The organism is Nitrobacter sp. 62-23, from assembly GCF_001897285.1.
GTDB lineage: Bacteria > Pseudomonadota > Alphaproteobacteria > Rhizobiales > Xanthobacteraceae > Nitrobacter.
The window spans coordinates 1-55,366 of the sequence record NZ_MKSM01000141.1 but is presented as its reverse complement, the minus strand read 5'-3'; the positions used below and the strand labels follow the sequence as shown (position 1 = coordinate 55,366).

Sequence of the window (55,366 nt, the reverse complement as noted above, 5' to 3'; positions counted from 1 at the left end):
TCGGGATGATCATGGCACCCTACGACTTTGGAAATTCCAGTCCCATTTCGCGATAACGGTTCGGATCGTCACCCCAGTTCTCGCGCACCTTCACAAACAGGAACAGATGCACAGGCTGACCTAAAATCTCGGCGATCTCCTTGCGGGAGTCCGCGCCGATCGCCTTGATGGTCGCACCGCCCTTGCCGAGCACGATCTTACGCTGGCTGTCGCGTTCGACAAAGATGGTCTGCTCGATGCGAACCGATTTGTCGCTGCGCTCGGTCCAGGTGTCGGTTTCGACCGTCGATTGATACGGCAATTCCTGATGCAGATGACGATAGATTTTCTCGCGTGTGATTTCGGCAGCGAGATGGCGCAACGGCGCGTCCGACATCTGGTCTTCGGGATAATGAAACGGTCCTTCCGGCACGCGCGCTGCGAGCGCGCGGCGGAGATCGCCGACGCCGTCGCCGGACATCGCGGAGATCATGAACGTATCCTCGAAGGCAAGGCGCGCGTTGGCCGCGCTTGCCAGCGCCAGCAGCTTGTCGCGGGGCACGAGATCGATCTTGTTCAGCACGAGAATTTTCGGATGCGCCACACTTGCGAGCCTCGTCAGGATGGCATCGGCCTCGTCATCGATCCCGGCGCGCGCATCGAGCAGCACGCAGACGAGATCGGCGTCGTGGGCGCCGCTCCAGGCGGTCGAGACCATGGCGCGGTCGAGCCGTCGCTTCGGCGTGAAGATGCCGGGCGTATCGACCAGAACGATCTGGGCGTTGTTCTCGACGACGATGCCGCGGATGAGCGCGCGGGTGGTCTGCACCTTGCGCGAGACGATCGTGACTTTCGAGCCGACCAGCGCATTGACCAGGGTGGACTTGCCGACGTTGGGCGCCCCGATCAACGCGACGAAACCGCACCGGGTCGTAGCGCCGGCCTCGCTCACTTGACACCTTCACGGGCGATCATCGCCGATGCCGCTGCCTTTTCCGCCGCGCGCTTGCTGCCGCCGACGCCCTCGGAAGCTTCCAGCCCCGGCAACTCCACCGCGACGCGGAAGCGCGGATCGTGATGCGGCCCGGTACGCTCCACCTCGCGGTAAACCGGAGTCGGGAGTCCCTGGCCCTGCGCCCACTCCTGCAGCACGGTCTTCGGATCCCGCAGCGGCCGCACCGGCTTGCGCATCCGCTCGATCCAGTTGCGCTCGACGAAGGCCGCCGCGGCCGCATAGCCGCCGTCGAGATAGACCGCGCCGATCACCGCCTCGCAGATATCGCCGAGCACGGACCGGCGCAACCGCGCGCCCGCGCCGGCGCCGACCGCGCCGAGCTTGATGCCCTCGAGCAGATCGAGCGACTTGGCGACGTCGATGCAGGTCTCCTTGCGCACGAGATCGGCAAGCCGCTTCGACAACTCGCCCTCGTCCGCCTTGGGAAAGGCGCGATAGAGCATGTCGGAGACCACCAGGCCGAGCACGTGATCGCCGAGGAATTCGAGACGCTGATAACTGTCGGCGCGCCCGCGCGAGGATTTCAGCGCCGAGACATGGGTGAAGGCCGTGGCCAGCAGCGAAATATCAGCGAACTTGTGACCCAGCCGCTGCTCGATCGCGGCCATGACCGCCTTGGTGCTGGTTCGCGCCCGCTTCTTCTTCGGCGCAGGCGCCGCCGCCTCCGTGCCGGACGGCACGGTTACGTCGTCGGAACTCGGCACTGGCTTGATGTCAGCCGATTCGTCGATCATCGCACGATGGAGAAGATGCGATTCCACCGTACTGCGGTGGGCCAGCGCCAGATTTGCCAGGCGTGCTCGCCCTCCTCGATCGAGAAGAAGATCATCTGCGCCCGTCCGACCAGGTTCTCAAACGGCACATAGCCGACAGCGGAGAGCACGCGGCTGTCGGTGGAATTGTCGCGGTTGTCGCCCATCATGAAGAAATGGCCGGGCGGCACGGTGTAGACATTGGTATTGTCGTAGAAGCCGTTGTCGACGCAATCGAGCGTCTTGTAGGTGATCCCGTTCGGCAGCGTTTCCTGCCATTGCTTGACCCGCGCGGTCGCGTCGGAGCCGCATGGATCCTCGCCGACGAAATCGGGCAGCCGCTCGCGCTGCACGGGCGCGTCATTGATATAGAGCAGCCCCTCCTTCATCTGGATGCGGTCGCCCGGCAACCCGATGACACGCTTGATATAGTCGGTCGAATTGTCCTTCGGCAGACGAAACACCACGACATCGCCCCGGTTCGGTTCGGAGCCGAAGATGCGCCCGGAAAACAGCGGCGGCGAGAACGGAATGGAAAAGCGACTGTAGCCATATGAGTACTTCGAAACGAACAGGTAATCGCCGACCAGCAGCGTCGCCTTCATCGATCCCGAGGGAATATTGAACGGCTGGAACAGAAAAGTCCGGATTACCAGCGCGATGATGAGAGCATGGATAACGACACGGACGGTCTCGCCGACGCCGCTTTCAGTCTTGGTTCCGGATGTCACGCTCATCGCTTCCCTATGTCCGTCACTGCCGCCTGAAGCGGCGGCAAAAGCGTCCAAGGCGAAGCGTGTCCGTTCCGCACAAAACGCTGTCAATCTGTTGTCTGGGCGAATCCGCGCGCACCCCCGCCACGATTCGTACTGAATTCACCTAGCGTTCTGATCCTGCAGCTCGCATGTTCCTTGCAGCACCCTCGATGCGATCTTTGGAATCATAAGGAACATTAGCAACTTTTATGATTTCCGGTGTGGTTTGAGGTTCGGAAGTCGACCCGCCGAAGTGCCACACCAGGTCGAAGCACCTGCGGCGTTTTAGACCGTTGTTTAAAGCTGCGCAATCGACCGCGCCGCGAGAATCGGTTAACATATTGATAATAACGTGATTTTTAGCTCGAACGCGCCGCAGGATCGAAAACCGAGAATCAAGATTTGCCCGGCGCGACGGCCGAAATTATGACGAAGGCCTGCGCCACAGGCCAATCGTCGGTGAGACTGACGTCGATCCGCGCTTCAAAGCCTTCGGGCGTCAGGATCTGCAACTGTCTCAGCGCCCCGCCCGTGAGCGTCATGGTGGGCCGACCTGCCGGCAGATTGACGACCCCCATGTCCCGCCACCATACACCGCGCCGGATTCCGGTCCCGAGCGCCTTGGAACAGGCCTCCTTCGCTGCGAACCGTTTTGCGTAGGTCGCCACCACCAATTTTTCATTGTTGGCGCGGCGCTCGGCCTTCGCCCGCTCGGCATCCGTGAAAACCCGGTTGAGAAACCGGTCGCCATGCCGCTCGATAACCTTCGCCACCCGGCGGATATCGACCAGGTCGGAGCCGATGCCGATGATCATGCGGGAGACGCCTTCAGCCTGGCGCGGCCGCGATCCATGGCCGCGCGCATCATGCGTACTGTCTCCGCAACCCCGACGAGCAGCGCCTCTCCCATCATGAAGTAGCCGATGTTCAGTTCGACGATCTCCGACAGCGCCGCGATCGTCTCCGCCGTGGCATAATCGAGACCGTGCCCGGCGTGAACCTCAAGACCAGCCGCCTTGGCCATGGCGGCCCCTTCGACGATGCGGCGCCATTCGGCACCCGCCTTCTCCTTGTGACCGTCGACAACAGCGTCGCACCAGCCGCCAGTATGAATCTCGATGGCCGGCGCACGCAATTGCGCCGCCATCTCGATCTGTTGCGGATCGGCGGAAATGAACAGCGACACCTGGATGCCGGCATCGTTGAATTTCGCGATGAACGGCGCCAGCGCGTTGCGTTGGCTGACCAGATCGAGCCCGCCTTCCGTGGTCAGTTCCTCGCGGCGCTCCGGCACGAGACAGACCGCATGCGGCTTGGTGGCCAGCGCAATTCGTTGCATCTCGGCCGTCGCGGCCATTTCGAAATTCAGCGGTTTCGAAATTTCGGCCTTCAGCCGCGCCATGTCGACGTCGCGAATGTGACGGCGATCCTCCCGCAGATGCGCGGTAATGCCGTCGACGCCCGCCTCGATCGCCGCGAGCGCGATGCGGACCGGATCCGGCCGCGTGCTGCCCCGCGCGTTGCGCAGGGTGGCGACGTGATCGACATTGAGTCCGAGACGAATCGCGGGAAAAGAATGGGGCATCAGTCCCTCTTATCTAGCTCAGCAGATTGAATAGCGAAAACGCACTCCCTCTCCTTTTCGGAAAGAGAGTTGGGTGAAGGGCCACTAAGGATGATCGGCAGACGGTGCCTCCTCACCCGGCTGCTGCGCAGCCGACCTCTTCCCGGCAGGGAGAGGAAAGGTTTGCACGCACAGATCCGTCGCGATTGAGGCGCATTTGCTTAACCATTGACCCGCTCGACGCGCGCCACGACATCCTTGGCGCGCAACTGGGCGAGAATGGCGCTGAGATGCTTGAGGTCGTAAACCTCGAGATCGATGGTCATTTCGGTGAAGTCATCCGAGCGCCTGCTCATGCTAATATTGTCGATGTTGCCGTCGTGCTCCGCGATCACGGTGGCGACCTGCGCGAGGCTGCCGGGCTCGTTGAGGCTATCCACCACGATGCGCGCCGGAAACCGTTGCAGCGTGGTGTCGTCGACGTCCCAGCGAACGTCGAGCCAGCGCTCGGGCTCTTCCTCGAAATCCGTCAGCGCCGGCGACTGGATCGGATAGATCGTGATGCCCTCGCCCGGCGTGACGATGCCGACGATACGATCGCCGGGCACCGCGCCGCCGTTGGGCGCGAACTTGACCGGCAGGTTCGAATGGATGCCGCCGATCGGAATCGCCAGCGGGCTGCGGGCAGGATCCGGCGGCGACTTCAATTTCAGCTTCTCCGCCAGGCTCTTCTTCACGCCGAAACGGCCCGACCGCTCTTCCTTGTAGTCCGGATACATCGCGCGCGCGACATCGGAGGCGCGCATTTCACCGCGACCGACCGAAGCCATCACATCGTCGATCGTCGTGCGCGCCAGTCGCGGCAACGCGCCGGTGAGCTTGTCGTCGGCGTATTCGATCTTGGCGCGCATGAACAGGCGCTCCACGATCCGCCTGCCAAGGCTGACATACTGGCCGCGCACAGCCGCACGGGTGGCGCGCCGGATCGCGGCCCGCGCCTTGCCTGTGATGGCAAGCGATTCCCAGGCGGAGGGCGGCGCGGACTGGGCGGCGGAGGTCAGGACTTCGACCTCGTCGCCGTTCTGCAGGCGCGACGTCAACGGCGCGAACTTGCCGTTGATCTTGCAACCGACCGTGCTGTTGCCGACATCGGTGTGCACGGCGTAGGCAAAGTCGATGACATTGGCGTGCCGCGGCAGCGCGATCAGCTTCCCCTTTGGCGTGAAGCAGAACACCTGGTCGTGAAACAGCTCCAGCTTGGTGTGCTCGAGAAACTCTTCCGGATTGATGCTCTCCGACAGCATCTCGATGGTGTGACGCAGCCACGCAAATGCATTGGACTCGCGGTTGAGCAACTCGGTCGGCGAACCCGCCCTGTCCTTGTAAAAGGCATGTGCGGCGATGCCGAATTCGGCGATTCGGTCCATCTGCGCGGTGCGCAGTTGCAATTCGACGCGCTGGTTGCCCGGTCCGATCACGGTGGTGTGAATCGAGCGATAGTCGTTCTGCTTCGGCGTCGAAATATAGTCCTTGAAGCGCCCGGGCACGACCGGCCACGTCGTATGCACCACGCCGAGCGCGCGATAGCAGGCTTCGACGTCGGGCATCACGACGCGAAATCCGAAAATGTCCGAGAGCTGCTCGAAGCCGACCGACTTTCTTTCCATCTTGGTCCAGATCGAAAATGGCTGCTTGCGACGTCCGCTCACCCGCGCGGTGATGCCCTTGTTCGCAAGGCTGGTCGTAAGCTGGCTCTCGATCTCGCCGATCAGGTTGCGGTTCCGCTCGGCCAGCGCATCGAGTCGCTGGGCGACCACCGCGTGGGCCTCCGGATCGAGCGTGCGGAACGCCAGATCCTCCAGTTCCTCGCGCATCTCCTGCATGCCCATGCGGCCGGCCAGCGGCGCGTAGATGTCGAGGGTCTCCTCGGCGATGCGCTGACGTGACGCGGGCGGCACGAATTCCAGCGTGCGCATGTTATGCAGCCGGTCTGCGAGCTTGATCAGCAGCACGCGGACGTCTTCGGCGATCGCCAGCAGCAGCTTGCGCAGGTTTTCGGCCTGCTTGGCCTCGCGCGAGACCAGTTCCAGCCGTTTCAGCTTGGTCAGGCCCTCGACCAGCGCGCCGATCTCGTGACCGAACATGTTGTCGATCTCGGCCCGGGTTGCCTCGGTATCCTCGATGGTGTCGTGCAGCAGCGCCGCGACGATGGTGGCGTCATCGAGCTTGAGACCGGTCAGGATGGCCGCGACCTCGAGCGGATGGGAAAAATAGGGATCGCCCGAGGCCCGCGTCTGCTCGCCGTGAGCCTTCATGGCATAGACATAGGCCCGATTCAGCAAATCCTCGTCGGTGTCCGGGTTGTAGGAGCGAACGCGCTCGACCAGATCATACTGGCGCATCATCCGCGGGCGCGGCGGCCTGGCCGGGGCGACCGGCGTCGGCGTCACCTCGACCGAATCAGTCGCGGTCTGCATCTGCCCCTTTCTGCGAGGCCAACTCGTCATCGAACTCAATGTCTTCATCGTACTGGAACGGTCCGCTCGCCCTCCGGCATCTATCCTAGATTGTCCCGGCCGAAAGTCGAACTCGAACTTTTGCCGCACGAGATTTTGGTTATCAGAGTAGAAGGTCCCGGCCGGACCACCCGCCGCCGCTCACGCGAGCACTCTTTCTGCCCTTGAAGCCGCCCCTGAACGCAAAAGCCCGGACCAGGGTCCGGGCTTGCAACATCTGTCGAAGGCGACGCGCTCATTCGTCCTCTTCGGGCTGCTCCTCGGGAGGCGCGAGCCCCTCCAGACCTTTCAGCAACTCTTCCTCGGTCATGCGCTCGACCGCGACCTCGGTGTCATCGGCATCAACGCTCGCCCCGGCCGAGCCGATCAAGGGCACGGTGTCAGGCTCCGGTTCGTCCACCTCGACGAACTTCTGCAAGGAATGAACCAGTTCCTCGCGCATATCTTCGGGCGAAATGGTCTGTTCGGCGATTTCGCGGAGCGAAACCACCGGATTCTTGTCATTGTCGCGGTCAATCGTAAGTTGCGACCCCGACGAAATCATCCGCGCGCGGTGCGCGGCCAAAAGAACCAGGTCGAACCGGTTGTCGACCTTATCAATGCAGTCTTCCACGGTGACGCGCGCCATCGCCTGTCGCTCCGTTTAGGGGGCCGAAACTATGAGATATAACTGCTAGGTATAGCGGCTTTGCGGATTTCGCAACAGAGAATTTAACATTTGGCGTGTAGGCTGGTCTCTGGTAGCCAGTACGAAAGCCAGAAGGCAGGCGTCCGGGGAAGCGGGAATAAGTCCAAGTCGGACAAGAAATCGCTTCATTGCTTCCTCATCGTATCCTACGCTCCCCTTGCCTCACATCATTGCGTTATTATTTGCTTCAGTCTGATCCGCAAGGTGCGATTTGCACCATTGGAATGCGTGGCTGGCTTCGACCGCACCAATAACGCCAACAACGATCACGAGAACGTTTGATGTCACCCGCCTCCAACAAGATCGCGCTCTTTATCGATGGCGCCAATCTTTACGCAACCGCCAAGACGCTCGGTTTCGACATCGACTACAAGCGCCTTCTGAAAGAGTTCCAGTCGAGGGGCACGCTGGTCCGCGCCTTCTATTACACCGCGATCATCGAAGACCAGGAATATTCATCGATACGGCCGCTGATCGACTGGCTCGACTACAACGGCTACACGGTGGTCACGAAGGCCACCAAGGAATTCGTCGACACCAGCGGCCGCCGCAAGGTCAAGGGCAACATGGACATCGAACTTGCGGTCGATGCGATGGAGCTTGCCGAACACGTCGACCAGATGGTGCTGTTCTCGGGCGACGGCGATTTCCGCTCGCTGGTCGAAGCGGTACAGCGCCGCGGCGTGCGCGTGACGGTGGTTTCCACGATCGCAAGCCAGCCGCCGATGATCGCCGATGAACTGCGTCGCCAGGCCGACGTTTTCACCGATCTCGTCGACCTGCAGCCGAAACTCGGGCGCGATCCGTCGGAGCGACAGGCGGCGCGCGAGCCGCGCCACCATGCGCCGCAGTTCCTGCAGCGCTCCACCGCCATGGCGCATCGGGGCGATGACGACGATTTCGAGGACTGACGCGCGGCGCGCCGAACCTGCTCTCCCCGGCGCGAACCCTGCAAAGGCAGAACCCGGCCGCGATTGCCCGCTGTGTCCACGGCTGGTCGACTATCGCCTGTCGGTGCGCGCGCGCGAACCGGACTGGTTCAACGCCCCCGTGCCCTCTTTCGGCAGCCCTGATGCGGCCTTGCTGATCGTCGGCTTGGCGCCGGGCGTGCAAGGCGCCAACCGTACCGGCCGGCCCTTCACCGGCGATTACGCCGGCGACCTGCTCTACGCTACGTTGTTGAAATACGGCTTTGCCGCCGGCCACTACCAGGCCCGCCCCGACGACGACCTCACCTTGCTCGATTGCCGCATCAGCAATGCGGTGCGCTGCGTCCCGCCGCAAAACAAGCCGCTGCCGGCCGAGATCAATACCTGCCGGACGTTCCTTTCCGCCACGCTGGCGGCGATGCCCCGGCTGCGAGCGGTTGTCGCGCTTGGCCGCATTGCTCACGATTCCGTGGTGAAGGGGCTCGGGCTGCGCGCCACTGCCGCACCCTTTGCGCATGGCGCCGTGCATGACGCCGGCGCGGTCAGACTTTACGACAGCTATCACTGCTCCCGCTACAACACCAACACCCGCGTCCTGACGCCTGAAATGTTCGAGAACGTGTTCGCGCGGGTGCGCGCCGACCTCTAATCATTTACCGTTTCAGGGAAACCGTGAAAGACCCGAGGTTCCTGATTTGACGCGTTTTCTTCACGCGAACCGGACTCCATCCCCGGGTCAAGCCGGAAGACATGCTTCGCTCGAAAACGCCATAGCCAGCCGCTGAAGCTATCGTGGCTCGGTGAAACGAACGCCCATCATCTCGCCGCTCCGCCAGACCCGCTCGCACTCCCGCGGCGGCGAATTCGGGACCAGCGCGACACCGAAACGCTTCGGCAAGGTCAGGCCGGAGGCGATCACGAGGCGCGCGCCATTGCTGGAAATATCCATGACCTCGCACTCCGATCTGCCTTCGACAGAATCGAGCACAAGCCAGGCCCGTTGATGCCGGCGCCGCATGCGTCGAAGGGCGCGTTTCTGTTTGATCCGCATGACGAGAGCAAATCACGGTAAACCTGAAATAACCTTGAACCGATCGATCAAAATTTAACGGCCGGAGCCAAAATCACCCAGGCAGGCGATTCTCGCTCGCATCTCTTAGGAAGCGGGATTCGCTCGCAGCCACGCCAATACCTCATCCGCATTTCGGTCGGGCGGGAATACCGGATAGTCCGAACCGCGTCGCTGCGTCTTTGGCGGTGAAGGGTGTGCTCACCCCCTCGCTCGCAGCAACCGGCCCTTCTCGCGGCCCCAGTCGCGCTTCTTCTCGGTCTCGCGCTTGTCGTGCAGCTTCTTGCCCTTGGCGACCGCCAGCAACAGCTTGGCCCGTCCGCGTTCGTTGAAATAGAGCTTGAGCGGGATCAGCGTCATGCCCTCGCGATCAACCGCGCCCATCAGCTTGTTGATCTGCTTCCTGTGCAGCAGCAGTTTGCGCGGCCGCTTCGGCTCGTGATTGAAACGGTTGGCTTGCAGGTATTCGGGGATGTTGGCGTTGATCAGCCAGATCTCGCCGTTTTTCGAATCGGCGTAGGATTCGGCGATCGTGCTCTTGCCGCGTCGGATCGACTTGACCTCGGTGCCGGTCAGCGCGATGCCGGCCTCGACGGTGTCCTCGATCGCATAGTTGAACCGCGCCTTGCGATTTTCAGCGACGACCTTGATCGCGCGTTCGTTCTTCTCGGCCATATCTGAAAACCTCCGGACGTCGCCTTTTCAACGAATAGCGGCAACGCCCGATCCTTCTAGTGTCTCGCTTCCGAAGTTCGCATGTCCCGCGCCTTATCTTTTCGCTTTCAGCAGATCGCGGATCTCGGTCAGCAATTCTTCCTCGCGGGTCGGCTTTGGCGGCGCCGCGGAGGCTGCCTCGTCCTTTCGCTTCAGCCTGTTCATGCCTTTGATAACGATGAACAGCACGAAGGCGACGATCACGAAGTTCAGCGTCAGGGTCAGGAAGTTGCCCCACGCCAGCACGGCGCCCTGTTTTCTGGCATCGGCCAGGTTCGAGGCGTTCACCGCCTTCGACAGCGGCGTGAAATGGTTCGAGAAGTCGAGACCGCCCGTGACGGCGCCGATGATCGGCATAATGATGTCGGAGACCATGGAGGAGACGATGGCTCCGAACGCAGCGCCGATGATGACGCCGACAGCGAGATCGACGACATTTCCCTTCATCGCGAATTCGCGAAATTCCTTCAGCATCGCAATCCTCCCCGATAATTCGCCGCCGCGCGCGGCAGCGGCAACTCGGCAGCAGCGGCAATCCCAAGCGAGAGACCCGGCCTCAATTCAGCAGACCCGCGTGCACCATGGCGTCGCGAATAACGTTCCCCGTCGCCGGCGTCACCGGCATCAGTGGCAGGCGCACGACTTCATCGAGACGACCGAGCAGCTTGAGGCCATGCTTGGCTCCGGCGACCCCCGGTTCCTTGAAAATAGCGTCGTGCAACGGGACCAGCCGGTCCTGAATCTCGAGCCCGGCGGCATAGTCGCCGCTCAGCACTGCCGACATCAGGCTCGCGCATGGTTTTGGCGCCACATTGGCGGTGACCGAGATGCAGCCGTGTCCGCCCGCCGCCATGAATGCGAGCGCCGTCATGTCCTCGCCCGACAACTGGATGAAGTCCGGCCCCATCGCACGGCGCTGCAGGGAAACCCGCGCCACGTTGGCTGTGGCATCCTTGACGCCGGCGATATTCTTCAGCTCGAACAGCCGCGCCATCGTCTCCACGGAGAGATCGACCACCGAGCGCGATGGAATATTATAGATGATGATCGGGATGCCGATCGCGTCGTTCACCGCCTTGTAGTGATGGTACATACCCTCCTGCGTCGGCTTGTTGTAATACGGCGTCACCACCAGCACCGCGTCGGCGCCGGCCTTCTCGGCGTGGATAGCCAGATCGACCGCCTCCCGGGTCGAGTTCGAGCCCGCGCCCGCGATCACCGGAACCCGGCCTTTCGCCTCGTCGACGCACCATTCCACAACCTTGCGGTGTTCGTCGTGGCTCAGCGTGGGGCTTTCGCCGGTTGTGCCGACCGGCACGAGCCCATGGACGCCCTCGCCGATCTGCCAACTTACCAGGCTGCGGAACGCGGCTTCATCGACGGAGCCGTTTTTGAACGGCGTCACCAGGGCGGTGTACGATCCCCTGAATATCGCCTTGCTTGCCATGATCCGCTCCAATGCGTTGCGCGGGCTTCGCCCGCGCCGAATTCGATGTTTCGCCAGTCATATCGGGTCTGGCGGCGCGACGAAAGGTCCGCGCCCCCGCCCAGACAGCCGCGATTTTGCCGCGGTTGGGGCGCATATAAGTCCGCCGCCCGAATTTTAGTATTTTGTCCACATATTCAATGAAAGTAGTCAGGAGATTAAAGCAGGCATGGGATTTTTGAAGCCTGCGTGATTTGCGAAAGGGGTTGCCGTGACATTGCCTGCCCGTGCATCAAGGTTGCGAACGGCTGTTTTCGGCGCGGGCGTGGTGGTGGCGGCCGGGCTCTGCACCGTGGCCGCAAACGCCGAAAAGGCCGCGAAGACCGAGAAGGCCGATAAGGCCGCCAAGACTCCGGCACCGAAGCCGCGACCTGTTTCGCACCACTCCGTCCCGAAGTCGGTCGCAGGCCCGAAGTCGGTCGCAAGCCCGAAGACAGTTGCGGGCCCGAAGACAGTCGCAGGCCACGCGCACGGCAAAACTTCAACTCCGGATAAAGACAAAGCCACCGCAGCCCCGGCAATTCAACCGGCCACGCGCAAGCACGCCGTGCTCCCGCCGCCGCCGAAACGCACGCCCGTTCCCAGGGCCGCGACGGCCGCGACAACATCGACGCCGCGCGCCGATCTCGAGGCGCTTCAGAATGTCATCGATCTGACCCGCAAACGCAGAACGTCCGACGCCACGCAGGTCGAGGCCGGCATGACGGACCCGGTGGCGCGCAAGCTCGCCGAGTGGATCATCCTACGCAGCGAAGACAACGGCGCGCCGACCGAGCGCTATCGCGCCTTCATCGAAGCCAACCCAAGCTGGCCGTCGCAGACGTTCCTGCGCCGGCGCGCGGAAGCAGCGCTGTGGGACGACCGTCGCGACGAGGCCACCGTGCTGGCCTGGTTCGACAAGGAACAACCGCTGTCGGCCAAGGGACGGTTCGCGCTGGCGCGCGCCCTGCTCGCGCGCGGCGATCGCGCCAACGCCGTGCTGCTGGTTCGCGAAGCATGGCGAACCGATTCGATGTCGGAAGCGCTCGAGGAGAAGGCGCTCGAGGCATTCGGCGCAATACTGACGCCGGGCGACCAGAAAGCGCGGATGGATTATCTGCTTTACGGCCGCGAAAGCGATGCGGCGCTGCGGGCGGCAAAGCGGCTTGGGAGCGCCGAGGTTGCGCTCGCAAGAGCGCGGATCGCCGCCGACCGCAAATCGTCCAGCTTGCGCACGTTGCTCGAAAACGTTCCAAACGAACTGCATGGCGACCCCGGCTATATCTTCGCCCGCATTCAGCTTTTGCGGCGTGAGGAGAAGTTCGGGGAAGCGGCGCGGCTGATGCTGCATGCACCGCGAGATCCCAACCGGCTTTACAACGTCGATGAATGGTGGATCGAGCGTCGGCTGCTCGCGCGCAAGATGATCGACGTCGGCGAGTATCGCACCGCATATCTCATCGCGCGCGATGCGGCGCTTCCTGCGCGGGATATCTACAAGACCGAGCAGGAGTTCACCGCCGGCTGGATCGCGCTGCGCTTCCTGAAGGATCCCAACACCGCCGCCCGGCATTTCGCCCGCATCGGCGTCGGCAGCGTCAACCCGACCGCGTTGGCGCGCGCCGGCTATTGGCAGGGCCGCGCCGCCGAAGCGGCAGGCCGCATCCAGGAAGCCCGTCACGCCTACGCCGCGGCGGCCGAGCAGTCCACCAGCTACTACGGCCAGCTTGCGCGCGCGAAACTTGGACTGCCGCAGATCGAACTCCGTGGCGTTCCCGGCAGCCGGTCGCGCGCCATCGAGCGGCTGGAGATCGTGCGCGCCGCACAGCTTCTTTATGCGATCGGTAAAGGCGAATTCGCGCTCCCGATCTTTGCCGACATGGGCGAGAACGGCGATCCGGACGCCGTACTCGGACTCGGCGAACTCGCCGCGCGCCAGGGCGACGCCCGGGCAATGCTGCTGGCCGGCAAGGCTGCGCTCAATCGCGGGCTGCCGTTCGATTTCTATGCCTATCCCGTCAGCGGAATTCCGTCGTTCAAATCGATCGGACCGGATATCGAACGCAGCATCGTCTATGCGATAGCCCGGCAGGAAAGCGCGTTCAATCCGTCGGTGGTGTCGCCGGCTCACGCCTACGGCCTGATGCAGGTGACGCCGGATGCCGGACGATATGTCTGCAAGAAGTACGGCGTCGGCTTCGACCTTCAGCGCATGAAAAACGAGCCTGCCTATAACGCCGCGCTCGGCGCGGCCGAACTCGGCGGCCTGCTCGAAGACTATCGCGGCTCATATATCCTGACCTTCGCGGCCTACAATGCCGGCCGCGGCAGCGTCAGAAAATGGATCGCGCGCTACGGCGATCCGCGCGATCCGGGGGTCGATGCGGTGGACTGGGTCGAACTGATCCCGTTCTCGGAGACGCGCAACTACGTCCAGCGCATTATGGAAAATCTGCAGGTCTACCGCGCCCGCTTCGGCGGAGGCTCGAAACTGCAGATCGAGGCGGACTTGCACCGCGGCTCCATCGAATAGCGCACGGGCCACCCATGCCTGCGCTTTTAGCTGAGCGGGCGCATCGTCGCGCAGACGTCACAGAACGCCTATGGCGTTTTCGAGCGAAGCATGTCCTCGGGCTTGACCCGAGGATGGATGCCGGTTCGCATCAAGAAGAAGCGCCAATCAAAATTATGGAGCCCCGCTTCTGATTCCATCAGAAGCGGAAAGGCTCCAGGTGAACAAAAAGGCGCTCCAAGGAATGCCTTTGCCGTTTGCCTTCCCGAAGAATGCTAGAGTCTGTTTCAATCGCGTTGAATCAGACTCGTTGCCTATCTTTTATTGAGCGTGATCTTTCCGAAAGCGATTTCCACTTTTCGGGATCATGCTCTGGTTATCGTCGAAAATTTCGTCGCACGTCGGGGTACGCGGCAGGGCCGTCTTCGTGGAAACGATAGAACGGGTTCACGTCGCAGTAGGCGATGCGGCCGGAGGCCGTCGCGAGGCATTGCTGGTAGGTGTCGAAGCTGCAATCGCCAACACCGCTCGCGTAAAAATCGCCTTTGATGCAATACGGATAATCCCGGGCCTGCGCGGCTGACGAAGCCAGAACAAGGAACGAGCCCGCAAAACCGGTGCACGCGGCCGCCAATAAAAATCCGTGAGTCGTCACCATATGTCTGACCATATGCATTGCGCTGTTACCCATTGCTGTTCCGCTTTGTCTCCCGGACTTATATTGTGAAAGAACGGGATCGACCACCGTCGCATACGACATCAACGGCGATTTGCTGAAAGATATTTCGTGTTTTGCTGCGGACAGAACCGGCCGCCACTCCCTGAACCGGGATGCGCTTGATCGAAGAGGCGCGCCGGCTCTGTGGTGGCATTCACATCTTCACACACTTATCGGATCAAGAGATATCCGAACAGCGGCCGAGCGACGCGACGCCCCGCTCATGGCGCCCCGCGATGACATATCGACATGCTGCATCGTGAATTTATCCTGATCCAGCCGGACCAGCGATACTGCGATTGCGCGAACAGTCTCCTGCCTCACCAGAAAAAATAACCCTCGGCAGTTTCCTGCCGAGGGTTAAGATGTCGTCAGGCGACCGGTATTACCAGTTGCGCTGCGCGCGGAGCATGACGGTCCAGGTGTCCTGATCCTTCAGGGTATAAGGACCAGCCGGCTTGGCAAGGCTGGTGCTGGCCGCATTCACCGTGCCGGCGTACTTCTGATCCAGCATGGTATAAACAGCTTCGGTCGTGAACGTCAGGTTCCTGACCGGGGTCCAGCGCAGGTTCGCGCCAACCTGCCCGATGTTGTAGTCCGGGTTGCAGGTTACGATGCCTGCACCATAATTAGAAGCAGTCATCCCGGCGCACATCAGAGCCTTGGCTGTGCCGGTGTAGCTAACCGCTGCGTAGGCACCAAAAACCGAACTGCTCCAGTACGGGTTCCAGTTGTGGGTGAAAGCGCCGCGCATGCCCCAGGTCGAAACCAACTGGAGCTGGTCACCGACGACGGGGCCATACACCGAGTCCGGCGCGAAGCCATATCCAACGCCGGTCACGCCGGAATAGATCGTTGCACCGGCTGCCGGACCGGACAGTTCCTGGAAGTTGTAGCCGCTCGCGCCGTTGGTATAGACGCCCGAGATGTTGATCGTGTCACCCGGTCCGGTCGGGATGTTCTTGATCTGGAGTCCGAGCTGACCGGCCCAACCCCACTTGTCTCCGGGACCGCCTGTCGTTTGATCGGCACCGTAGTAAGCAGGATTGTTGTTGTGGGCCGCAACCGACACCTGGAACAGGCCCCAGGCCTGATCGACGCGGATCTGGCCAACGACGTCCGGAGCGCGGGTTCCACCGTAGGCGCTGGCGCCGTAGCCGAAGTTACCCTGCGCCGCAGTTGCGAGGTTGCGAATGCCAGGCTGGTAGTATGCGCTCGGATCCTGCACGCCGACCGAGGCCGACACGCCGTTGCCGAACTCGGCGGTATAGGCGAACTGGTTCACGCCCTGCGAGGTGGTGCCGCCGCCGCCGACGAGACCATCATAGATGTTACCCGGATAGGCTCCCCAGGGCGTGCTGAACAGCGAGACGGCCTTACCCATCGTGAAGCCGGCGAACTGGATGAAGGCGAAGTTCAGGCCGAGCTGGCCGTTGGAGACGCCGCCATTCACAGCGGAGTCATACGCAGTCGCGCCGTTCCCCAAACCGTTGTAGCCGCCCGAGGTCCACGTGTAGTTCGCATCGAAATAGGTGCGGACCACGCCGTATTCGGTAGCGGTGCGGGTGTCGAGATTCAGGTTCGCGCGCGCCCGCCAGGTGAAATCGTTGCTGAGACGATTCTGAGCGCCGCCCAGACCCGAGGTATTGCCGCTGAAGACCGAATTCGTATTGACGCCCATATCGGCACGCAGGTAGCCGCCGAGCTTAAGGCAGGTGTCGGTGCCGGGGATATAATAGAAGCCTGCGCCGTACAGGGAGCAGACCTTCACGTATTCGACCGCCTTGGCCTTCAACGGAAGATCAGCAGCCTGTGCCCCGCTCATGGCGACGAGACCTGCCGCCGAGCTGAGGAAAAGGCTTTTCATCAATTTCATTTCAACCTCCAAGTTGCTCTGTAGGGCAGGTTCCGGATCCGCTGTGCGCCAGCACTCGAAGAAACGTTCCCTCAGTCCCTGACTAACCGCCCAGCCGTTCGCGCTTGTTCGGGCACTCCCGCCAACGCGAGGGACTCAAGCGAACCACCCAAAAACAGCGAACCACCTAAAACGGGACGACCTCGGGATGCCCCCCTCCGTCGTGTGACCACAATTACCGAACCGACTTGCACACGCAATGAAGGAACGTCTCAGAATAGAACGCGTCTAACCGTTTTTGGCCTTGTGTTGCACAAACAGCACGCCTTCCCGTTGCAAAGGGCCGAACAAGTCCTTGTTTGCCATATATTTTTCAAAACACGTCACCCCGCATGCGAATACTTGCTTGCCGTCGCGCCGGCCGCCCGCCCGCTTCGGAGGAGCGGCCCGTGCGAATCATCGCGCCTGTCGTCCAGCCTGATTCCATGGCTTTCGAGACGTGTTTTTGCGCTGCACGAACCATCCACCAGTCCGGGCGCCCCTGGGAATCGCCAAGCAAATTGACGAGAGCGCATAGCTGGCGCGGGATGATTCTAGCTCATGGGGGACGCATCTCTTGATCCGGCGCTTGCGGCTTGCGAGCGTGTCGGGCATATCGGGCGTCAACGGAGCTGTGGCCGAGTGGCTGAAGGCGGCGGTTTGCTAAACCGTTATAGGGTTGTAAAGCCCTATCGAGGGTTCGAATCCCTCCGGCTCCGCCATCCCGTGTTTATGCGGGTTTCTACATTTTACCCTGCCAAGAGGCGAGCCGCAGTTGGCGCGGTTGCCGCTGATAGAAGCGGTTTCCTCCGGCACAAAACCCGGCACAGTGCGTTTTCGGTTCGTTCGCGATAGGGTCCCCATCGATGTCCCCGCGCGTGATCCAGATGCCGCTGTCCGGCGGCGACCGGAAGCACTTTGCCCGCGAGCTGCGCCGGGTCGAAAGTCTGCACGCCGAATTTGTGAAAAGGGTCGATGCGGCCTACGCCGCAGCCAAAGACCAACTCCGCCTGGCGCATCGACTGGAATGCGAGGAATGGAACGCCCGGTTGTTTCTTGGCGGCGACGAAGCGCCGTCTCCCGCGCTCGCCGATGCGATCGATGCCGGCGCAACGCTCCTCAAGGTGAAGTGCAACGCCTGCCGAGCCACGCGTCGGGTCGACCTCACCCACGTCATCTGGCCGAGGAAGAATCAGGTGCACACGCTCCGGCCGAAGCTGTTCTGCGAACCCTGCAAGGTCACAACAGACCACAAGGTGCGACCGATGCCGGTCGGCCTGTTCGACCCGAATCCGGGGCCGGAGGCGACGGCGAAGGCGGTGCGCCGTCGAAATGGTCCCGGCGCTTCGAGGATCCTGTACCGATGCCTGACGGCAGCACGATTCGAACAATCGGAGAGGCCGCGGAGTATGCAACCTCACTTCCTCGAAAGACCGGCAACACGGAGCCGTGGCAACATGCCGCGCAGGAGCTGCAGCTAGCCGCCGAACACGGCGGCCCGTTCGTGTTCATGGCGAGGATCGGCTTCTATAAAGCCGTCTATGGAAGTACGCCGCCACCGATCGGCAATCCGGAAGGCAAAAAGGGCCATAGGTGGGGAAAGCGAAAACTGGCACGGGACCGTTAGCGTTTAATTCAGCAGCGCTTCCCGAAGATCGTTTAGAAGAGCGAGTTGAATCTCATTATCCTTCTGATGCTTCGCCACGTAGGTCAGTAGAGCTTCCGACATCTGGCCTCGTTCAAGAGCGCCATTTTCTTGAAGGCAATGGACTAGGACCGATCGACATTCATTGCAGCCACGTCATGGCTGCGGCGAGGTGGACGAATCCAGTGAAGTGAACAGTGCGTCTGTCGTAACGGGTAGCGAAACGGCGGAAGTGCTTGAGGCGGTTGAAGCAGCGCTCGATGCGATTGCGGCATTTATAGAGGCCGGCGTCGTGCGGGATGATGATTTTGCGCGTCCTGTTTGACGGGATCACCGCTTCGGCTCCGATGCCAGCGATGAGAGCACGCAAGGCATTGCTGTCATAAGCCTTGTCGGCGAGCACGGCGTCGCCGGTCTGGCCTTCGAGCAGCGCCGCGGCTTGAGTGACGTCTCCGACCTGCCCGGCGGTCACGATGAGGCGCAAGGGTCGGCCCAGCGCATCCGCAAGCATGTGGACCTTGGTGGTCAATCCGCCTCGGGAACGCCCCAGCGCCTGATCCTTGGCCCCCCTTTTCCGGTGGCGGCCTGCTGATGGGCGCGAACGATGGTGCTGTCGAGCATCAGATATTGGTTGTCGCGGTCGGCTGTCAGGGCGGCAAATACGCGCTCCCACACGCCGGCATGGCACCAGCGGCTGAAACGCCGATGCACAGATTTCCAGCGGCCATAGCGCTCCGGCAGGTCACACCAGTGCGCGCCGGATCGTAATACCCACAAATAGCCGTTCACGAACAGTCGATTATCCGCTCCCGTCCGACCCGGATCGCCAGCCTTGCCTGGCAGCAGCGGCGCAATCTTCGCCCATTGCCTGTCGCTCAGCTCGTACCGCTTGATCCCCATCGTCGAAGCTCCGTGCAGAATCACGGAGCCCTATGAATCAGCGATCAGCCCGATGGGGAATCATGAATGTCGATCGATCCTAGCATCTGAAATGCCGCAGTCGTCGCGGCCATATGCGCCGCGATGACTTCTTGATCGCCGGTGAGATTCTTTGTCATGATGGCCATCCCCTGCCCGCGAAAGGTTAGCGCGCCGCGCCAGAAATAGAAAACCCCGCCGGAGCGGGGTTGAAGGCTAGGCTGCCTGGGCATGGGGGATGTGATGGTCCAGAGCGAGGAAATTGGTCGCATCCTTTGCAACCGGCGGCAGCCTAGCGGGTTCCCAAATGGGTGAACGATCAAAGTCTCCAGAGACAGACGAAGACGCCGCAAAGCTCACCTTGAATGAGCTTAATGAATGGATCAGCCGCGCTGAGCTTCGTGCAAGCCATTTAAGTCTGTCAGCTTCGCTCAAGAAGTCTGCAATGAAACGGCTCGTCTGGCTCGAATCTCAGCGTGAGACGCTGCATGGCGTCCCGGCTCCTAAACGTGGACGCTTTTGAACTTAGGACACTCTCCAATTCAACTTAGGACACTGAGGGTCAAATACGGACAGTACCGGACGGCGGTGAGTGGCCTACTTCGGAGTACCCGATGTTGTTCCTAAATGGAACACGGCATGGTAGTCCGGATGACATTCCATCTGGAGGACGAGTACCATGAGTGTCAAAACAGGCTGGATTATCGGAGGCGCGATCGTCGCGCTGCTGGTCATTCTTTCCTACGTCGACACCGGGAACGGCCAGCATCCGGCGAATATCCCAACGCAGACACAGCCGCAGTGATGAACTGTGTGCGGCTATTCCATCACTAAGCCGACCCCCAACAGCGCCAAGGCCAGCAGAAACAGCCATGGCGCGAATTCGTCGGTGCGATCGCAGAGGAACAGCCACATCGCCAGCAGGCACGTCAGGATGCCAAATAGCTGGAGGACGGGGGCCAGCGCGGTCATGCCGGCCACCTGAACGCGATGGCGCCGGCGACGGATCGTGGTCGTTCCCTCACCCGATGGCCATCGTTGCCCGACGTGTCCATGCCAACGCCCGCGCGCCCATATGACGAGCGCCCCGACATGCGGGCCATGAGCCCAAAACCGTGCTGCTACACGCTGCAAGTGGTCGCCAGCACAATCAAGGGGTTACGAGCTATTACCAATAACTCCGAGCAGCACGGGAGCGGCACGGACCTTCGTGTTTCGTTCTGATTCGCGGACATGAAAAAGGGCGATGCCGAACCGATTGCACCGCCCCCACTTGCAGAGGATTGCCCGTCGAACCGTAGCCGGCGGCAGTAGGATCGGCCTATCCTGTCACTCAGTAAGTTGTGCGCCGGGAACACCCCTGCCCCTCGGACCGTTGATCTCGGCCCGTGTGCTTGCACCGATCCTCCGGAGGAGAGACCATGAAGTTTAAATTCGCACTTATTGGATTGGCTGCGCTCGGCAGCCTTGCCGTGGCGGGAAGCGCATCAGCAATGCCGCTCGCACCAGTTTCAACAACTTCAAACGTAGAGAATATTGCGGTGGTCTGCGGCCCGCATGGTTGTATTCGCACGGCGCCCGTTTATCGACCGTACGGCTACGGATATCGGTATGGATATCGTGGCTATGGCTATCGCGGCTATTACGGTGCCCGCCGCTATGGTCACGTGCACAGAGGTTATGGATATCGTGGCGGTTATCGCCGTTGGTAGATGTTCAGCGACAAGCGAAGCCCGCCGGCGTGACCCGGCGGGCCTTTCACAGGGCTCAAGCCATATCCGCACCTCATCCCGGTCGACGCGGGGTGCCAAGGCCGCGTGCTGCCGGTCCGACAAGATTGATCAGGCGGCGGTTCGCACCGGAGCGGCGAGAATCGACGTGCCTTCCGTCGCTGTTGCGGATGGTGGTGTAGCGGTCGAATGTCTCATAGCGCTGCCGATGGGCTTCGGTGACCGAGCTGCCGCCGGCCTCATGATCCATGCCGTCGCTGTTGCCCGGGACGCCATCGACGGTCCAGCCCAAGCTGGGTTCACCGTCCACGTCGGGCTCGCGGCCGTCGTGCTCGGCGCCTTCGTCTTCACAAACATCCTCACCCATCAGCGCAAGCCATCGCCAAGCTGTTGGGACAGTCGGACAGCGGCCCCAAAGCTGTAGCGGCTGGAGTTGCGCGCAGCCTGCCTTCCGACGTAAAAAGCCCCGACAATGCCGAAAAGGACCACTATGTCATCCCATCCAACCGACTTCCAAGGTTCCGTCATCGACGCGCTGCGCGAGACCATCGAGCAACAGATTCAAAATTCACAGGCCATAGTCAGCGGCGGCGGGGGACATTTCAATATCGACGTGACGTCACCCGTGTTTGCCGGCATGAGCACGCTCGAGCGCCAGCGGTTGGTATACAGCGCAATCGCTCACTTAATGCGGGGTGACATGCCCCCGGTGCACGCCGTCGACAGTTTGAAAACTCGAACGCCTGCTGGGTCTTGAGCCGGATTTAGCGGCCTTGAGAACCCCGCTGGCTGCTCGGATCTCGGGGGCGCCGATCATCTCGCCTGCCAGGATGCAGCGCTCCAGCGTCTCCCGCGATCGCCGATCGCGCGCATCGCGCCGCTCTGCCGCAGAGCTAAATCCGCATAAAACGAAGCCGCCGAGCCGGAATATGATCGGCCGACGGCTTCGCCAGGGTGAACCCGGACCTAGGGCAATGTCCGGCGTCGTGAAGCTAACGCATCCGCTCGCAAGGGCAACGCAACTCGCTTATTAAGCTTGATGTCGCCGCCGAACGTTAAAGCTGGAACCGGAGGCGATAGTTCTCGCCGTTCATCTCTTTCGCGTTTTCGAGCGAAGTGGAATCCGGTTCGCGTGCGAAAACGCGTTAAATCAAGGACCTGGAATCTTTCACCGTTTCCATGACAAGGTGAAAGACTCCAGGTTATGGACGTGATGGATCAGGCGGTCGAGCAGCGTACCTGTCAGCCGCTCCGATCCGAAGACGCTTGTGCGTTCCATGATTGGCCGGTCTTATGGCGAGAACCAACCACGTCGCTCGAAGCTGTGACCGCCGCGATCAGGCATTGAGATCGAAGCGGTCGGCATTCATCACCTTGGCCCACGCAGCCACGAAGTCCTTGGCGAACTTCTCCCTGGAATCGCTGCAGGCATAGACTTCGGCCAGGGCGCGAAGCTGCGAGTGCGACCCGAAAATCAGATCGACGCGGGTGGCGGTCCACTTCGGCTGTCCGGTCTTGCGATCGCGACCCTCGTAGAGGTTGTCGCCGGTCGGCTGCCATTCGGTGTCCATCGTCAGCAGGTTGACGAAGAAATCATTCGTCAGCTTGCCGACCTGCTGGGTGAAGACGCCATGCCTGGAATCGCCGGCATTGGCGCCGAGCACGCGCAGGCCGCCGATCAGCACCGTCAGTTCGGGCGCCGTCAGGTTGAGGAGTTCCGCGCGGTCAACCATGGACTCTTCCGGACCCATGAATTGATGCTTCTTGCTGTTGGTGAAGTTGCGGAACGCATCAGCACGCGGCTCGAGCGGCGCGAACGATTCCACGTCGGTCTGCTCCTGCGTCGCGTCCATGCGGCCCGGCGTGAACGGCACCTTGACGTCGACGCCGCCGTCCTTGGCGGCCTTCTCCACCGCTGCCGCGCCGGCCAGCACGATCAGGTCGGCGAGCGAGATCTTCTTGCCGCCGCCGGCCGCATTGTTGAACTCCTTCTGGATCGCTTCCAGCTTGGCCAGCACGGTGGCGAGCTGCTGCGGCTGGTTGACCTCCCAATCCTTTTGCGGAGCGAGCCGGATGCGGGCGCCGTTGGCGCCGCCGCGCTTGTCGGAGCCGCGGAACGTGGAGGCCGAGGCCCACGCCGTCGAGACCAGTTGCGGCACCGTCAGGCCGGACGCGAGAACCTTCGCCTTCAGGTCCGCGGCGTCCCTGTCGTCGACCAGCTTGTGATCGACCTCCGGAATCGGGTCCTGCCAGATCAGCACTTCGCTCGGCACCATCGCGCCGAGGTAGCGCTGGCGCGGTCCCATATCGCGATGGGTGAGCTTGAACCAGGCGCGCGCGAAGGCATCGGCGAACTGGTCCGGGTTGTCGTGAAAATGCTTCGATATCTTTCCGTAGATCGGATCGAACCGCAGCGACAGGTCGGTGGTCAGCATGGTCGGCACGTGCATCTTCGACTTGTCGTGGGCGTCCGGCGTGATCGCGGGCGCGTTCTTCGCCCGCCACTGGTGGGCACCTGCCGGGCTCTTTTCCAGTTCCCATTCGAACTTGAACAGCGTGTCGAAGAAGTTGTTGTCCCACTTCGTCGGCGTCTGGGTCCAGGTCACTTCGAGGCCGCTGCCGATGGCGTCACCGCCCTTGCCGGTGCCGTACTTGCTCTTCCAGCCGAGGCCCTGATCCTCGATCGCGGCAGCATCCGGCGCAGGACCGACCAGCGCGGCGTCGCCGGCGCCGTGGGTTTTGCCGAAAGTGTGACCGCCGGCGATCAGCGCCACGGTTTCCTCGTCGTTCATCGCCATGCGGAAGAACGTCTCGCGGATGTCCTTGGCCGCCGCGATCGGGTCCGGGTTGCCGTTCGGACCTTCCGGATTGACGTAGATCAGGCCCATCTGCACGGCCGCGAGCGGCTCCGCGAGTTCACGCTCGCCGCTGTAACGCTCGTCGCCAAGCCATGAGCCTTCCGGGCCCCAGAACAATTCCCGCGGCTCCCATTCGTCGGCGCGGCCGCCAGCATAACCGAAGGTCTTGAAGCCCATCGATTCCAGCGCGGCGTTGCCGGCGAGCACATAGAGATCGGCCCAGGAAATCTTGCGGCCGTATTTCTGCTTGATCGGCCACAACAGGCGACGCGCCCGGTCGAGCAGCACGTTGTCCGGCCAGGAGTTCAGCGGCGCAAAGCGCTGTTGACCACCGCCGGCGCCGCCGCGACCGTCGGTGATGCGATAGGTGCCGGCGCTGTGCCACGCCATGCGGACCATCAGGCCGCCATAGTGGCCGAAGTCAGCGGGCCACCAGTCCTGCGAATCGGTCATCAGCGCCTTCAGGTCGGCCATGACGGCGTTGAGGTCGAGCGTCTTGAACTCCGCGGCATAATCGAACGCCTCGCCCATCGGATCGGACAGGTCCGAGTGGCCATGAAGAACCTGGAGGTCGAGCAGGTTCGGCCACCAGTCGCGATTGTTCAGTCTGCGTACGCCTCCGGTGAACGGGCAGTTGCCGGCACCCTTGTCGTTCGTCTTTGCGTCCATGATCAGTCTCCGATGCTGTGCTGTCGCGTCGTTGCCGAATGGCCGCTACGGCGAATTCCAGTGGCGGATCGTCCGAGACCCAGTGGCGGATCGTCCGAGACAAAGGCAGCCCGGAGTCACTTGTCTTCAGGACGGACCGGTAACCGGCGGTCTACGGATTTGGACCAGACAAGGCCGCAGTCCTTCTGCAACGCGAGGATGGAGCAAGTCTGGAAGATATCGACGATCAGGTCCAGTCGAATTGCCTTTGTATCACGATAAGACTATCTTATCGGTGATGGTCACGCTCAAACAGCTTCGCTACCTCGCTGCGCTCGCGCGTCACGGCCATTTTGGACGCGCCGCGGACGCCTGCGCCGTCACTCAACCGGCGCTGTCGATGCAGATTCGCGAGCTCGAGCAATTTCTCGGAGTCACTCTGGTGGAGCGGCGGCCGGGTGAAGTGATGCTCACGGAAATCGGCCGGGAGATTTCACGCCGCGCCGAAGACGTGCTGGCCTCGGCACGCGATCTCGTCGATTTCGCCCGCCACCGCGCCAAGCCGCTGACGGGGCGGCTGACCCTCGGCATCATCCCGTCGCTCGCGCCTTACCTGCTGCCGCGGATGCTGCCGGCGCTGCAATCGCAGTTTCCAGACTTGCAGCTTGAATTGCGCGAGACGCAGACCCGCCAGCTGGTCGAGGAGGTCAAGAGCGGCGCGCTCGACGCCGCGATGCTGGCGCTGCCGCTGGGCGAGCCCGATATCGACACCATGACGCTGTTCGACGATCTCTTCCTGCTGGCGGTGCCGGCGAGCGATCCGCGGTCCGCCAAACGTCGCGTGGCAGCGCGTGATATCGATCAGTCGCGTCTGATTCTGCTCGAGGACGGCCACTGTCTGCGCGATCAGGCTCTGGCGTTTTGCGCCACGATCCCGCGCGGACCGACGCCGGGTGCGACCGGCATGACGTTCGGCGCATCCAGCCTCGCCACCGTGATGCAGATGGTCGCCGCCGGCTACGGCGTGACGCTGATCCCGCAGATCGCAGCCGATGTCGAGGCGCGCGGCCAGCGCGTCAAAATCCTGCGGCTCGAAGACCCGCAGCCCGGCCGCAGCATCGGACTGGCGTTCCGCAGGACGTCGCCGCGCAAGGCCGATTTCGCGGCGCTGGGCGAGGTGGTGAAGGGTTGCACGACGTCATAGAAAAAACGAGGGCGCCGGCTACGCTGGTGCCAGTGGTCTCGATCCCTGTCTCCTGAAGACTCTTGCCGACCCCCAACCAGCGCGCTCCATGCCGAAGGGATGTCCCGTTTCAAGGTTTATGATACATAGTAGCCCACTCTGACACGAACTTCGAAAGCCAAGGGGCGCTGGCAACCAAATCCAGTGCCGCTACTCAATCTGAAGTTCATTTGCGGGCTCGCGACCACCGGTGCAGGACTCTCAAATCGGCGGAACCAGACGCCTGATCATCGATCACGTCGGCCATCGCGGCGACGGCGTCGCGCTGACCGAAGCGGGCAGCGTGTTTGTGCCCTATACGCTCGGCGGAGAAACCGTGGAAGTCGAGCCGCTAGCTGGGCGTTGCGACCGCCTGCGTCTTCTCCACGTAGAGATCGCGAGTCCGGACCGGATCGCGCCGTTCTGCCTACATTTCGGCGCTTGCGGCGGCTGCGCCGTCCAGCACTGGCAGACGGAGAACTACCGCGCCTGGAAGCGGCAGATCATCATCGACACGCTGGCGCAAGCTCGCATCGACTGTACGGTGAACGAACTGATCGATGCACACGGCGCGGGACGACGGCGGATCACGCTGCACGCCCGGCGCGACGAGGATGGCAGGCTGCGCGTGGGCTTCGCCGCTCCGAACAGTCACGCCATCGTGCCGATTGCCGCCTGCCCGATCCTCGATCCCGCCCTGCTCGGCGCGCTCGACGCGGCGCGTGAACTCGCGGACGTGCTCAAACCCGCGAACAAGCCGCTCGACATTCAGGTGACCGCCGCCGGCAATGGTCTCGACATCGATATCCGTGGCTCCGGCCCGCTGCCCGCCGCGTTGATCGCGACATTGTCGCGTGTCGCCGAAGCACACCGGTTGGCGCGACTCACGCGTCATGGAGAACTAATCCTGATGCGCGTTCCGCCGGTTATCGCAATCGGGACGGCTCGCGTCCCGCTTCCGCCGGGCTCGTTTCTTCAGGCGACGGTCGCGGGCGAGGAGACGCTGGCGGCGCTGGTCGCCTCGCATTGCGGTAAGGCCAAACATATCGGCGACCTGTTCTGCGGCGTCGGACCTTTCGCGTTGCGCCTTGCGGCCAAAGCGCGAATCTCGGCCTTCGATAGCGACGATACGGCGGTGACAGCCTTGCGAAAGGCCGCGGCCGCCACGCCCGGACTGAAGCCGGTCAGCGCCGAGCCGCGCGACCTGTTTCGGCGACCGCTGGTGGCGCAGGAATTGCGTGACATCGACGTCGTGGTGTTCGATCCGCCGCGACAGGGCGCAGAAGCGCAAAGCAAACAACTCGCCGCCAGCAAGCTTGCCGTCATCGTCGCGGTTTCCTGCAACGTTGCAACCTTCGCACGCGATGCAAAGATCCTGATCGATGGCGGCTACCATCTCGAATCCGTGACCCCTGTCGACCAATTTCGGTACTCGCCGCATGTAGAACTGGTCGCCAAGTTTTCACGCCGGCGGTGATCACGGCCTACATCCCATCGAAGTCCAACCGCGCAAAAGCCGATTGAACATGACCGCATCCTCTCTCGCCAACGGCATAAGATCGAAAACACGTTCGGCAGGCTGAAGGACTGGCGGCGCATCCACGCCCGTTACGATCGATGCGCTCCCACTTTCTTCTCGGCTCGTGGCGCGAACCTCGTAGTGGTTCATCGCCTCGTCGATATTCGCGATGAAGGTGTCGGCGATCACAGACTGTCGATGATGATCACTTCTTCGCATGATCGATCTTCGTCCCGTCGATCCAGTTAAGCCAGATCGGCGGTGGTGTTGTTCGCCACACGAAGCTGAGGCTGCAGAATGCAGGCCTCCTAAGCATTGAAGTATGCGGGATCGGTCTTTCTCAATAGAAGACCGCCCTCGATTACTCAGTTAACCCCCGCTGTTCGGCTGCTATCGCGCCCCGGTTCTGTTCCGGGCTAGCCGTTGATGCAGGCCGGATTTCTGCTGGGATCGCCACCCTGTCTTTTTGTTTTCATTCGTTGCGACATCGCTTGCGGGGTTTCACACAACGGATGGAAATCGCAGGCTATTCAGGGCTATAGGCTATAAACCGAATAATCCGCCATCGCCCGTCGCCCTCTTTTCGAAAGACATCGAGGCCCGTCTCCCTGCTGATCAGATCGCCGGGATTTATCTTCAGGGTCCAGTTCAGACGGACAACCGCGATGGTTCTGTCCACGATGATCTCTTTGACGTCGAGGTCATAGCGGAATGTCCTGTGGGGATCATCGAGCGCCTTGCTGATCGTTGCGCAACGCGTTTCGTAACCAGCGCTACCCTGGCCCTGGACGTCAGAAACCAGTGACTTCGAGAACAGGTCGCAGGCTCCGAACTTGTCTCCACTATTGAAGCTCGCCGTCCATTGTTGCAGGCGCGTTCTGATATCAGTCGCGTCATCCGCGATCGCAACCGCACAGTAAAACTGTAGTGCGAAAATTGAGCAGAGAAGATTGAGCCAGATCTTGGCGCTTGTCGTCATGGCGACCCTGCGCATGAAATCGTCACGATAGGGCCGAACGTCTGAACCGCCCCACTATAGCGTTTTCGAACGAAGCATGTCCTCGGGCTTGACCCGAGGCTGGAATCCGGTGCGCGTGAAGAAAACGCGTCAACGCTAGAAGGGAATATCGTCATCCATATCGCTGCGGCGGACACCAGCTGCAACGGCGCGGCGCGGGCCGCCGGATGAGCCTCCCGATCCGAAATCGCCTCCGGAATCGTCCGATCCAAAATTCCCCCCGCCTCCGCCGCTATTGCGGCCATCGAGCATCGTCAGCGCCGAGTTGAAATTTTGCAGCACGACTTCGGTGGAGTATTTTTCGACCCCGCTCTGATCCGTCCATTTGCGGGTCTGCAACTGGCCCTCGATATAAACCTTCGAGCCTTTTTTCAGGTACTGCTCAGCGATCTTGCACAGGCCCTCGTTGAATATCACAACCCGATGCCACTCGGTTTTTTCCTTGCGCTCGCCACTGGTCCTGTCGCGCCAGCTTTCAGACGTGGCGATTCGCAAGTTGGCGATCGGCCGCCCGTCTTGGGTCCGCTTGATTTCGGGATCAGCGCCGAGATTGCCGATCAGAATGACCTTGTTCACGCTACCCGCCATCGCCGTTCTCCAATCTCCACCCCGATTTGCCGATACGAATGGATGCCGCCGGTTAAACACCGGCACCGTCCCTCGCGGCAGCGGTCGCGACCCTACACTCCCGTCGTCTTGTGGAGACGGTCAATTCACCGGTTATCCACCGGCCGAATATAGAATGTTCCATCTTTGTTCTCAAGAGGGATGTCGCGAGGTCGCAAAAGCCGTAGGCGGGTTTCTGCGCCTGGGGAATTAGGATCAATTTGAGCCGAGTGTTGCTTTTGAGAGACGGCTTTTTTCAACGCCGGGGGATATACAGCATCCATGAAATTCAGCGCTCGCGTCCAAACAAAGTTTGAAATTCGGGGATTTGCAATGAACAAGCTACTGATCGGCGCCGTGGGTGCTCTCGCCATCGGCTTCGCCGCGGCGCCCGCCGCCGCAGCCGACCTCGCCCCGCACCACTATACGAAGGCCCCTCCTCCGATGGTGGCCGCGATCTTTGACTGGAGCGGTGTCTACGTCGGCGCGAACGGCGGCTGGGGATCGAGCCGGAACTGCTGGGACTATACCTTGCCCCCGGCTGGCTCCGAAGGTTGCCATGACGCAACCGGCGGCACGGTCGGTGGCCAGATCGGCTATCGCTGGCAGTCCAGCAACTGGGTGTTCGGCCTTGAAGCCCAGGGCAACTGGGCCGATCTGAACGGTCGCAATGCCAGCCTCATCAACCCTCTCGTCACCAACGACAGCCGCCTTGAGGCGTTTGGCCTGTTCACCGGCCAGATCGGCTACGCTTGGGATGCCACTTTGCTCTATGTGAAGGGTGGCGCCGCGGTGACGTCCAACCGCTATCGAAGCCTCGATACGGCTACCGGCGTTGCACTGACCGACAATGTCAACAACACCCGTTGGGGCGCCACGGTTGGTGTCGGCCTTGAATATGGCTTCGCACCGAACTGGTCGCTTGGCTTCGAGTACGATCACATCTTCATGGGCAGCAGCACCCACAACTTCATCAGCAACGGTGTGGATGTAAATGCTCCCGCCGGTACGGTGTACGGAACCGATAAAATCAGTCAGGACGTGGACCTTGTCACCGCTCGCATCAACTATCGCTGGGGTGGCCCGGCCGTTGCGCGGTACTGATCGCATCTGATCCGAACATCTCTCGGAACTACAAAAGGCCGGCTTTCTGCCGGCCTTTTTGTTGCTTGTGCTTGTTTGCTTGTGCCGGCCGCAACACCCGGGATAAATCTGCTGGAGCGTTTTCGATTTTGATGAAATTCGACCCGGATGATACTTCGCCTCTCCCCGTGGGGAGAGGTCGGAGCCGAAGGCTCCGGGTAAGGGGTCGAGCATTTCTGAAGGAGTAACCCTTCACCCCGACCCTCTCTCCGAATCAAAGTCGGATTTATCCTTTGACATCAAGGTTGGCCAACTCGGGTAAACCTCGAGTTGGATGGGAGGAAGCGCGCTTCGTTCGTGGCAGGTGTTTCCATCAAAATCGAAAAAAGTCTTTGTGCCCTCCTTCCTGGCTAAACAGGACCCATCGGATAGTTGAGGACGCCTTCGGCTAAGCGATTCGGGGCTGCCTCCGGTTGCAGAAACTCGTATTCTCTGGCGCGCCACCGCGCACACGGGTAAATCGCGCTTACCACCTCCTCCGCGACGAAATCGGTGATGATCGGCGTCATCCCTCTGGAAATCGTCCGCCGTTCTATCTACGTTCCTGCGATAACCGCAACATGGCGCTGGCCGGGAACTTCTATCCGGTGCGGCGCGCCCGAACGCGGCGCGGCTTTCGCGTCCGGAAAAGCCCGTTATGGACGAAGTCATCAAGGCCAAGCGGCAACAAGCAGTTTCCGCCACGCGCGCCATCACGATCCGCGGAGCCCGCGAACACAACCTGAAGAACGTCGATCTGGAAATCCCGCGCGACAAGCTGGTGGTGTTCACCGGCCTGTCCGGCTCCGGCAAGTCGTCGCTGGCATTCGATACCATCTATGCCGAGGGCCAGCGCCGCTATGTCGAATCGCTGTCGGCCTATGCGCGCCAGTTCCTGGAGATGATGCAGAAGCCGGATGTCGACCAAATCGACGGGCTGTCGCCGGCGATCTCCATCGAGCAAAAGACCACGTCGAAAAACCCGCGCTCGACCGTCGGCACCGTCACCGAGATTTACGACTACATGCGGCTGTTGTGGGCGCGCGTCGGCGTGCCCTATTCGCCCGCCACCGGCCTGCCGATCGAAAGCCAGACGGTGTCGCAGATGGTCGACCGCGTGCTGGCGCTGCCCGAAGGCACCCGGCTCTATCTGCTGGCGCCGGTGGTGCGCGGCCGCAAGGGCGAATACCGCAAGGAACTGGCGGAGTATCTCAAGAAGGGTTTTCAGCGCGTCAAGATCGACGGCGCGTTTCACGAACTCGCTGACGCCCCGGGGCTCGACAAGAAGTTTCCGCATGACATCGACGTGGTGGTCGATCGCATCGTGGTGCGGCCGGACATCGGCCAGCGGCTGGCGGAGAGTTTCGAGACCGCGCTGAAACTGACTGAGGGGCTCGCGGTGGTGGAGTTCGCGGATGCGCCTGCGCAAAGCGGCCCCCTCCCCAACCCTTCCGCGCATAGCCCGTCGAAGACGGGCGTAAACGCCCTTTCGCTGGGCGAGGGAGTCGCGCGTAGCGCGGCGGGAGGGAGCAAATCTGAAAGGAAAGTCGCCAAAATTCACGACAAAAGCGGGCCTGAACGCATCCTGTTCTCGGAAAAATTCGCCTGCCCGGTCTCCGGCTTCACCCTTCCCGAAATCGAACCGCGGTTGTTTTCATTCAACAACCCCTATGGCGCCTGCCCGAAATGCGGCGGCCTCGGCGTCGAGCAGCATGTCGATGAAGACCTCGTCATTCCGGACAAGGAGCTGACCCTGCGCAAGGGCGCGATCGCTCCGTGGGCGAAATCGTCGTCGCCGTATTACCTGCAGACGCTGACCGCGCTCGGAAAATTCTACAAGTTCACGCTGGATACCAAATGGAAGGACCTGCCGAAAAAGACCCAGGCCGCGCTTCTGCACGGTTCCGGCGATAACGAGATCAAGTTCTCGTATGAAGACGGGGTGCGCTCCTACGATACCAAAAAACCGTTCGAGGGCGTCATCACCAACATCGAGCGCCGCTTCCGCGAAACAGAAAGCGAGTGGGCGCGCGAGGAACTCGGCAAGTATTTTTCAGATGTTCCGTGCGACGCCTGCAAGGGTTATCGGCTGAAGACGGAGGCGTTATGCGTCAGGATCGGCGGCAAGCACATCGGAGAGATCAGCGAGTTGTCGGTGCGTCACGCCGGCGAATGGTTCGAGACCGTGCCGGACATGCTGTCGCCGCAGCAGAACGAGATCGCCGGCCGCGTGCTCAAAGAGATCCGCGAGCGGCTGTCGTTCCTGCTCGACGTCGGCCTCAATTATCTGACGCTGTCGCGTGCTTCCGGCACGCTGTCCGGCGGCGAGAGCCAGCGCATCCGCCTCGCCTCGCAGATCGGCTCCGGCCTCACCGGCGTGCTCTACGTGCTGGATGAGCCCTCCATCGGCCTGCACCAGCGCGACAACGCGCGCTTGCTCGACACCCTGAAGCGGCTGCGCGACCTCGGCAACACCGTGATCGTGGTCGAGCATGACGAGGACGCCATCCGTCTTGCCGATCATGTGCTCGACATCGGCCCCGGAGCCGGAATGCACGGCGGGCACATCGTGGCGCAGGGTACGCCGGCAGACATCATGAAGAATCCGAAGTCGCTGACCGGAAAATATCTGACCGGCGAACTGGCGGTCGACATACCGGAGCGGCGGCCGCCGAACCATCGCCGCACCATCAAGGTGGTGAACGCGCGCGGCAACAATCTGAAGAACGTCACCGCGGAAATTCCCCTCGGCCTGTTCACCTGCATCACCGGCGTCTCCGGCGGCGGCAAGTCGACATTGCTGATCGACACGCTCTACAGGGCGATCGCGCGCAAGCTCAACAACGCCAGCGAGGGCGCGGCGCCTCATGATCGCATCGAAGGGCTGGAGCACATCGACAAGATCATCGACATCGACCAGTCGCCGATCGGCCGCACGCCGCGCTCCAACCCCGCGACCTATACCGGCGCCTTCACGCCGATCCGCGAATGGTTCGCGGGGCTTCCCGAGGCGAAGGCGCGCGGTTATGCGCCGGGCCGCTTCTCGTTCAACGTCAAGGGCGGCCGCTGCGAGGCGTGTCAGGGCGACGGCGTCATCAAGATCGAGATGCACTTCCTGCCCGACGTTTACGTCACCTGCGACACCTGCAAGGGCAAGCGGTATAACCGCGAGACGCTGGAGGTGCTGTTCAAGGGCAAGTCGATCTCGGACGTGCTCGATATGACGGTCGAGGAAGCCGCCGAATTCTTCAAGGCGGTGCCGCGCGTGCGCGAAACCTTCAAGACGCTGCATCGCGTCGGTCTCGACTACATCCGTGTGGGACAGCAGGCCACCACGCTCTCAGGCGGCGAAGCGCAACGCGTCAAGCTTGCCAAGGAGCTGTCGAAACGCGCCACGGGACGCACACTCTATATTCTCGACGAACCCACCACGGGCCTGCACTTCCACGACGTCAAGAAGCTTTTGGAAGTGCTGCACGAACTGGTGGCGCAAGGAAACACCGTTGTCGTCATCGAGCACAATCTCGAAGTCATCAAGACCGCTGATTGGGTGATCGACCTCGGCCCCGAAGGTGGCGACGGCGGCGGCGAGATCGTCGCCTGGGGACCGCCGGAAGACATCGTGAAAGCACCGCGCAGCTATACCGGGCAGTTTCTGAAGCCGGTGCTGGAGAAAGCGGGAAAACCGAAGCGGCGGAATGCGAGCGAAGCGGCGGAATAACGCCAGTCGTGCCTGTCGGTTTAATCGGGTTGATCAGATCTTTTGACCGTCTGTTTTCCTCTGCCGGTGTCGTCTTTCGGATTCGCTGCGAGGAAGAGTAGAAAGACAGGAGGGCTGGATGAAAATTCCGTAACCTGCATTGCGGAACTTGCTTTGCATTGCCACGTTGGAATCCAAGGCTCGATACACCGGAATCACGATACGGAGTTGAAAATATGTTGAGTTTCAAACCAGTATTAGCCGCGGCTGTCATTGCGCTTGCAGTGCCGCTGGCCACGACTTCCCCCAGCTCCGCGCAAACAAAAGCTCAGTATTCTGGCGGTGGCGGCCACGTTGGTGGCGGCGGCGGGCATATGGGTCATGGTGGCGGAGGTGGTCACATGGGCATGCGACCGGGTGGTGGCGGTGGCGGCGGAAATTGGGCCGGTGGCGGCGGCCGACATTGGGCCGGTGGCGGCGGCTGGCATGGTGGGCACTGGCATGGCGGAGGTCATCGCTGGGGCGGCGGCTACTATGGCGGTGGTGGCTTCTTCCCGGGCTTCGTCGTAGGCTCAGCGATCGGCAGTGCGTTCGCAAGCCCCTATTACTATGATGACTACGGCTATGACGACGGTCCGGTCGCCGAGGTTGTTCCAAGCAACGCCGGCGACATCGCTTATTGCCAGCAGAGGTTCAAGTCATACGACGTCAGTTCGGGAACCTATCTTGGCTATGACGGTCTGCGTCACCCCTGCCCGTAATTCGGTCCCTGGCGCGCGGGATTCTTGACCCGCCGGTCTCTCAAATCAAGGAGCGGTGCCCTGCGCGCCGCTCCTTCTTTATTTCAGGCTCCTCATCACGGGAGCATGATCCCGAACAGCGAAACCGGTTTTCGGGAAAAGATCATGCTCAAACAAATCAAACAAACAAGATAAGCGACGAGTCTGATTCCGCGCAGTCGAACAGGCTCCGGCAACGCTCGTTGTGATTCGAGCCTGTTCACGCGAGTTCGGATAATCGAAAAAATCAGGCGGAAACCACCGCCAGAACGACGACGCCGCGCTCGCATCGGACGCCGGCCCGCCTCCCGCGGGAAAAGGGTCCCCGAGTCGCTGGAACGCAACCCCTCAGGATCAATAAATAGTTGTCCTTGTGAACAGCGTGAGAAGCTCGTCTCTGCAGGCCCTGTGGGGATTCTTTCGTTTGGGAATCCTTGAGGACTCACCGATACTTGACCTCGTCCAAGGCGAGTCCCCCCGTGGTTTTCCTCTCTTTCCACCATATTTAGTGTTTCATTGAGGAATGAATACTAATCCTTGACTGTGTGGAGAGGGTTGCCTTAGCTTTTGATCCGCTCGACGCGCATGTAACTGGGTCACGCCGAGCCTCCCTCAAGGGTTCCATTATGAACACTTCGTCGGCCGGTTGGCGACGGGGTCGTGGGGGTGTCTGCGTTGGCGACAAGACGTTTGGGGACGTCAAAAACGGGCCAAAAGGCTCAAATCGCAGTGTGGGGCGTTAGGGTATGATCGGCGGCGGAGCCAATTCTGTCCCCGTTCGTGCTCCAGAGGATCGACGGCCAGGAACGCGCGGCCGAACTGCGGACCAAAAAAGTCCGCGAATGGAAATCGCCGATGCCGCTTAAGCGGCGCGGACAGTGACGGGGCAAGGGACATGAGATTCGAACGGCGCTACACCAGGGACGGGCAGTCACCCTATGCGGAGATCAATTTCCGGCTGACGACGAGCGAGATCCGCAATCCGGACGGCTCGGTGGTGTTTCGCCTCGAGAACGTCGAGGTGCCTGAATTCTGGTCGCAGGTCGCCTCCGACGTGCTCGCGCAAAAGTATTTCCGCAAAGCGGGCGTTGCGGCACGTCTGAAGAAAATTGAGGAAGAGACGGTCCCCTCATGGCTGTGGCGTTCGGTGCCCGACACGGACGCGCTCGCCGCCCTGCCCGAGGCCGAACGCTTCGGCGGCGAAACGTCGTCCAAGCAGGTGTTCGATCGTCTTGCCGGCTGCTGGACCTATTGGGGCTGGAAAGGCGGCTACTTCAGTTCGGAAGATGACGCGCGCGCCTTCAATGACGAGCTGCGCTACATGCTGGCGCGCCAGATGGTCGCGCCGAACTCGCCGCAGTGGTTCAACACCGGCCTGCACTGGGCCTATGGCATCGACGGCCCCGGCCAGGGCCACTCCTACGTCGACTTCAAGACCGGCAAGATGACCAGGTCGAAGTCGGCCTACGAACATCCGCAGCCGCACGCCTGTTTCATCCAAGGCATCGAGGACGACCTCGTCAACGAGGGCGGCATCATGGACCTGTGGGTGCGCGAGGCGCGCCTGTTCAAATACGGCTCCGGCACCGGCTCCAACTTCTCGCGGCTGCGCGGGGAAGGCGAGCGCCTGTCCGGCGGCGGCCGTTCCTCGGGCCTGATGAGCTTCCTCAAGATCGGCGATCGTGCCGCGGGCGCGATCAAGAGCGGCGGCACCACGCGCCGCGCCGCCAAGATGGTTGTGGTCGATGCCGATCATCCGGATATCGAGCAGTACATCGACTGGAAGGTGAAGGAAGAGCAGAAGGTCGCCGCGCTCGTCACCGGCTCCAGGATCAACCAGAAGCACCTCAAGGCGGTGATGCGCGCCTGCGTCAACTGCGAAGGCTCGGGCGACGATTGCTTCGTGCCGGAGAAGAATCCGGCGCTGCGCCGGGAGATCAAGCTGGCGCGTCGCGCGCTGGTGCCGGACAACTACATCAAGCGCGTCATTCAATTCGCCAGGCAAGGCTACAAGGATATCGACTTCCCGGTCTACGACACCGACTGGGACAGCGAGGCCTATCTCACCGTTTCCGGCCAGAACTCAAACAACTCGGTGTCGCTGCGGGATGACTTCCTGCGCGCGGTCGAGACCGACGGCAACTGGAATCTGATCGGCCGCACCAACAAGAAGGTCACGAAGACTCTCAAGGCGCGCGACCTCTGGGAGAAGATCGGCTATGCGGCCTGGGCCTCGGCCGATCCCGGGCTGCACTTCAACACCACGATGAACGACTGGCACACCTGCAAGGCGTCCGGCGACATCCGCGCGTCGAACCCGTGCTCGGAATACATGTTCCTCGACGACACCGCCTGCAATCTGGCCTCCACCAATCTGTTGACGTTTTACGACGTTGCGACGAAGCGCTTCGATGTCGAGGCGTACGAGCATCTGTGCCGGCTCTGGACCGTGGTGCTGGAAATCTCTGTGCTGATGGCGCAGTTCCCGTCCAAGGCGATCGCGGAACTCTCTTACGAATTCCGTACGCTGGGCCTCGGCTTCGCCAACATCGGCGGCCTGTTGATGACCATGGGCCTGTCCTATGACTCGAAGGAAGGCCGCGCGCTGTGCGGTGCCTTGACCGCGATCATGACCGGCATCGCCTACAAGACCTCCGCCGAGATGGCCGGCGAACTCGGCGCCTTCCCCGGCCACAAGAAGAACGCAAGCCACATGCTGCGCGTGATTCGAAACCATCGCCGCGCCGCGCTCGGTCAGGCTTCCGGCTATGAGGCCCTCGCCGTCAACCCGGTGCCGCTCGACCATGCCTCCTGCCCGCAACCCGACCTCGTCGCCCACGCGACGAGAGCATGGGACGATGCGCTCGCGCTCGGCGAACAGCACGGCTATCGCAACGCGCAGGTCACTGTGGTGGCTCCGACCGGCACCATCGGCCTGGTGATGGACTGCGATACCACGGGTATCGAGCCCGACTTTGCGCTGGTGAAGTTCAAGAAGCTCGCCGGCGGCGGCTATTGGAAGATCATCAACCGCGCGGTGCCGGAAGGGTTGCGCGCGCTCGGCTATCGCGAGAGCGAGATCGCCGAGATCGAGGCCTATGCGGTCGGTCACGGCTCGTTGTCCAACGCGCCCGGCATCAACATCTCCACCCTGAAGGCCAAGGGTTTTACCGACGAGGCGATCGAGAAAGTGGAGAAGGCGCTGCCGACCGCATTCGACATCAAGTTCGCCTTCAACAAGTGGACCTTCGGCGAAGACTTCATCCGCGACACGCTCGGCATCGGCGCCGATGTGTTGGCGTCGCCGTCCTTCGACCTGCTCGCAGCGGTCGGCTTCACCAGGCGCGAGATCGAGGCCGCCAACGTGCACATCTGCGGCGCGATGACAGTGGAAGGCGCACCGCACCTCAAGGCCGAGCACTATCCGGTGTTCGATTGCGCCAATCCGTGCGGCAAGATCGGCAAGCGCTATCTGTCGGTGGAAAGCCACATTCGCATGATGGCGGCATCGCAGCCGTTCATCTCGGGCGCGATCTCGAAAACCATCAACATGCCGAACGACGCCACGGTGGAAGACTGCAAGTCCGCCTACCTGCTGTCCTGGAAGCTGGCGCTGAAGGCCAACGCGCTCTATCGCGACGGCTCGAAACTATCGCAGCCGCTCAACTCGCAACTCATCGCCGACGATGACGAAGACGACGATGCAATCGAGGCGCTGCTGGAAAAGCCGATGGCTGCGCGCGCGGCCGCCGTCTCCGAGAAGGTGGTGGAGCGGCTGGTCGAACGCATCATCGTGATGCGCGAGCGCGAGAAGATGCCGGATCGCCGCAAGGGCTACACCCAGAAAGCGGTCGTCGGCGGCCACAAGGTTTACCTGCGCACCGGCGAATACGATGACGGGCGCCTGGGCGAGATCTTCATCGACATGCACAAGGAAGGCGCGGCACTGCGCTCCTTCATCAACAACTTCGCCATTGCTGTTTCATTGGGCCTGCAATACGGCGTGCCGCTGGAGGAATATGTCGACGCCTTCACATTCACCCGTTTCGAACCCGCGGGTCCGGTGCAGGGCAACGACTCGATCAAATACGCGACCTCGATCCTCGATTATGTTTTCCGCGAACTCGCGGTGAGCTACATGTCGCGCTTCGACCTCGCCCACGTCGATCCCTCGGAATCCGGTTTCGACGCCATCGGCAAGGGCGTCGTGGAAGGCAAGGAGCCGGAAGGTCAGCCGCAGCAGGCCACCCGCTACGTCTCCAAGGGGCTGACCCGCTCGCGCACCGACAATCTCGTCGTCATGCGCGGCGGTGGCGAGGCGCGCGGATCGGCTCCCTCCTCCCTAGCCAGCGAAGGCGGCACACGTTCCTCTGCTCCCTCACCCCTTGCGGGAGAAGGTCGTGTCGGGTCCAAGGTGACCCCCCTTTCCTCCTCGCATGCGGGCGAGGCGACGGAAGGCGCAGTCGCGCTGAAGCAGGAGACCGAGCACGACCTCTCGCCGACCGAGCGACTGGAGCAGCAGCAAAGAAGCAAGGTTGCCGCGCATTCAACCGCGCCGACCAAGGCAGAACGCCGCGCAGAAGCGAAGGCGAGAGGCTATGAGGGCGAGATGTGCCCGGAGTGCGGCAACTTCACACTGGTACGCAACGGCACCTGCATGAAGTGTGATACGTGCGGGTCCACGACCGGATGTTCGTGAGCTGAAACGGATAACAGCAGTTGTGGGCAAAGCCTTACGGCATGCCCGCAAGTCCGATGGTAAAGTATTGACCAATCGGATCCGCGGGCGGCAGTGGTTGCCTTGATCTCATCATCGTACCAAGATCTCCGACGTTGCTCCCTCGGAGATTCAGGATGGTTTTGCCCCTCTTGAGACCGGCGGGATTTGCCCGAGCCAAAGTCCGACGAGGCTGACAGCAGACATTGTTGCGCACGCCCTACACTCGGGCAAGGATAGCGCGGCAACGGCTTTATCATTTTAAGGTAGCTCGCGAACGTTTAATCAGCCTGCACGCCTTTGGGTGTTCTTCAAAATGCCACCTGCAACCACTAAAGACAAAAGCGCATAGTTCGAAAATGACAGATGCAAAGAACCAACTGTCGAACACGGGGCTTCACGCGCCCGGCTGCGTTTTCTGTGCCTTACGTGATACTCCCAACGTCGTCGCGCGAAACGAACTGACCTTTGCGGTCCGAGACACGACGCCGGTGACACACTTGCACACCCTGGTTCTTCCCTGCCGCCATGCCGCAACCTATTTTGACCTGACGGAATCGGAACTGGCCGCAGCCAATGAGTTGTTGCGACATCTCCGGTTGGAGATCATGAAGGCCGACCCGTCGGTGAAGGGTTTCAACGTCGGCGCGAATATCGGTTTGGTTTCCGGTCAGACGATTTTCCATTGCCATATCCATTTGATTCCCCGTCGCGAAGGCGATGTCCCTGATCCTCTTGGTGGCGTTCGCGCGGTAATTCCCGACAAAATGCGCTATTAATTCGTCAGAAACTTCTGTGGCCCTTGACAATCGAGCGAGGGAAGGTCAGCTTTGTACATGGCGATGGAGTTCGCCTTTTAACCGCCCTCGGGGCTGATGACTCCTGTCGAGCCAATTTTGGCAGACGGGAGTTATGCGCCTTGCTCAAACAATCCCCTCGAACAAACTGTCGGTCATTAGCTGTTAGGTTGGCTTCCCTTGCGCCGGGAGGTCGCTCGTGATCACGCGCGATATCCTCCTCCAAATTGCCCAGGTGCTCACCACACTGCTACTCGCGCCCTTATTGCAGGGCGCAATCCTGCAGGCTCAGGAACGGGTCCAGCGCAGCCAGGGTCCGGGAATCTTTCAGCCCTATCGCGATCTCTGGAAGCTGTTTCACAAGCAGATCGTCGTGCCCGAGACGGCATCCTGGCTCTACTGGGCCGCGCCGATCGTTGCGTTCACCACGACATTGACAGTTCCCATTCTGATCCCCGTTCTCACCAACTTTCCTCTTCCACTGTCAGACATGGGGGACATCCTCGGCGGCGGTCTGATCCTGACGCTTGGATCATTCATGATTACGCTCGCTGGTCTCGATACGCGCAGCGCTTACGGCGGCATCGGCTCCAGCCGCTCGGTCATGGTCACTATTCTCGCCGAGCCGACGCTCATCCTTGTCTTCGTCGGCATTACGCTGCTGGCGAAATCGATGCTGCCGTTTGTGGTCAATCACCTCCTCGTCGCGCAGCCGTGGATTTATTGGGGCCCGACCCATCTGTTTTTGGTCGCTGCCTTCTTCGTGTTGATCCTGGTCGAGACGGATCGGCTCCCGATCCATTCCAGCACGCATATCGAAGTCTACATGATCGAAGAGGCGCGAATTCTCGAATATTCGGGCCCGATGCTCGCGATCCTTCGATGGGCATCGATGATGAAGCAATTCATCCTCTATACGATCTTCTGCAACGTGTTGCTGTTTCCCTGGGCGCTCTCCATCCAGGGAACGGCAATCGGGGTTGTCGGATCTATCGGCGCCCTTGCGATCAAATTCCTCCTGGTCGCCTGCGTTGTGGTGCTCGTCGAAACCGTACAGTCCCGACTGCGCTTCTACCGATACCAGGAGCCCCTTGCAGCGTCCTTCATGCTGGCGATCCTTGCGATCGTCGGCACGCAACTGAGCTAGTCCCATGCTCGCGGCCCATCTTGATCCCCTGCCGGCCTCGCTGTTCAGCCTCCTGGCGATCGGCAGTCTGTTGTTGTCCTTCGTCATGCTCGGTTCGCGATGGCTTCGCCATTACCTCTTCGCCTTCGCGGCCCAGTCGTGGCTTATCGCAATCCTTTCGGGCGCGGTGGGTTACTATGGAAATTACGACGAACTCTATATCGTCGCGGTTCTGACGGCGGCCTTCAGGGGTCTGCTGCTTCCCTATCTCATTCTGCGTATTATCAAGCGGCTGGAAGCGCACCGCGAAGTTCACGTTATCCTGCAGGCCAGTTCCAGCCTTGTGATCGGCGCATTCGCCGTCGTTTTCGCGTTGGCGGTCTCCTACCGCATTGGCGCCGCCTTGGGTCTTGCCGGAACGATCGTCGTACTTGCGCTGACGGTCATGCTCTCGATGAAACTGATCGGCTTTCTCATGCTCTCGGTCCGGCATGAAGCGATCAGCCAGATTCTCGGCTTGCTCGTACTCGAGAATGGCGTCTTTCTCGGAGCACAAATTCTTGTCCCCGGCATGCCGCTCCTGCTCGAAATCGTCATCCTGTTCGATCTGCTCATAGTCGTCGCATGTTTCGGCGTTCTGGTGCAGTACCTCCTGACCTACGTCGGCACGACCAGCTCCCTGCAACTCAAACGGCTGGTGGGATGACATGAACACGGTTGGTGTCTTTGTCCTGGCACTTGCCGCGGCACCGGCCGTCGCCATCGTTCTAACAGTGATCATACACCGGCCGCGCGCGTCCGAAGCCTTAAATCTTATTGCCAGCACCATCTCGCTGGTCTCCGTCCTTGCGATTCTGTTTCTTGCGCGCGACACGAAGGTGTTGTTCTGGAGCGGCTACATCATCATCGACGGTCTTGGCACCTGGTCGATTCTATGCGCCGCCATCGTCTACTTTCTCGCTTCGATTTACGCGATCGGCTACATGCGGCTCCTCGGCGAGGAAGACCGGCTTTATCGCTTCTACGCCATGTTCGCGGGCTTCGCCTTGAGCACGCTTGTCGGGCCGATGATGAATAATGCAGGGCTTTACTGGATCGCGATCGAGCTTACGACCTTGATCAGCACATTTCTGGTTGCCTTCGAACACGAGGCCGAAAGCATCGAGGCGGCCTGGAAATATATCATCGTCGTGTCGGCCGGGATCAGCCTGGCGCTGCTCGGAACAGTGCTGTTCTACTGGAGCGGAACGTTCGTTCTCGGACCTACCTACGATATGACCTGGGATACTCTTCAACAGGTCGCGCCACGACTTAACTCGCCTTTGGTCTCACTGGCTTTTCTTCTGGTCCTGATCGGATACGGTACGAAGGTCGGCCTCGCGCCGATGCACACTTGGTTGCCGGACGCGCACAGCGAAGGCCCGGCCCCGGTTTCAGCCCTGTTATCCGGCGCACTCCTCAACACCGCGATGGTCGGCATCGTCCGATACCTCGTCGTCGCTGACGCGGCCGGGATCGGATCGCTGGCACGCGGAACGCTTCTCGCGCTCGGCGCTTTTTCGTTGCTCGTTGCAGCGCTGTTCATCGTTCGGCAGAAAGGCGTCAAGCGGCTGATGGCTTATTCCAGCGTCGAGCACATGGGCGTCATTGCGCTGGGGTTCGGGTTTGGCGGGCCTCTCGGGATCGCCGGCGCGCTTTATCACATGCTGAATCACTCGCTGAACAAGTCCGCGATGTTCTTCGGCGCGGGAAGTGTCATGCGCGCATACGGAACAAAACGGATTCCGGCAATTCGTGGCGTCCTTCGCAACCTGCCGATGCTTGGCGGATTGTGGCTGGCAGGCGCGGTCGCGATCACCGGCGCGCCACCATTTGCGCTGTTTCTGAGCGAGTTGTCCATCATTCGCGCGGGCCTTGCTGGAGCGTATTATTTCCTTGTCGCGCTGCTGGCCGTGCTGCTCATCGTCATTTTCGTTGGTTTTCTCAACCACTTCAAAACGATGTACTTCGACAATGGCGAGACGCCAAAGAAGAAGATTCTCCCCGTCAGCACCTGGTGTGTGGTGCCGATGTGGCTCGCGCTCGTTCCCTTACTGATCATGGGGCTATGGTGGCCGCAAACCCTATGGGACCACTTCCAGACGATTGCGCATGCCCTGACCGTGGCGTCGCCGGCGGAGGTCGCGCGATGAACGGGATGCGAATCAAACCGCTAGAAGCGAGCAAGCTCCACGCGGCGGCAAAGGCGCTCTACGAAGCTGGCGGCCGCGTTCAGTTCGCCTATGCGTGGTCGCCGCACGGATCGGGAACTGAAGTCCGCTATATCTGCGCGGTTCCGGATCAGCAGGATTTCGATGTCTGGACGGTCGCGGGGTGCTCGCTTCCGAGCCTTGCGCCCGTCGTGCCGCTGCTCGGTTGGTACGAGCGTGAAATGACCGATCTGCAAAAAATAAAGTTCAGCGGACATCCAGAGCCCTACCCGCTGGTGCTTCGCGAGGATGACTCGACCCGGATCAATGGCAGTCTTAAGTCGTATCCGCCGACGAACGGCCATGCGCATCTACCCGCGATTGAAACGCGTGACGTTCAGCAGCTTCCGTTTGGACCGATCCGCGCCGACGTCGTGGAATCCGCTGAGTTCACGTTCTTCTACATCGGCGAACGCATCATCTACTACCAGCCGCGTCTCTTCTTCAAACATCGTGGAATGGAATCGTGCTTCCAAGGACAGCGGCCGGACCACGCTGTCGTCATAGCCGAACGTGTCTCCGGTGTCGGAACGCTCGCGCATGCGCTGGCCTACTGCGAAGCGATCGAACGCGCCGCCAAATGCACGGTTCCGCCCCGTGCGCAGGCGTTGCGCGTTCTGCTTGCAGAACTGGAGCGGATTTACAACCATCTCCACTATCTCGGCCATCTCTGCCATACGACATCACTCAAGGTAGGCGAAGCGCAAGGCAAGCTGCTGGAGGAAAAGGCCAAGCAGTTGATCGCTCGTTTGACCGGCAGTCGCTTCTTGCGAAGTCTGTTGACGCCGGGCGGACTCCGACGGGATCTGACGCCTGACAGGTGGCTCGGTGCAGGACTCGAGGCTCTGCGCCAGGAGTTCGTCGCTTATGTCGAACGTCTGGAAGCATCGGAGAGCCATCTTGACCGGCTCATCACGACCGGGCCCTTGCCGGCGCGAATTGCCTTCGACCAGGGCGCGACCGGGCCGATTGAGCGGGCCTCCGGCCTCGATCGCGATCTTCGACGCGACCATCCCTACGCACAATACGCCGAGCTTCCGCTCGCAGTGAGCACGTTGAAAGAAGGCGATGCATACGCGCGCGAGCGCGTCCGTATGGCCGAAGTCGAGGCCTCGTTCATACTTTGCCAGCGTGTTCTGCTGTTGTTGGAACCCGGCCCAATTCGAACAGAATGCGCCCCGCCTCCCCTGTCGCAGGGACTGGGCTGGGCCGAAGATCCGCGCGGCTCCTTGTTCTATGCCGTCCATATCGGCGGTGACGGACGTCTCGCCCGCGTGAAGATCAAGTCGCCATCATTCTCGAACTGGCGCGCCTTCCCTTTCACCGTGCACGACACGAACATGATGGACTACGCGATCAACGAGGCGAGCTTCGGCCTGACCATCGCCGGCTGCGACCGATAGGAGGCATTATGGCGCTCTGGACGTTGTTTGGATTGATGAGCGGAAAAGCAACCACGCCGTGGCCGAAAGATGGAGCAAACGACGGACAAGACGGCGTTCTGGGCATGCCGCGCTACAACCCGGCTCTGTGTCAGGAAGGCTGCGAGGAGTGCGCGGCAGTATGCCCAACCCATGCCATTCAGATCCAGGACGGCGGCCTTTCCGTTGACTACGGACGCTGCGTGGTCTGCCAGCTCTGCACCGAGGCGTGCCCGAGCGGCGCGATGGAGCCGTCACACGATTGGGCATTCGGCGTTCGCGACCGGACCGACCTTGTCTGGTCGAACGATCGCACGAGCCATCCGGCCGCAGATCGAACCGAACGACGAGCATTTCGCCGAAGCCTGCACATCCGTCATGTCGATGCAGGATCATGCAACGGCTGCGAGTCGGAACTTCAGGCACTCAATAATCCGTTTTACAATCTGCATCGACTGGGGATCTTTTTCACGCCATCGCCGCGATTTGCAGATCTCCTGCTGGTGACCGGGCCGGTCACCCGCGCGATGTTCGAGCCGCTCAGGTCTGCGTACGAGGCGATGCCGGAACCTCGCTGGGTCATGGCGGTTGGAACCTGCGCGGTATCGGGAGGAATCCCCGGGGGCAATTACGCGTGTGGCACCGGACTCGAGGGTGTGCTTCCCGTCGACCTCTATCTTCCCGGATGCCCGCCGAACCCGTCCGCAATCCTGCAGGCATTGCTGATGTTTCTTGATCGCACCCCTCAACGCGTAAGAGGGGGACAGATTGGTGGCTAATCAACTTTTGCTGCTTTGCTCGATCATCTGGCTGGCCGCAGCAGTTGCCGGCCTGAGCGGGTCTATCACTATCGGCCGTATCCTGCTGGCGGCGGGCGCCGCAATCGGCGTGCTGGCGACAATCATCGGCCTGCCGGCTGCGACGCCTGCGTACATGCTCCCCGGTCAAATAATGGGAGAAGCGATCGCGTTTCGTCTTGATCCGGAGGCGCTATGGCTTCTCGGATTTGGTCTGGTCCCGGCAGGCTTTGCTTGTGCGTTGATGTCGCCCTCCGAACACGGTTCTCAAGGCTGGATTTTCGGCGCGGCCGTCAGCCTTCTTGGCGCGCTCGGCGTATTCGGTCTCCAGAACGGCGCGGCGCTGATCGTCGCGTGGGAGTTCATGAGCCTCGGCGGCGCCGTGATGATCCTGTCCGAGAACTTCGACCCGTCGCGAGGACGAACCGTTCTGTTCATGCTGGCGCTTCTCGAAGTGGGCGCCGTCGCATTGATCCTCGCCATTGCGGTTTTGGGACTGCACGCCTCCTCACTCGGTTTCACGCAATTCATTCACGAGGCAAACGCGCTTTCCTATGGAGTGGTGATTGGCGTTGGCCTTCTCTTCCTGATCGGGTTCGGCGCCAAGCTCGGCCTGTTGCCGTTCTATGAGTGGTTTCCCGGTGCTTACGGGTCAGGCAGCGGCGCATCGGCAGCGATTCTTTCCGGCGTCGTGCTGAACGCTGCATTTTTTGCTTTGTCGCGAGCACTGATGGAATGGCTGCCGGTCGGGCCCGATGGCGCGTTTCCGACGCTCGCCATAATCGTGATCGTCGTCGCAACTGTCAGTGCAATCCTGACCATCCTCTATGCTTTCCAACAGGATGACTGGCGCTGTCTCCTGAGTTTTTCGTCGGCCGAGAATGCCTCGATCGCCGTTGTCGCGCTTGGCGCATCGATGCTCTTTCGCAGCTATCAGCTCCCGGATCTGGCCGGGCTTGCCTGGACGGTTGCGCTGCTGCATCTCGCCGGGCACGCGCTGGCCAAGGGCACGCTGTTTATCGCCGCTGACGGCCTGCGTCGAGCCAACGGCAATTACGCGATCGCCTATAGCGGCGCGGGAAGTCATTGGCTGTTTGGCATCGGCGCTGTCCTGGCCGCGATGAGTCTCGCGGCAATGCCTCCAGTCGCCGGATTTGTCAGCGAATGGTACGTCTTCCAGACCGTTTTTCAGGGTTTCAATCTTCCCTATCTCGGCGGCCGTCTGACGCTCGCGCTGACCGGCGCAGGGCTGGCTCTCACCGCGGCGATCGCATTTGCAACCTTCGTCAAGGTCATCGGCCTTGGCGTGCTGGGGCGGGATGCGAAGCGACCCGCCCCCATTCAGAGATCTTACTCCATCTCGGTTGGTCTTATCGGTCTTGCTGTCCTCGCCCTTGGAATTGGCATGCCGCTCTGGCTTCCGGCATTGGATGGTGCGACATCGCGGCTGTTCGGCCACGTTGTCACAAATCTCATGCATGACGGGCCAATACTTGTCCCCTTGACAGCGAAGTTCGCGTTTATCTCGCCCAGTCTCTTGATGGTCGTCATGCCGCTGCTGGCGCTGATCCCGATCGCCTTTGTTGTCCTCAGTCGGCGCCGGCCGGTCCGCCGGGCGCCGGTCTGGTACGGCGGCCTTGCACCCGATCCGATCCGCGCCTCCACCACGGCCCTGACGTTTTCCAACGCAATGCGCACGTTCTACAGCTTCGTCTATCGACCAACGGCTGATACCGAGCAGGACGCCGATGCCCAAGGATATTTTGTCAGGAAACTCGTATTCGAGCACGACGTCGCGCCGGTCTTCGGACCATTGCTATTTCAGCCGGCGGTGCGGATCGTCCAGGCTCTGGCTCGCACGCTGCGATTACTGCAATCGGGACATCTCAATTTCTACCTCGGCCTGATCGGAATTCTCCTCGTACTAATTCTCGGGCTGACGCTGGTCTGATTCTTGTTCTGACGCGTTTTTTCACGCGAACCGATAACCTCTTCGCTGGAAAACGCTCTGGTTTTGCAGAGGCTAACGATACGATGTGGACTTACGGAGCAATTGCGGTTTTTGGGGTGCTTGGCTGCTGGGCACGGTTTGCCCAGACGAATCTCGTGCAGGCCGTCTATGGCCGCGACTTTCCATATGCCACCATGAGCATCAACATCATGGGAAGCTTCTTCATGGGATTTCTGTTCGTGGAAACTCTGGAGCGCCTCACGCTTGGACCCGCACTCCGCACCGGGATTCTGACCGGATTCCTCGGCGGTTATACGACGTTCTCGACCTTCGAAATGGAAACGCTTCTGCTTGCCGAAGGCGGCGAGGTGCTGAAGGCCGGTCTGTACGTCCTGCTTTCAGTCGGTCTCGGTTTCCTGGCTGCATTCGGCGGAGCTTACATCGCACGCAACCTGTGAGGAGACAAACATGACGGAGGAAGTGTTGATGGTCCGTATCTATCTGCACGAGGCCGATCACGGACGTCGGAAAACCTTGATGCAGGAAATCCTGACGCTGCTTCAGGATCAGCACGGTGTCCAGGGCGTCACCGTATTCCGCGGAATCGCCGGCTTCGGCGCCGGCGGCGAGGTCCGCGCCGATGACATTCTCAGGCTCAGTGTCGACCTGCCGCTCATGATCCAGTTCTTCGACGTGCCGAAGGTTGCTGAAGCGGCGGTTGGAATTCTTAAGGATCTTGTGCCCGGAGGCCACATCGTTTCATGGCCGGCGAAGCGCTATGGCGCAGCGCTGTAGTCACCGAGAAAGCTGATCGCATGCAATCGCCCCGGACCGAAATGCGCAAGCGCAATTCCACACTTCCGGCGAAGTCTAGAGCGAACGCCACGCCGGCACTCGCTTTGACCCATGGCCAGGCCATGTGGCTGATGGCGGATCTTGGCCTCCGCGGCGGGGTCGGAGGGTCGACTTTCAACTCCTACATCAAATCCCTGCGCAGGATGGGAATCCCTTTCGAACCGGGCAAGGGGCAGTCCAAGGGACATCGGCATGTCACCTACGATTTCGAGGAGTTGATGGAGCTGGCGATCGCACTGCTGTTGCGGGTGTACGGAACAGTTCCTGACGCGGTGTTGGTGGGTCTTCGCAATTTCCGTGATGATCTTCGGCCGATTTATCGTCAGGGGTTCCGTGACTCCATAACAAGAATGTTTCCCGCGGCCCGAGTTGCTGAACGCGTCGGACGCCGTCTAAGGGTCGAGGGACTCTTCCTGGATCTGAACATTCGATATGCGGCTGGACAAATGGTTGAATTCGGTCCGCCGAAGGCCATGTCGCCGTTCGAAGCGATAGCGATTTTCACCCACGCTGAAGTGCCCGGTCGATCCTATCTACCTTTGAACGTTACCGCCGTCGCCGAAATGATCGTAGGACATGCTCATGTGGCGCCGTCGATCCGCCGTGGTCGCGGCGCGCGGCGTACCCACGTAGAATAACAAAAGGGCAGCAGCGGAAAGATACCGTCCGCGGCCGCTTCGCTTGCCTCGTCAGGCTCGCGCAGGTATCATGACCAAGATGGGGATGGAGTCCCCCGAAACCGCCGCAAGGCTGATGACTCCTGCCGCGCGAATGACCGTGGTGGGAAAGCTGTGACTCCGTGCTCCCTCCTTTTCCCCGGCAGGCCTTATCCGCAGCGACTCTTGCGTGAGGGCTTCTCATTTCGCGCCGTTGATGTCGAACAAAGGGATGGAGGACGTCATGGACAGGATAACTGCGATACTCGGAGACGAAATTCTCGATTCTCGCGGCTATCCAACGCTACGCGTTGAAGTCCGCTTGCAAAGCGGCATAAGCGCATTTGCATCAGTACCTTCGGGAGCGTCCACCGGTGAGGGCGAGGCGCATGAACTAAGGGACGGCGATTCCAACCGTTATGGTGGTCGGGGCGTGCTCAAGGCAATCGCCAACCTGGAGGAAATCGGCCGCGTGATCCGGGGCCACGATCCGACCAAACAGGCGGACCTCGATCGACTGCTCATTGAGACTGATGGAACCGAGACAAAATCCCGGCTCGGCGCCAATGCCATCGTGGGTACGTCCATGGCAATTGCCCGCGCCGGTGCGCGAGTCTCACGGAAGCCACTATACGCCTATCTCGCAAATGCAGTGGGCTATCGCATTCCCGCTTCAATGATGAACGTCATCAATGGAGGCGTTCATGCCGCGAACTCTCTCGACTTTCAGGAGTTCATGATCGTACCACATGGCGCGCCATCGTTCCGCGAGGCCATACGATGGGGCTCGGAGACCTATCACGCGCTTCGTGCCCTGCTGGTCGAAAAAGGCCTCGCGGCTGGCGTCGGCGATGAGGGTGGCTTTGCACCGGACCTGGAGAGCCACGACGCAGCCTGTTCGCTGATCGTTGAAGCCATCCAGCGTGCCGGTTTCATTCCCGGTGAGCAGATCGCACTTGCACTCGACCCGGCGGCTTCGTCGTTCTGGCGCAACGGCTCGTATGATCTGAAGAAGTCCGGTGCCGGAACGCTGGATAGCGTCGCTCTCGAAGCGCTTTATAGAGACTGGATCAAGCGATTTCCCATCGTTTCGATCGAGGACGGGTTTGGGGAGAACGACTGGACGGCTTTCCAGGCGCAGACCGCCGAACTCGGACAAGCGATCCAGATCGTCGGTGACGACCTATATGTGACAAATCCCAAGCTGATCGCGCGTGGGGTTGCCGAGAAAACAACGAACGCCGTTCTGATCAAGCTCAACCAGATTGGCACCGTCACCGAAACGATCGCAGCTATCTCAGCTTGCCGCGCAGCGGGATGGAATTACATCATCTCCCATCGCTCCGGTGAAACCGACGATCCGTTCATCGCAGATTTCGCTGTCGCAATGAATGGTGGGCAGATCAAGGCCGGCGCACCCTGCCGCGGCGAGCGTCTGGCGAAGTACAATCGCCTGCTTGAGATCGAACGTGAGGTTGCCGGCCAAAGCTTCTACCTGTCTCCCTTTGCCGCAGATCACGCCCACTCCCGGAATAATAACCACACCGCCGGGATTTCTCTTTCCTCGGGACATGACGTTGTGGCTGTGATCGAGGAAGCCTCTTCAGCCCAACGGTGTCTGACCGTAGCGCAACGCGCGGCGCAGCTCGCGGGGAATGTTCCGTTAACAGCACTTCACATCTGTGTTGATCCTGCCGAACTCATCGCAGCCGCCGAGGAAATCGACCTTCAAACGATGCGTGAGCTGCGCGAAGGTACAGCCCAAGAGCGGTTGCGCCAGGCCAGACACGTATTCGAAAGCTGGTTGGCGTGTTCCGGTGCTCGCGTCAGATGGCTTGAACACATCGGCGACGTCACGTCCTCCTTAGTTGCCGAGATGAAGGGAGCTGGGCTCATTGCCGTGGCTAGGCCGCATAATCTCGATGCCGCCGACGCGCTGCACGCCGCGATCTTTAATACCGGTCGACCGGTTCTGTTTGTGCCAACCGATGGGGTCCTACCGCCAACATTGGGTGAGCACATCGTGATCGCCTGGAAACCGCGGACGCAAGCGCGCAAGGCGATCACGCGTACGATACCTTGGCTTCGAGCGGCCAAGCAACTCACGATCGTCGCTGTCGACGAATCTGGAACCGGCCAGGGCTGTGCGGAAGCGCTGGGGCTTCTGAAGGAACAGGGTATTTCGGCTGAGGTCAGGCACGTGCATACCCAGCCGGGTCAACATATCGGCGCACGTTTACTGTCGGAAGCCGAGGCGGTCGCGGCCGATGCCATCGTTATGGGCGCCTTTCGTTTCGGCCAGATTTTCGAATGGGTATTCGGCGGCGTGACCCACGAAGTGCTCAGGCACACCCGCCTGCCCGTTTTCATGATGCATTGAACCGACAAATGAACGCTGTTGCCCCAGCGTCCGTGGCTTCATTACGCCAACACCCTGCGCCTCTGTCGCGAGCGAATCCAGAAAAGTCGGCAAGCCCTCGAAACACTTTACGACAAGCGGTTCAACCGGATGTGGGAATATGACCTCGCCGTCAGTGAAATGAGCTTTCGCTATGCGGGCTTGCTGGTCTTCCAGATCCAGTTAGCCAAAGCCGTCGGCGCTGTCCCACTCACCACCAGAGATTACCAGTTCGGAGCCGAGCGAGGCGCTACGCCCTTCCCCGGCTTCCGGGCGGCCGGTCCCACTGCGGTAACGCGACGGGGTGGCGAGCCGCTGTTGGTTGACGCTCTATGTGAGATCACTTACATACAGGAAAGGGATGGAGTCCCCTGTTATGCCCTGCTCGCTGATGACTCCTGCCATTTGAACCGTGCGCCTGACCAAAGCGCCGAGGCAGGACAGTCATGAGGGCCAATCCTTCCGCCCCCGACATTGTGATCTCGCTGAGCGGCAATTCTGCAAACTGCGTCCGCTTGCAACAGCAGGCGTTCCCGTTGACCCTTTATCGGGGTCAGCGGCAGCGGTCGCTGAGGTGGAGGGTTTAACCATGGACCCCCGCAACTACGAAAGCACAAAATTCGAGGTCTCAGAGCCTCCCCAAAAGGTCGTGGCGCACGCTACGCTGGCCGCTTCGGCTGAGGTCGCGTCTTTCGGCAGCATCCTGTTCCCGCCCGGACTCGAGCGGCAGCCCGATCATGCCAACGAGCCCGACTGCTTCATTGACCTGAACCTCGATCAGGTGATCGCTGCAGTGGTGGCCAAGCGTGACGAAAAGGTCTTGCGACCGATCTTCTACTCTTCTTATCGCAACGAAGAGATTGTCCGGTACCGTCAAGCCGTATTTGCTGATCTGGAGCGCTCCGATGTGTTCGCCCTCTTTCCGGCCTTCTGCGAAACCATGCGGTCCGTCCGCGCAAGTCTTGGCTATGCAGAACAGGCCTCTTGCCGCAGCCATCAGCACACCGTTTTCCTTCGTGCGGTCGGCCTTTATTTTCATGGCGTAACTTCGCTGCTGCACGATTTGCAATCCGTTGCTCCGCAGTCGTCTGGACTAAGGAATCTTCTCAGTTATCTCACCGCCTATTCCGATTCGACGGCGTTTCGACAACTTGCGAGCGAGACAGCCGAGCTTCAGGAGCTTCTGTCACATCTGAGCTACGGCATGCTGTTTCGTGGCGACCATGTCACCGTGCGCAAATACGCTTCAGAGCCCGATTATACCGTCACCGTTCTCGAGCGCTTTGCGAAATTCAGAGAGAGCAAGGCGACGGCGACGGCGCCTCGCAAGTCCACCGACGGTTTCTCGCTGAATCACGTCGAGCAGGCAATTCTCGAATTCGTCAGCCGTCTTTTTCCGGCGGAGTTTCGTCGCCTTGACGAATTTGCGGTCTGCCATGGCGAATTTATTGATAAGACAATCGCCCGCTTCGATCACGAGATCGAATTTTACGTCGCGTACCTCGACTTTATCGATCCTCTCAAACGTACCGGATTGTCCTTCTGCTATCCCGAAATATCCGTTTCATCAAAAACGACGTTGGTAAAAAATAGCTTCGACCTGGCGCTGGCCGCAAAGCTCGTCCCGGAAAAAGGCGCAGTCGTCTGCAACGACTTCCATCTCTTTGGGCACGAGCGGCTACTGGTCGTCACGGGTCCAAACCAGGGCGGCAAGACGACCTTCGCCCGGATGTTCGGGCAGTTGCACTTTTTGGCGAGCCTCGGCTGCCCCGTCCCCGGCAAGGCCGTACGGTTGTTCCTTCCTGACCGCATCTTCACGCATTTCGAGAAAGAAGAAGATATCACCAATTTGCGGGGCAAGCTGGAGGATGAACTCGTTCGATTGCACGTGAGCTGCGAAATCATGACATCGCACAGCGTGATCGTTCTCAATGAAGTTTTCAATTCAACAAGTCTGGGTGACCAGATCTTTCTCAGCACCAGAGTTCTCGAGCGGATCTTGGCGACCGACGCAATAGGGGTATGCGTGACCTTCATCGACGCGCTTTCCACGCTAAGCGGCAAAACAGTCAGCATGGTGAGCACGGTCGACCCCGAGAATCTCGCGCGACGAACCTTCGAAGTCATCCGTAAACCGGCTGACGGCCTCGCTTACGCACTTTCGCTCGCGCAGAAGCACGGCGTGACTTACGAACAGCTACGCAGGAGGGTTCGGCCATGAAGGCCCTCTTGATGCATCCCGATCGCGATTTCGATGCAAAGCCGCCCTCCCCCAAGACCCCGATCCAGTCCGCGCAGGATGCGTTCACGTAGGGGAAGGAGTCCCCCGTTTCCCGCCGAGAGGCTGATGACTCCTGCTGCGTGGTTTCAGCGCGGCGGGAGAATGTCGGCAAAAATCACCGTCAGATCCCCTGCTGTCGCTATCAGGAGTGCCGCGCGAACCTCGCGCGGGCACTGACCTATGGCCTGAGGAGGTTGTCATGGAACAGTTTGCCATGGAGTTTTTGGATGTCCGGCCGATGATCGAAGCACTCAGAACCAGGCCGATGGACTTTGAGTGGGACAGAGGCTGGCTACATCATTTGCCCAGCAATCACCGGTTCAAAGTCGATGAGGAAGGCGATGTCCGGATCGACGCGCACTGCGATTGCGCCATCCTGCGCGTGCGTCGCGATCATGGCAGAGAGCTTTGGACTGCATTCCAATTGTGGGAGGCAGCCTATTGGCGGCCCGTCGAGATCAATAGGGAGTTCGCCAGACACTTTGGAGCGCCGAACTGGCTGCAACGCCTCTATCGCGGTTCGAGGCTTATGCTTCGTCGGGTTCGTCGTTACCGCAAGGCCCCGCCTCCGTTCGTCGCGACCAGCCCTGATAATCCTTTTGGATCGGGGCAATCACTCATGCGGACCAGCAACAATCTGGATCGGGCGAGTTTTCCGTTCGTTTCAGGCACAGCGCTCGTGCGTGCCCGTGCTCAGCTACGCCGCGAGGAGCATTCGGCAAATACGATCAAGAACAGGAAGTAACCAGCGTCGACCCTGAGCAGGGACTCGAAAGGAAGATCGCAATGAACCTCTCGCACATTCCAATTGGCTCAAATGCACCTCACGAGCTCAACGTTGTCATTGAAATTCCGCAAGGCGGCACGCCGGTCAAGTACGAGGTCGACAAACAGACAGGCGCCATGTTTGTTGACCGATTCCTGCACACCGCAATGTTTTATCCGGCGAATTACGGATTCATTCCTCAAACTCTTTCGGAAGACGGAGACCCAATCGATTGCATGGTGATTTCGCCAACGCCGGTGGCACCTGGCGTCGTTGTCCGGTCTCGCCCCATTGGCGCGCTTCTCATGGAGGATGAGCACGGGATCGACGAGAAGATCATTGCTGTGCCAATCGACAGGCTTCATCCGTTCTATAAGCGGGTGACGAGCTATCGCGACCTCCCGGAAATTCTGACCGAGCAAATCGGCCACTTTTTCGAGCATTACAAGGAGCTTGAAAAAGGCAAATGGGTGAAACTCGCCCGGTGGGTCGATCCCGCTGAAGCCGCCGACTTGATTCGCGCGGGCATTGAGCGCGCGACGACACAGGCGCGGTAATCATCACGAATGTACGCCGGTCGGATCTCACCTACGTCGCCATCGCAGGCAGCTCCGACGTGGCGCCGCCGCTAAGCGGGTCACCCGCCGTCCAGTGGCGCCGGTTGATATTGACGAAGGCAATGCGCCGCTCGCTGAGACGTTCTGGCGAACGGAAGGGCTAAGCCTAACTCCCGCTTCCTTTAACCTCGCAACGGCCTTGGCACCGCACCGCTCCATTGCGTGATAACCATGGATCTGATATACATTTTCCTAATAAAATAACGCGAACACCGCCGCGACGGCGTGGGTCGAAAAAATCGAGTACAGAGGCGCGCCATGGCCGATCATGCGAACGCCAGCGTTGTAATCGAGACAGTGCCACCGGCGGAGATGGGGGCCGCGCTCGCCGCGGACGCCGCCAAGAAGGCTAAGTTCGGTACCATCCATCTTCTCATCCGTGGTTTTCTATGTACGCCCT

General features: G+C 60.9%; 46 protein-coding genes, 1 tRNA gene, 3 pseudogenes and 2 riboswitches. Of the genes and pseudogenes, 31 read left to right on the top strand and 19 right to left on the bottom strand.

The genetic code is table 11. From position 1 onward, the window contains the following. Nucleotides 1–19: 19 nt before the first annotated feature. From era to rpoZ, 7 genes are all read right to left on the bottom strand, one after another. On the bottom strand, nt 20–931 hold the full coding sequence (era, locus tag BGO16_RS17930; protein WP_292620513.1) for a GTPase Era: 912 nt from the start codon (nt 929–931) through the stop codon (nt 20–22). Continuing rightward, nucleotides 928–1,728 carry a ribonuclease III gene (gene rnc, locus BGO16_RS17925; RefSeq protein WP_292620512.1) on the bottom strand — a complete coding sequence of 267 codons (801 nt, stop codon included), beginning with the start codon at nt 1,726–1,728 and terminating at the stop codon, nt 928–930. The genes era and rnc overlap by 4 nt, the downstream gene beginning before the upstream one ends. Further along, the gene (lepB, locus tag BGO16_RS17920) at nt 1,725–2,483 is read right to left on the bottom strand and encodes a signal peptidase I (protein WP_292620511.1); all 759 of its coding nucleotides are present in this window, start codon (nt 2,481–2,483) and stop codon (nt 1,725–1,727) included. Before lepB ends, rnc begins: the two co-directional genes overlap by 4 nt. Nucleotides 2,484–2,896: 413 nt before the next feature. Then, entirely contained in the window at nt 2,897–3,316 is a 420-nt protein-coding gene (acpS, locus tag BGO16_RS17915) for a holo-ACP synthase (RefSeq protein WP_292620510.1), read from the bottom strand. Continuing rightward, nucleotides 3,313–4,086, bottom strand: coding sequence for a pyridoxine 5'-phosphate synthase (locus BGO16_RS17910; RefSeq protein ID WP_292620509.1), 774 nt, complete (start codon nt 4,084–4,086; stop codon nt 3,313–3,315). The genes acpS and BGO16_RS17910 overlap by 4 nt, the downstream gene beginning before the upstream one ends. 200 nt (nt 4,087–4,286) lie before the next feature. Beyond that, nucleotides 4,287–6,542: a bifunctional (p)ppGpp synthetase/guanosine-3',5'-bis(diphosphate) 3'-pyrophosphohydrolase gene (locus BGO16_RS17905; protein ID WP_292620508.1), complete on the bottom strand. Its 2,256-nt coding sequence runs from the start codon at nt 6,540–6,542 to the stop codon at nt 4,287–4,289. A 274-nt stretch (nt 6,543–6,816) separates the two neighbouring features. After that, complete coding sequence (gene rpoZ / locus BGO16_RS17900; protein ID WP_292620507.1) at nt 6,817–7,209, bottom strand: DNA-directed RNA polymerase subunit omega; 393 nt, start codon at nt 7,207–7,209, stop codon at nt 6,817–6,819. A 341-nt stretch (nt 7,210–7,550) separates the two neighbouring features. On the opposite strand from rpoZ, the gene BGO16_RS17895 reads away from it, so the two are divergent. Continuing rightward, the gene (locus BGO16_RS17895; RefSeq protein WP_292620506.1) at nt 7,551–8,180 is read left to right on the top strand and encodes an NYN domain-containing protein; all 630 of its coding nucleotides are present in this window, start codon (nt 7,551–7,553) and stop codon (nt 8,178–8,180) included. Then, nucleotides 8,158–8,847 (top strand): uracil-DNA glycosylase, encoded by a 690-nt coding sequence (locus BGO16_RS17890; RefSeq protein WP_292620505.1) that lies wholly within the window; start codon nt 8,158–8,160, stop codon nt 8,845–8,847. The genes BGO16_RS17895 and BGO16_RS17890 overlap by 23 nt, the downstream gene beginning before the upstream one ends. 138 nt (nt 8,848–8,985) lie before the next feature. Here the strand turns inward: BGO16_RS17890 and BGO16_RS17885 are convergent, their stop codons facing one another. The 4 genes from BGO16_RS17885 to dapA all read right to left on the bottom strand — a co-directional run bounded on the left by BGO16_RS17885 (nt 8,986) and on the right by dapA (nt 11,428). Next, complete coding sequence (locus BGO16_RS17885) at nt 8,986–9,147, bottom strand: hypothetical protein (RefSeq protein WP_292620504.1); 162 nt, start codon at nt 9,145–9,147, stop codon at nt 8,986–8,988. Between the two features lie 321 nt (nt 9,148–9,468). Further along, nucleotides 9,469–9,942 carry an SsrA-binding protein SmpB gene (gene smpB, locus BGO16_RS17880; protein ID WP_292620503.1) on the bottom strand — a complete coding sequence of 158 codons (474 nt, stop codon included), beginning with the start codon at nt 9,940–9,942 and terminating at the stop codon, nt 9,469–9,471. 93 nt (nt 9,943–10,035) lie between these two features. Then, complete coding sequence (gene mscL, locus BGO16_RS17875; protein WP_292620502.1) at nt 10,036–10,455, bottom strand: large conductance mechanosensitive channel protein MscL; 420 nt, start codon at nt 10,453–10,455, stop codon at nt 10,036–10,038. An 82-nt stretch (nt 10,456–10,537) separates the two neighbouring features. Next, entirely contained in the window at nt 10,538–11,428 is an 891-nt protein-coding gene (gene dapA, locus BGO16_RS17870) for a 4-hydroxy-tetrahydrodipicolinate synthase (RefSeq protein WP_292620501.1), read from the bottom strand. Between the two features lie 250 nt (nt 11,429–11,678). Here dapA and BGO16_RS17865 point away from each other — a divergent pair, with 250 nt between their 5' ends. Next, nucleotides 11,679–13,979 (top strand): lytic transglycosylase domain-containing protein, encoded by a 2,301-nt coding sequence (locus BGO16_RS17865; RefSeq protein ID WP_292620500.1) that lies wholly within the window; start codon nt 11,679–11,681, stop codon nt 13,977–13,979. Nucleotides 13,980–14,334: 355 nt separating this feature from the next. On the opposite strand, the gene BGO16_RS17860 is transcribed toward BGO16_RS17865, so the two are convergent. After that, a complete protein-coding gene (locus BGO16_RS17860; protein ID WP_292620499.1) occupies nt 14,335–14,649 on the bottom strand; it encodes a DUF3551 domain-containing protein in 315 nt (104 codons plus the stop codon). A gap of 412 nt (nt 14,650–15,061) precedes the next feature. Then, nucleotides 15,062–16,552: a porin gene (locus BGO16_RS17855; RefSeq protein WP_292620498.1), complete on the bottom strand. Its 1,491-nt coding sequence runs from the start codon at nt 16,550–16,552 to the stop codon at nt 15,062–15,064. Nucleotides 16,553–17,198: 646 nt separating this feature from the next. Between BGO16_RS17855 and BGO16_RS17850 the strand changes: the two genes are divergently transcribed. Beyond that, nucleotides 17,199–17,292, top strand: a tRNA-Ser gene (locus BGO16_RS17850). 144 nt (nt 17,293–17,436) lie between these two features. Beyond that, nucleotides 17,437–18,051, top strand: coding sequence for a hypothetical protein (locus tag BGO16_RS17845; RefSeq protein WP_292620497.1), 615 nt, complete (start codon nt 17,437–17,439; stop codon nt 18,049–18,051). Between the two features lie 306 nt (nt 18,052–18,357). Here the strand turns inward: BGO16_RS17845 and BGO16_RS17840 are convergent. After that, a pseudogene (locus BGO16_RS17840) lies at nt 18,358–19,115 on the bottom strand (IS5 family transposase). Nucleotides 19,116–19,812: 697 nt separating this feature from the next. On the opposite strand from BGO16_RS17840, the gene BGO16_RS17835 reads away from it, so the two are divergent. After that, nucleotides 19,813–19,938 carry a hypothetical protein gene (locus BGO16_RS17835; protein WP_292618620.1) on the top strand — a complete coding sequence of 42 codons (126 nt, stop codon included), beginning with the start codon at nt 19,813–19,815 and terminating at the stop codon, nt 19,936–19,938. A 14-nt stretch (nt 19,939–19,952) separates the two neighbouring features. On the opposite strand, the gene BGO16_RS17830 is transcribed toward BGO16_RS17835, so the two are convergent. Continuing rightward, entirely contained in the window at nt 19,953–20,105 is a 153-nt protein-coding gene (locus tag BGO16_RS17830; protein WP_292620496.1) for a hypothetical protein, read from the bottom strand. A gap of 449 nt (nt 20,106–20,554) precedes the next feature. Between BGO16_RS17830 and BGO16_RS17825 the strand changes: the two genes are divergently transcribed. Continuing rightward, a complete protein-coding gene (locus BGO16_RS17825) occupies nt 20,555–20,845 on the top strand; it encodes a hypothetical protein (protein ID WP_292620495.1) in 291 nt (96 codons plus the stop codon). 73 nt (nt 20,846–20,918) lie between these two features. On the opposite strand, the gene BGO16_RS17820 is transcribed toward BGO16_RS17825, so the two are convergent. Continuing rightward, entirely contained in the window at nt 20,919–21,230 is a 312-nt protein-coding gene (locus BGO16_RS17820) for a hypothetical protein (RefSeq protein ID WP_292620494.1), read from the bottom strand. A 123-nt stretch (nt 21,231–21,353) separates the two neighbouring features. Here BGO16_RS17820 and BGO16_RS17815 point away from each other — a divergent pair, with 123 nt between their 5' ends. Next, a complete protein-coding gene (locus BGO16_RS17815; RefSeq protein ID WP_292620493.1) occupies nt 21,354–21,620 on the top strand; it encodes a BolA family protein in 267 nt (88 codons plus the stop codon). A 580-nt stretch (nt 21,621–22,200) separates the two neighbouring features. On the opposite strand, the gene katG is transcribed toward BGO16_RS17815, so the two are convergent. Continuing rightward, the gene (gene katG / locus BGO16_RS17810; RefSeq protein WP_292620492.1) at nt 22,201–24,390 is read right to left on the bottom strand and encodes a catalase/peroxidase HPI; all 2,190 of its coding nucleotides are present in this window, start codon (nt 24,388–24,390) and stop codon (nt 22,201–22,203) included. A 277-nt stretch (nt 24,391–24,667) separates the two neighbouring features. On the opposite strand from katG, the gene BGO16_RS17805 reads away from it, so the two are divergent. The 3 genes and pseudogenes from BGO16_RS17805 to BGO16_RS17795 form a co-directional block, all read left to right on the top strand. Next, nucleotides 24,668–25,573 carry a LysR substrate-binding domain-containing protein gene (locus BGO16_RS17805; RefSeq protein ID WP_292620491.1) on the top strand — a complete coding sequence of 302 codons (906 nt, stop codon included), beginning with the start codon at nt 24,668–24,670 and terminating at the stop codon, nt 25,571–25,573. A 229-nt stretch (nt 25,574–25,802) separates the two neighbouring features. Next, entirely contained in the window at nt 25,803–27,068 is a 1,266-nt protein-coding gene (locus BGO16_RS17800; RefSeq protein ID WP_292620490.1) for an RNA methyltransferase, read from the top strand. Nucleotides 27,069–27,104: 36 nt separating this feature from the next. Then, a pseudogene (locus tag BGO16_RS17795) lies at nt 27,105–27,212 on the top strand (IS5/IS1182 family transposase); the annotation flags it as partial. 424 nt (nt 27,213–27,636) lie between these two features. On the opposite strand, the gene BGO16_RS17790 reads toward BGO16_RS17795, so the two are convergent. Continuing rightward, entirely contained in the window at nt 27,637–28,104 is a 468-nt protein-coding gene (locus tag BGO16_RS17790; protein ID WP_292620489.1) for a DUF4440 domain-containing protein, read from the bottom strand. 120 nt (nt 28,105–28,224) lie between these two features. Then, nucleotides 28,225–28,716, bottom strand: a complete 492-nt coding sequence (locus tag BGO16_RS17785) for a single-stranded DNA-binding protein (RefSeq protein WP_292620488.1) — start codon at nt 28,714–28,716, stop codon at nt 28,225–28,227. Nucleotides 28,717–29,067: 351 nt separating this feature from the next. On the opposite strand from BGO16_RS17785, the gene BGO16_RS17780 reads away from it, so the two are divergent. The 20 genes and pseudogenes from BGO16_RS17780 to ppa all read left to right on the top strand — a co-directional run bounded on the left by BGO16_RS17780 (nt 29,068) and on the right by ppa (nt 54,906). Continuing rightward, a complete protein-coding gene (locus tag BGO16_RS17780; protein WP_292620487.1) occupies nt 29,068–29,838 on the top strand; it encodes an outer membrane beta-barrel protein in 771 nt (256 codons plus the stop codon). A 676-nt stretch (nt 29,839–30,514) separates the two neighbouring features. Next, nucleotides 30,515–33,577, top strand: coding sequence for an excinuclease ABC subunit UvrA (gene uvrA / locus BGO16_RS17775; RefSeq protein ID WP_292620486.1), 3,063 nt, complete (start codon nt 30,515–30,517; stop codon nt 33,575–33,577). 380 nt (nt 33,578–33,957) lie between these two features. Next, nucleotides 33,958–34,317 carry a BA14K family protein gene (locus BGO16_RS17770; protein WP_363092391.1) on the top strand — a complete coding sequence of 120 codons (360 nt, stop codon included), beginning with the start codon at nt 33,958–33,960 and terminating at the stop codon, nt 34,315–34,317. 913 nt (nt 34,318–35,230) lie between these two features. Then, nucleotides 35,231–39,034, top strand: coding sequence for a vitamin B12-dependent ribonucleotide reductase (locus tag BGO16_RS17765; RefSeq protein WP_292620484.1), 3,804 nt, complete (start codon nt 35,231–35,233; stop codon nt 39,032–39,034). A 227-nt stretch (nt 39,035–39,261) separates the two neighbouring features. Beyond that, nucleotides 39,262–39,831, top strand: a complete 570-nt coding sequence (locus BGO16_RS17760; RefSeq protein WP_292620483.1) for an HIT family protein — start codon at nt 39,262–39,264, stop codon at nt 39,829–39,831. A gap of 50 nt (nt 39,832–39,881) precedes the next feature. After that, nucleotides 39,882–39,944: riboswitch (Fluoride riboswitch) on the top strand. A gap of 104 nt (nt 39,945–40,048) precedes the next feature. Continuing rightward, a complete protein-coding gene (locus tag BGO16_RS17755) occupies nt 40,049–40,996 on the top strand; it encodes an NADH-quinone oxidoreductase subunit H (protein ID WP_292620482.1) in 948 nt (315 codons plus the stop codon). Nucleotides 40,997–41,000: 4 nt separating this feature from the next. Continuing rightward, a complete protein-coding gene (locus BGO16_RS17750) occupies nt 41,001–41,681 on the top strand; it encodes a hypothetical protein (protein WP_292620481.1) in 681 nt (226 codons plus the stop codon). Nucleotide 41,682: 1 nt separating this feature from the next. Beyond that, nucleotides 41,683–43,167: a proton-conducting transporter membrane subunit gene (locus BGO16_RS17745; protein WP_292620480.1), complete on the top strand. Its 1,485-nt coding sequence runs from the start codon at nt 41,683–41,685 to the stop codon at nt 43,165–43,167. After that, nucleotides 43,164–44,627 (top strand): nickel-dependent hydrogenase large subunit, encoded by a 1,464-nt coding sequence (locus tag BGO16_RS17740; RefSeq protein WP_292620479.1) that lies wholly within the window; start codon nt 43,164–43,166, stop codon nt 44,625–44,627. Before BGO16_RS17745 ends, BGO16_RS17740 begins: the two co-directional genes overlap by 4 nt. A 35-nt stretch (nt 44,628–44,662) precedes the next feature. Then, nucleotides 44,663–45,424 carry an NADH-quinone oxidoreductase subunit NuoB gene (nuoB, locus tag BGO16_RS17735; RefSeq protein WP_292620478.1) on the top strand — a complete coding sequence of 254 codons (762 nt, stop codon included), beginning with the start codon at nt 44,663–44,665 and terminating at the stop codon, nt 45,422–45,424. Next, nucleotides 45,417–47,393, top strand: a complete 1,977-nt coding sequence (locus BGO16_RS17730) for a proton-conducting transporter membrane subunit (protein ID WP_292620477.1) — start codon at nt 45,417–45,419, stop codon at nt 47,391–47,393. Before nuoB ends, BGO16_RS17730 begins: the two co-directional genes overlap by 8 nt. An 83-nt stretch (nt 47,394–47,476) precedes the next feature. Beyond that, nucleotides 47,477–47,851 (top strand): CrcB family protein, encoded by a 375-nt coding sequence (locus tag BGO16_RS17725; RefSeq protein ID WP_292620476.1) that lies wholly within the window; start codon nt 47,477–47,479, stop codon nt 47,849–47,851. Between the two features lie 10 nt (nt 47,852–47,861). Next, on the top strand, nt 47,862–48,188 hold the full coding sequence (locus BGO16_RS17720) for a DUF190 domain-containing protein (protein WP_292620475.1): 327 nt from the start codon (nt 47,862–47,864) through the stop codon (nt 48,186–48,188). Continuing rightward, a complete protein-coding gene (locus BGO16_RS17715) occupies nt 48,155–48,886 on the top strand; it encodes a hypothetical protein (protein WP_292620474.1) in 732 nt (243 codons plus the stop codon). Before BGO16_RS17720 ends, BGO16_RS17715 begins: the two co-directional genes overlap by 34 nt. A gap of 72 nt (nt 48,887–48,958) precedes the next feature. Further along, a riboswitch (Fluoride riboswitch) is annotated at nt 48,959–49,018 on the top strand. 130 nt (nt 49,019–49,148) lie between these two features. After that, nucleotides 49,149–50,399: pseudogene (gene eno / locus BGO16_RS17710) on the top strand (phosphopyruvate hydratase); the annotation flags it as partial. 240 nt (nt 50,400–50,639) lie between these two features. After that, nucleotides 50,640–51,284, top strand: a complete 645-nt coding sequence (locus BGO16_RS17705) for a universal stress protein (protein WP_363092403.1) — start codon at nt 50,640–50,642, stop codon at nt 51,282–51,284. Between the two features lie 18 nt (nt 51,285–51,302). Beyond that, nucleotides 51,303–51,752, top strand: a complete 450-nt coding sequence (locus tag BGO16_RS17700; RefSeq protein WP_292620473.1) for a class I SAM-dependent methyltransferase — start codon at nt 51,303–51,305, stop codon at nt 51,750–51,752. Between the two features lie 139 nt (nt 51,753–51,891). Next, complete coding sequence (locus BGO16_RS17695) at nt 51,892–53,523, top strand: DNA mismatch repair protein MutS (protein ID WP_292620472.1); 1,632 nt, start codon at nt 51,892–51,894, stop codon at nt 53,521–53,523. 259 nt (nt 53,524–53,782) lie between these two features. Beyond that, the gene (locus BGO16_RS17690) at nt 53,783–54,328 is read left to right on the top strand and encodes a hypothetical protein (RefSeq protein ID WP_292620471.1); all 546 of its coding nucleotides are present in this window, start codon (nt 53,783–53,785) and stop codon (nt 54,326–54,328) included. 41 nt (nt 54,329–54,369) lie between these two features. Continuing rightward, entirely contained in the window at nt 54,370–54,906 is a 537-nt protein-coding gene (gene ppa / locus BGO16_RS17685; protein WP_292620470.1) for an inorganic diphosphatase, read from the top strand. The last annotated feature ends 460 nt before the right edge of the window (nt 54,907–55,366 follow it).

Excerpts from the sequence above, each read along its gene's own strand:
- rnc (WP_292620512.1), bottom strand. The coding sequence starts at position 1,728 with ATGATCGACGAATCGGCTGACATCAAGCCAGTGCCGAGTTCCGACGAC.
- lepB (WP_292620511.1), bottom strand. The coding sequence starts at position 2,483 with ATGAGCGTGACATCCGGAACCAAGACTGAAAGCGGCGTCGGCGAGACC.
- acpS (WP_292620510.1), bottom strand. The coding sequence starts at position 3,316 with ATGATCATCGGCATCGGCTCCGACCTGGTCGATATCCGCCGGGTGGCG.
- BGO16_RS17910 (WP_292620509.1), bottom strand. The coding sequence starts at position 4,086 with ATGCCCCATTCTTTTCCCGCGATTCGTCTCGGACTCAATGTCGATCAC.
- BGO16_RS17905 (WP_292620508.1), bottom strand. The coding sequence starts at position 6,542 with ATGCAGACCGCGACTGATTCGGTCGAGGTGACGCCGACGCCGGTCGCC.
- rpoZ (WP_292620507.1), bottom strand. The coding sequence starts at position 7,209 with ATGGCGCGCGTCACCGTGGAAGACTGCATTGATAAGGTCGACAACCGG.
- BGO16_RS17895 (WP_292620506.1), top strand. The coding sequence starts at position 7,551 with ATGTCACCCGCCTCCAACAAGATCGCGCTCTTTATCGATGGCGCCAAT.
- BGO16_RS17890 (WP_292620505.1), top strand. The coding sequence starts at position 8,158 with ATGACGACGATTTCGAGGACTGACGCGCGGCGCGCCGAACCTGCTCTC.
- BGO16_RS17885 (WP_292620504.1), bottom strand. The coding sequence starts at position 9,147 with ATGGATATTTCCAGCAATGGCGCGCGCCTCGTGATCGCCTCCGGCCTG.
- smpB (WP_292620503.1), bottom strand. The coding sequence starts at position 9,942 with ATGGCCGAGAAGAACGAACGCGCGATCAAGGTCGTCGCTGAAAATCGC.
- mscL (WP_292620502.1), bottom strand. The coding sequence starts at position 10,455 with ATGCTGAAGGAATTTCGCGAATTCGCGATGAAGGGAAATGTCGTCGAT.
- dapA (WP_292620501.1), bottom strand. The coding sequence starts at position 11,428 with ATGGCAAGCAAGGCGATATTCAGGGGATCGTACACCGCCCTGGTGACG.
- BGO16_RS17860 (WP_292620499.1), bottom strand. The coding sequence starts at position 14,649 with ATGGGTAACAGCGCAATGCATATGGTCAGACATATGGTGACGACTCAC.
- BGO16_RS17855 (WP_292620498.1), bottom strand. The coding sequence starts at position 16,552 with ATGAAATTGATGAAAAGCCTTTTCCTCAGCTCGGCGGCAGGTCTCGTC.
- BGO16_RS17845 (WP_292620497.1), top strand. The coding sequence starts at position 17,437 with ATGTCCCCGCGCGTGATCCAGATGCCGCTGTCCGGCGGCGACCGGAAG.
- BGO16_RS17835 (WP_292618620.1), top strand. The coding sequence starts at position 19,813 with ATGAGTGTCAAAACAGGCTGGATTATCGGAGGCGCGATCGTCGCGCTG.
- BGO16_RS17830 (WP_292620496.1), bottom strand. The coding sequence starts at position 20,105 with ATGACCGCGCTGGCCCCCGTCCTCCAGCTATTTGGCATCCTGACGTGC.
- BGO16_RS17825 (WP_292620495.1), top strand. The coding sequence starts at position 20,555 with ATGAAGTTTAAATTCGCACTTATTGGATTGGCTGCGCTCGGCAGCCTT.
- BGO16_RS17820 (WP_292620494.1), bottom strand. The coding sequence starts at position 21,230 with ATGGGTGAGGATGTTTGTGAAGACGAAGGCGCCGAGCACGACGGCCGC.
- BGO16_RS17815 (WP_292620493.1), top strand. The coding sequence starts at position 21,354 with ATGTCATCCCATCCAACCGACTTCCAAGGTTCCGTCATCGACGCGCTG.
- katG (WP_292620492.1), bottom strand. The coding sequence starts at position 24,390 with ATGGACGCAAAGACGAACGACAAGGGTGCCGGCAACTGCCCGTTCACC.
- BGO16_RS17805 (WP_292620491.1), top strand. The coding sequence starts at position 24,668 with ATGGTCACGCTCAAACAGCTTCGCTACCTCGCTGCGCTCGCGCGTCAC.
- BGO16_RS17790 (WP_292620489.1), bottom strand. The coding sequence starts at position 28,104 with ATGCGCAGGGTCGCCATGACGACAAGCGCCAAGATCTGGCTCAATCTT.
- BGO16_RS17785 (WP_292620488.1), bottom strand. The coding sequence starts at position 28,716 with ATGGCGGGTAGCGTGAACAAGGTCATTCTGATCGGCAATCTCGGCGCT.
- BGO16_RS17780 (WP_292620487.1), top strand. The coding sequence starts at position 29,068 with ATGAACAAGCTACTGATCGGCGCCGTGGGTGCTCTCGCCATCGGCTTC.
- uvrA (WP_292620486.1), top strand. The coding sequence starts at position 30,515 with ATGGACGAAGTCATCAAGGCCAAGCGGCAACAAGCAGTTTCCGCCACG.
- BGO16_RS17770 (WP_363092391.1), top strand. The coding sequence starts at position 33,958 with ATGGGCATGCGACCGGGTGGTGGCGGTGGCGGCGGAAATTGGGCCGGT.
- BGO16_RS17765 (WP_292620484.1), top strand. The coding sequence starts at position 35,231 with ATGAGATTCGAACGGCGCTACACCAGGGACGGGCAGTCACCCTATGCG.
- BGO16_RS17750 (WP_292620481.1), top strand. The coding sequence starts at position 41,001 with ATGCTCGCGGCCCATCTTGATCCCCTGCCGGCCTCGCTGTTCAGCCTC.
- BGO16_RS17745 (WP_292620480.1), top strand. The coding sequence starts at position 41,683 with ATGAACACGGTTGGTGTCTTTGTCCTGGCACTTGCCGCGGCACCGGCC.
- BGO16_RS17740 (WP_292620479.1), top strand. The coding sequence starts at position 43,164 with ATGAACGGGATGCGAATCAAACCGCTAGAAGCGAGCAAGCTCCACGCG.
- nuoB (WP_292620478.1), top strand. The coding sequence starts at position 44,663 with ATGAGCGGAAAAGCAACCACGCCGTGGCCGAAAGATGGAGCAAACGAC.
- BGO16_RS17725 (WP_292620476.1), top strand. The coding sequence starts at position 47,477 with ATGTGGACTTACGGAGCAATTGCGGTTTTTGGGGTGCTTGGCTGCTGG.
- BGO16_RS17720 (WP_292620475.1), top strand. The coding sequence starts at position 47,862 with ATGACGGAGGAAGTGTTGATGGTCCGTATCTATCTGCACGAGGCCGAT.
- BGO16_RS17715 (WP_292620474.1), top strand. The coding sequence starts at position 48,155 with ATGGCCGGCGAAGCGCTATGGCGCAGCGCTGTAGTCACCGAGAAAGCT.
- BGO16_RS17705 (WP_363092403.1), top strand. The coding sequence starts at position 50,640 with ATGCGTGAGCTGCGCGAAGGTACAGCCCAAGAGCGGTTGCGCCAGGCC.
- BGO16_RS17695 (WP_292620472.1), top strand. The coding sequence starts at position 51,892 with ATGGACCCCCGCAACTACGAAAGCACAAAATTCGAGGTCTCAGAGCCT.
- BGO16_RS17690 (WP_292620471.1), top strand. The coding sequence starts at position 53,783 with ATGGAACAGTTTGCCATGGAGTTTTTGGATGTCCGGCCGATGATCGAA.
- ppa (WP_292620470.1), top strand. The coding sequence starts at position 54,370 with ATGAACCTCTCGCACATTCCAATTGGCTCAAATGCACCTCACGAGCTC.